Origin of the sequence: Nakamurella lactea DSM 19367 (assembly GCF_000426645.1) — a bacterium.
Lineage (GTDB): Bacteria > Actinomycetota > Actinomycetes > Mycobacteriales > Nakamurellaceae > Nakamurella > Nakamurella lactea.
In genome coordinates this window covers 115344-172690 of the sequence record NZ_KE384549.1, presented here as the reverse complement: position 1 = coordinate 172690, position 57347 = coordinate 115344, and the positions used below count along the sequence as shown (strand labels likewise).

The window sequence follows — 57347 nt, the reverse complement described above, 5'->3', positions numbered from 1 at the left end:
AGGAGACCGCCGCGCCGGCGTCCCTTGCCGCCTGCAGCAGCTGTTCCCTGGTCGCCGGATCCATCACCGGGCACGGGGTCTCCTCGGCCACCTTCTGGTTGCGGCGCTGCACCGAGCAGTCCCGTTCCCCCAGCGCGAGGATCCGCCCGTCCGGCAGGCCGAGGATCTGCACCTCGACGTGCCGCACGCTGGGGAAGTACCGCTCCACGAACACCGACGCGTCGCCGAACATCCGGCCGGCGAAGGCCGTCACCTTCTCGTATTCGGCGACCAGCTGCTCGGCGCCGTCGACGACCGCCATGCCCATCCCGCCGCCACCGGCGGACGCCTTGATCATCACCGGGTAGCCGATCTGTCCGGCCGCCGCCGCCGCGTCCGCAGCGGTGCCGACCGGGTCCTCGGTGCCAGGCGCCACCGGCACGCCGGCGGCCGCCATCAGGTTGCGGGCGGCGATCTTGTCGCCCATCGCGGTGATCGCCGACGGGCTCGGGCCGACCCAGATCAGCCCGGCGTCGGCCACCGCAGCGGCGAAGTCGGCGTTCTCCGACAGGAACCCGTAGCCGGGGTGGATCGCCTGTGCCCCGGTGTCTTTGGCCGCCTGCAGGATCGCCGCAACATCCCGATATGCCTGGGCCGGCGCGTCACCGCCGATCAGCACGGCCTGGTCGGCCTCGGCCACGAACGGCAGGTCGGCGTCGAGCTCGGAATGCACCGCAACGGTGCGCAGGCCCATCTCGCGCGCAGTGCGGATCACCCGGCGGGCGATCTCACCGCGATTGGCCACCAGCAACGATTCGAACATCGAACTCCCTTGTCAGCCACAGTCGGCTTGTCGGTCCCAGGTGCCCACACCCAGGTAGCGCAAACCTGGCGGCGTGGAGCGAACCTCACGGCGTGTCCCAACAACTTTGCGCTACCTGGTGGGAAACGGCTCCGGCGCACAGGCTAGCCGACCGATCACCCGTCCTCCGGTCGCCGCAGCGGCTTGCCCTCGATGCCTTCCCTGGTGGCCGACAGCTGCTCCTGGCTCATCGCCAGCCCGCGCATCCCGCTGCCGTCCTCGCGCAGCCCGACCATCGAATGACGGCGGCCGTAGAGGAAGTAGACGACCACCCCGACCACCATCCAGACCCCGAATCGGATCCAGGTGAAGGTGACCAGGTTGAGCATCAGCCAGACGCAGGCGATCACCGACAGGATCGGGATCAGCGGCATCAGCGGCACCTTGTAGCCGCGCGGCAGGTCCGGCCGCCTGCGGCGCAGGATGATCACCCCGATCGAGACCAACACGAAGGCGAACAGGGTGCCGACGTTGACCATCTCCTCCAGGTCAGAGGTCGGCACGAACCCGGCGACCACGGCGACGATCGCCCCGACGATGACGGTGATGATCGCCGGCGTCCCGGTGCGCTGGTTCACCTTCGCCAGCCGGCGCGGCAGCAGCCCGTCGCGGGCCATCGCGAAGACCACCCGCGACTGCCCGAGCAGCAGCACCATCACCACGGTGGTGAGGCCGGCCAGCGCTCCGATCGCGATCACCTTGGCCGCCCAGTCGACGTTCAGCTGGCTGAACGCGGAGGCGAGCGTGGCGTGCTCACCGTCGTGGGTGCCGTCCGGCAGCAGCGGCCCGAGCTCGTTGTACTTCACCATTCCGGTGATCACCACCGTCACCAGGACGTACAGCACGGTGACGATGGCCAGCGAGCCGAAGATGCCGCGCGGCAGATCCCGCTGCGGCTCCCTGGTCTCCTCCGCCGCGGTGGCGACGATGTCGAACCCGATGAAGGCGAAGAAGACGATCGAGGCGGCGGCCAGGATGCCGAAGACCCCGAAGCTGCTGGGGGCCTGGCCGATGATCAGCTGCAGCAGCGGCTGGTCAAGGGCGCGGCCGCCGCCGTCGACCGGCTGGGACGGCGGGATGAACGGCGTCAGATTCGAGGCCTTGAAGTAGAAGAAGCCGACCACGATCACCAGCAGCACCACGGCCACCTTGATGGTGGTGATCACCAGGTTGGCCCGCGCCGACAGCTTGGTGCCGAGCACCAGCAGCACGGTGAGGATCGCGATGATCAGCACCGCTCCCCAGTCGAAGTTGAAGCCGTCGGCCGGACCGATGATCGTGGTGAGGCTGCCGCCGAACTGTTCGAACAGGTTCCCGAGGTAAGCCGACCAGCCCTTGGCGACCACCGCCGCGCCCAACGCCAGTTCCAGCACCAGGTCCCAGCCGATGATCCAGGCGACGAACTCCCCCAGCGTCGCGTAGGAGAACGTGTAGGCCGACCCGGCCACCGGGACGGTGGAGGCGAACTCGGCGTAGCACATCGCGGCCAGTCCGCAGGCGACGGCGGCCAGCAGGAAACCGATGGTGACGGACGGGCCGGCCTTGGTGGCGGCCACCTTCGCGCCCAGGGTGAAGATGCCGGCGCCGATCACCACGGCGACGCCGAACACCGTCAGGTCCAGCGCGGACAGGTTGCGTTTGAGTTGGTGGCCCGGCTCGTCGGTGTCCTGCATGGATTGCTCGACGGACTTGGTGCGCCACAACGAACTCATGCTCGTCACGTCCCTCCGCTACCCGGGCAAACGCGCCGCCGGACACATGCCCTGCGTTGGCACGTGACGCTAGTCCGGCGCGGCCCGATCCGCTCGGGCACCGCGGGTTCGCGGGTCAGTTCGTCAGGCCGTCGGTGGCCAGGAAGGCCAGGCATTCGCCGCTCACCGAGACACCGGACTCGGCGGCGCCGATCCAGGCCGAACGGCCACGCGGCACCTGCAGGGTGTCGCCGCCGGGATCCGTCAGGGTCGCGGTGCCCTGCACCACCAGCAGCACCCGGGGCCCGGGGTGATCCAACGGGATGGCGGCATCCGGGCCGGCCGTCGTCGGCTCCAGCCGGCACAGCTCGAACTCGGCGGCGGGCGTCGGATAGCACCAGCGGCCAGGGCCGGCCGGCACCGGGTCGATCACCGGGACGTCGCCGACGGCGAAGTCCAGCACCCGCATCAGTTCCGGCACGTCGACGTGCTTCGGGGTGAGCCCGCCGCGCAGCACGTTGTCCGAGTTGGCCATGATCTCGATGCCGGTGCCCGACAGGTAGGCGTGCAGGTTACCGGCACCCAGATACAGGGCCTGGCCGGGCTGCAGCGTCACCCGGTTCATCAGCAGCGAGGCCAGCACGCCGGGGTCGCCCGGGTAGCGCTCCCCCAGTTCCAGCGCGGTGCGGTACTCGACCGAGTACTCGCTGCCGGCCCTGACCCGTTCCACGCAGGCCGCCAGCACCGAATCCAGGACCGGCATCAGCGCGGCCGGCGGCATGGTGATGATCGAGGAGAACAGTGCCCTGGTGCCCTGCTCGTCCGGCTGGCCGGCCAACAGGGTCAGATAGCGGTCGAACTCCGGGCTGGCCAGTTCCTGCAGCAGCCGGACGCTGGTGGCAGGGTCGCGGAAGCCGCACAGGGCGTGGAACTCGGTGAGCGCGCAGATCAGTTCGGGCTTGTGGGAGGCGTCCTTGTAGTTGCGCATCGGCGAGTTGATCTCGACGCCGGCCGCTTCCTCCTGGGCGAAGCCGGACTTCGCCTGGGTGGCCGACGGATGTGCCTGCAGCGACAGCGGTTCGGCGGCGGCGAGCACCTTGAGCAGGAACGGGAGGCGATCGCCGAACTCGGCGGCGACGCCGCCCAGCGCGGTAGCTGAATCGGCGGAGATGTGCTCTACCAACGAGATCGGGCCGTTGTCCGAGTCGATCACGGACGGGTCGCCGGGATGCGCACCGATCCACAACTCGGCCTGCGGATGGACGGACGGCACCGGTTCGCCGAGCAGTTCGGCGATGGCGGTGCGCGACCCCCACGCATAGGCACGTACCCGGTTGGTCATCAACTTCACGACTGGTTCCCACCTTGCCGGGGCAGCACTGCTTCGCCCCGCTCACTCCGGCGACGTTCCGCCGGACTCACCCTCGACTGGTCACCCCACGGTAGCCGCCCGTCGGCCGCCGACAGACGGCCCGCGGCGCGCAAACGGGTCACGTCGGCCCGGCGGCACCCGATTCCTCACCATTGTTCGGATCGGCCCCGGCCGGATCAATCCCGGACGGATCGGTCGGGTTCGGATCCGCTGGGTTCCGGCCGCCGATGCTGCTGAGGAAGTCGTCATCCAGCCGTTCGTCATCGTCGCCGGCGTCGAGGTCGCGGATCGGGGCGAAGGCGCCGCGCTCCTCCGCCCGTACCGCGCCCAGCGCGGTGCCGGCCGGGCCGAGCCCGTCCGGCGCATCCAGCGGCGGCAGCTGCCCGGCGGCCAGCCCGAGGTAGACGGCGGCGAAGGTCAGCCGCAGCACCAGTTCCGCCGCCGCGCTGGCGGCGTCCATCGGCCGGGAGGCGTCCTGCCCTGTGCGTTCCGGGGCGACGCGTTCCCGACCCGGGCGTTCCGGACCGGCGCCCGGTATCCGCTCCAGGTCACTTCGGTACTGGTGATCGGGGCGCCGGTCGGAGGCCTCGTTGCGATCGGGGGCCACCACCGGAGCGCTGGGCAACGCCGCGGCCAGCGCACCGGCTGCCGGATCGGTGCCGAGGGTGATGATCACCGGGACGGCCCACGGCGGGCCTTCCGCCGGGTCCGCGAACGGGTCGGCGAACAGATCGCGGCTGACGGCCGCCCGACGCAGCACCGCCGGCGACTGCGCCGCCGCCCCGGCGGGCAGCACCGCGGCCGCGACGCCGGCCAGGTCGGTGAGCAACTGCCCGGCCAGGGCGGCGATCGCGTCGCCCATCGGGTCGCCGCCGACCAGCAGCGGCGCTCCGTCGTAGAGGTACTCGGCAAGGGTGACGGCGGGGTTGACGAACTCCTCCGCCGACGGATGACAGGCCAGCGAGGTGGCGTCCAGGGTGTCGGCCCAATCCAGCAGGTCGGGCGTGGTGCGCAGCAGGCCGCAGCGGTGTGCGACGCCGATCAGCAGAGCGAGCCGGGCCGGCGCGGCCAGCGCCTCGGTGACCGCGACCTGCGGCGGCAGCATGATCGCGTGGGCGCCTGGCGACGGGGTCCCGGCGGCGGCCCGGACGATCACCGTCGCACCGCGGCGGGCCGCCTGCTCGGCGGCGATGCCGGCGATCGGGTCGTGCACCTGGCCGGCCAGCACCACCACCAGGTCCAGCGCCCCCACCCACGACGGCAACTCCTGGACGGCCACTACCGGCGCGGTGGCGCGGGCGCCGATGGCGGCCCGCAGCAGGTCGGCCTCGGCCGTCACCCGCGTTCCGGCGATCACCAGGGCGCGCGGAGTGTCCAACTCCGGGAGGTCCGCCAGTGCCGCGTGCACGGCCCGCACCTGCGCGCCGGCGGTGGCAGCGGCCGGTAACAGCCGGGCGCCGTCCGCGGCCACCAACCCTGACGGGTCGTGCAGCAGGTCGACGCCGCCACCGGTCATGGCGTCGGCTGGGTTCCCGCGGGGTCTGCGACGTCTGCAGCGTCTGAGGTGCCCGTGGATTCTGCGGCGTCTGCCGAATCCGCCGGGTCGCCGGCGGGTCCGCCGGTGGCCTCGTCCAGCAGCAGCACCGGGATGCCGTCCCGGACCGGGAAGACGCGCCCGCATTCGGTGCAGGTCAACGCATCCGCGTCCGGGTCGTCGGCGGTACCGACGGTCAGGGGGGCGTGATGGGTGTCCGGGCAGGCCAACACGTCCAGCAGTACAGGATCCAGTTGCAAGACCATGGGATCATCCTTCCACGCCGCGTTCCCTACCGGGACGGGCCGCGAGCAATCCACCGACGTGGAGGCTCGCTGCCCGCATTCGAGCCGTCGCCGCAAGGAAACCCACCGATTCGGAGGGTTTCTCCCCGCCCGTCAGCCCCGAATGATCGCCAACAACTCGGCCCGCAGCGCGGCCATCTCCTCCGGCGTGGCGGCCTCGGCGTTCAGCCGCAGCAGCGGCTCGGTGTTGCTGGCCCTGATGTTGGCCCAACTGCCGTCGGGCAGCGAGACCGTCAGCCCGTCCAACTCGTCGATCTCGCCGCCGCGGTCGGCGGCCCAGGCGCGGATCTTCGCCTGCACGGCCGGCACGTCCTGCACCGTCGAGTTGATCTCGCCCGAGGCGCTGTACCGCTCGTACTCGGCGGCCAGCTCGGACAACGGCCGGTCCTGGCCACCCAGCGCGGCCAGCACGTGCATTGCGGCCAGCATCCCGGTATCGGCCCGGAAGAAGTCGGCGAAGTAGTAGTGCGCCGAGTGCTCACCGCCGAACACCGCGCCGGTCCTGGCCATCTCGGCCTTGATGAACGAGTGGCCGACCCTGGTCCGGACCGGGACGCCGCCGTGCTCGGTGATCACCTCCGGCACCGCCCTGGAGGTGATCAGGTTGTGCAGGATGGTCGCGCCAGGATTCCTGGCCAGCTCGCGGGCGGCCACCAGGCCGGTGATCGCACTGGGCGAGACCGCATCGCCGTTCTGGTCGATCACGAAGCAGCGGTCGGCGTCGCCGTCGAAGGCCAGCCCGATGTCGGCACCGAGCCGACGCACCTCGGCCTGCAGATCGACCAGGTTCGCCGGGTCCAACGGGTTCGCCTCGTGGTTCGGGAAGTTGCCGTCGAGCTCGAAGTACAGCTCGTGCACCTGCAGCGGCAGCCCGGAGAACACCGCCGGAACGGTGTAGCCGGCCATCCCGTTGCCGGCATCGACCACCACCGACAGCGGGCGGATCGACGACAGGTCCACCAGGGAGTGCAGGAACTCGGCGTAGGCACCGAGCAGCTCCTGGTCGGAGGTGGTGCCCGGGGTGGCCGACGGCGTCGCACCCTGGCCGCGGAGGGTGGCGGCGGCCGCGTCCCGGATCCCGGCCAGGCCGGTGTCCAGGCTGATCGGTACCGCGCCCGCCAGGCAGGTCTTGATCCCGTTGTAGCTGGCCGGGTTGTGCGAGGCGGTGAACATCGCGCCTGGCAGGTTCAGCGATCCGGAGGCGAAGTAGAGCATGTCGGTCGACGCCAGCCCGGCCCTGACCACATCGACCCCGGCGCTGGTCACGCCCTCCGCGAAGGCGCCGGAGAGCTCCGGCGACGAATCGCGCATGTCGTGGGCGATCACCACGCTGGTGGCCGGGTCGATGCCAGCCGGCAGCGGATCGCTCTGGCCCGACACGAACCGGCCGAACGCCAGGCCCAGTGCGCGGCACAGTTCGGCGGTCAGCTGATCGCCGACCAGTCCGCGAATGTCGTAGGCCTTGACGATCTGGCCGAGCGCTGCCGCCGGGTCGGTGGCTGACGCCTGGTTGTCCTGCATGTAGGTCCTCTCGGTGACGATCGGGTCCGACGATCAGTTGTCGGGAAAGGTGAGCACCCGCAAGTGCCCGCGCCGGCCGGTGACGACCGGCGGCGGCTCCGGGCTGCGCTCGCCGCGGCCCGCTTCCCGGACCGCATCGGCCAATGCTTCCAGATCGTCGACACCGGGACCGATGTCCATCAGATCGGCATCCGGGCGCACGACCTCCCAGCCCTTCGGCGCGGTCAGACCAAGGGCGTGATCGCTACACAGGTCGTAGGAGTGCGGTTCGACGCCGGTCGCCAGCGGGCCCACCACCGCGGTGGAGTCGGCGTAGGCGTAGGTCAGGGTGGCCACCGCAGGGTTGGTACACCCGGTGCGGGAGCATCGGCGGACTCGGGACACCCCGTCGACGCTAATCGACCGCCCCGGCCGCCGCCTGACGGCGCGCCGGGCGGCCGCCCGGAGAAGAACCGGGGCGATCGAACCTAGACTGGCCCGGCCATGTCTACCGAACCATCGACCGGTCGCCCGAACGCCCCGGGTGCCGCCGATCAGCCCGGTCGCCCGAAGGGGCCGCCGGCCTCGAGCTCACCGGCCGAGCGGCCGCACCGGCGCGCCCGCCGCGATCGCCGCGGCCGGGGCCTGCGCGGCCCGCTGCTGTCCCCGGCGGTGCCGAATTCCCGCTCGCGCGGTCAGCAGTTCGACCTGGCGGTGTTGGAGGCGGTCGAGGATCTCGAGGAGTTGTGGGGCGAGCAGCTCACCGCGATCGAGTTCGCCGTCGACGAGGTACCCCCGCTGCCGGCGGGCGAGGTGCTGCCGTCCGCCGATGTGGTGCTGGACGGCGGCGTGCCGTTGACCAGATTCGTGCCGCCCGGCGTCGACCGCCGGGGCCGGCCGACCAAGGCCAGGGTGATCATCTACCGCCGGCCGCTGGAAGGCCGCGCGGTCGATCCGGCTGACCTCAGCGACCTGGTCGCCGAGGTGCTCGCCGAGCAGGTCGCATCAGTCCTCGGCGACCCGCCGGAAGCATGACTCACCCGCCGTGAGCCCGTACAGCGATGCGAGGACACGAAACGGCGACGCAGGAGCCGGTTCGTGACCGCAAGCGAGCGCGGCGGGCGAGTCAGACGGCCCTGCGCTTGAGGCGTCGACGTTCCCGTTCCGAGAGCCCGCCCCAGATGCCGAACCGCTCGTCGTGGGCCAGCGCGTAACTCAGGCACTCGCCCCGCACCTCACAGCCGGTGCAGATCTTCTTCGCCTCGCGGGTCGACCCACCCTTCTCCGGGAAGAAGGCCTCGGGATCGGTCTGGGCGCACAGTGCCCGGTCGTGCCACTCCTCGTCCGCCGCTGCCGCGGAGATCGGGAGGTAGTCCATGATGCTGTACTCGGGTTCCGTCATGGCGTGATGTCCTCTCGGTTGCCGCTCCGCCGGCAGGTGCTTGTCGGCGCGTAGTGGTCGGCCGGGACGTCCGTACCGCTACCCCGGCTGGCGGTAGCGGACCGCACGACCCAACGAAATGACACGCTTGTGATTACACCCGTGTGTTCTCCACACGTCAAGCCGAGTCGGGTGATATGGGCACCATTTCGGGCATTCCGCGGGGTAAACGCACGAACGAGTGACGAAAGGTGTCGGACGGTGACCGGATTCCGCGTCCCGACGGCGGTTTTGTGGGGCCGCGGCCGCCGTCCAGCACACTGGACCGATGATCCGATCCGCGTCTGGCCGCCGCCGCACCTCCGGCGGCTCCTGGATATTTCCCGTCATCCTGCTGATCACTGTCGGCACCGCGATCGCGCTGGCCACCGGGACGGGACCGCTGCAGCTGTGGATGTTCGTCTTCGTGCTCGGCGGCTGGACGATCACCCTGTGCCTGCACGAGTTCGCGCACGCGGCGATCTCGCTGGCCGGTGGCGACACCTCGGTGCGCGAGCGCGGGTACCTGACGCTGAACCTGCTGCGCTACACCGATCCGACGAACTCGTTCATCATCCCGTTGCTCGTGCTGGTGATCGGCGGCATCCCGCTGCCCGGCGGCGCCGTGCTGGTGGAACCCGGCCGGCTGCGCTACCGCTGGTGGTCCTCGCTGGTATCCGCCGGCGGTCCGGCGGTGAACCTGCTGTCCGGGGTGGTGCTGGCACTGGTGGCGGCCCCGATGACCTCGCCGCTGGGTGCCGCGGTCGCCTTCCTGGCCCTGCTGCAGTTCTTCGCCGGCATCCTGAACCTGTTGCCGATCCCCGGGTTCGACGGCTTCGGCGTGATCACCCCGTACCTGCCGGCCGCCTTCCTGCGGAGCATCGCCCCGTTCCGGCAGTGGGCGCCGCTGGCGGTGTTCGTCATCCTGTTCAGCGTCCCCACCGCGCGCAACTGGCTGTGGGACGCGTCGTGGAACCTCTACCAAGGCGCCGGCGGCGATGTGCGGCTGGCGATCGCCGGGCTCGACCTGTTCCCCAATCTGCAGAACCTCAACTGGTAGCCCGGGCCCGGATCCGTCGGCCCGGATGGAAGGATCGTTGCGTGCACATTGCAGTCCTGGCCGGCGGAGTCGGCGGAGCGAAGTTCCTGGCCGGGGTGAAGCGTCATCTCGGCTGGGATCCCTACGGCGCGGCGCCGGCCGACACCGACGACGAGATCGTGGCGATCGTCAACACGGCCGACGACATCCGGTTGCACGGCCTGCAGATCTGTCCCGATCTCGACTCGTGTCTGTACACGTTGTCCGGCCAGGCCGACACCGAGCGCGGTTGGGGGCGGGCCGGCGAGACCTGGACGGCGTCCGGCGAACTCGCCGGGTACGGCGCGGAGGCGCCGTGGTTCTCGTTGGGCGACAAGGACATCGCCACCCACCTGGTGCGAACCAGGATGTTGGACGCCGGGTACCCGCTGTCGTCGGTGACGGCCGCCCTGGTGGCCAGATGGCAACCGGGGGTGACCCTGCTGCCGATGACCGACGACCGGGTCGAGACGCATGTGGTGGTGGCCGACCCGGCGGCCACGGCCGGCGACCCGGCACCGCTGATCGCCCTGCATTTCCAGGAGTGGTGGGTGCGGCACGGGGCGGGCCTCACCCCGCAGTCGATCTCGCCGATCGGCGCGGCCGAGTCGACGCCTGCGCCCGGCGTGCTGGAGGCGATCGCGGCGGCCGACCTGATCCTGATCGCGCCGTCCAACCCTGTGGTGTCGATCGGCACCATTGTGGCGGTGCCCGGCATCAAGCAGGCGCTGCGGTCCGCCACCGCCCCGGTGGTCGCGGTGGCGCCGCTGATCGGCGGCGCGCCGGTCCGCGGCCATGCCGATGTCTGCCTGGCGGCGATCGGCGTCGAGTCGACCGCCGAGGCGGTCGGTCGACACTACGGCGCCCGCTCCGACCAGGGTCTGCTCGACGGGTACCTGATCGCGACCGGCGAAACCGCTGACGTACCAGGGGTTCGGGTGTCCGCCGTCCCGTTGCTGATGAGCGACCCCGATGCCACCGCCGCGATGGTGCAGGCCTGCCGGGAGGTGGCCGGTGTCTGAACAGATCGGGTCTGACGCCACCGGGGCTGACGCAACCGCGGCCGACCCGACCGGGTCTGACGCCACCTGGGCTGGCGAAATCGCGGCCGATCAGCCGCTCGGAGCATCGCCGGCCGCCCGCGGCCTACAGGTGCTACCGGTGACCGGGCTGCCGGAATTCCGGCCGGGCGACGACCTGGCCGGCGAGCTGGCCGCGGCCGCGCCGTGGATCGTCGACGGCGACGTGCTGGTGGTGACCTCGAAGGTGCTGTCCAAGTGCGAGGGCCGGCTGGTCCCCAGCCCGACCGACCCTGAGCAACGGGATGCCTTCCGGCGCAACCTGATCGATCGAGAGACCGTGCGGCTGGTGGCCCAGGTCGGTCGGACCAGGATCGTCGAGAACCACCTCGGGCTGATCGCCGCCGCCGCTGGCATCGACGCCTCGAACGTGCACACCGACGAGATCGCTCTGCTGCCGGTGGATCCGGACGGCTCGGCCGCCGCGTTGGTCAGCGCGTTCGCCGACCGCGGGCTCCGGGTCGGTGTGGTGATCACCGACACTCAGGGCCGGGCCTGGCGGGACGGGGTGACGGACGTGGCCATCGGCGCCGCCGGCGTTTCGGTGCTGGACGATCACCGCGGTGGCGTCGACGAGCACGGCAACGAGCTGGTGGTGACCCAGGTGGCGATCGGCGACGAGATGGCCGCCGCCGCCGATCTGGTGAAGGGGAAGCTGTCCGGCGTGCCGGTCGCCGTGCTGCGCGGGGTCGACGCGACGGGCGGCCGGTCGCATCCCGGCGGTGGCCGGCAATTGATCCGGCCGCACGAGCAGGACCTGTTCCGGCTCGGCACTGATCTGTCGATCCGGCACGGGCACCGGGAGGGCGCCCGGCTGGCGGCGCTGGACCTGGACTTCGCCGCCGAGGCGGTGAACTCCGCCGAGGTTGACCTGTGGATCGCCACCGCCCGCGGCGTCACCCCGCTGGTGTTGCGAGCCGGCCTGGAGATCCGGGCAGTGCCCGGCACCGACCCGGTCGTGGTGGTGGCGGCTGCCGATCCGCAGGAGGAACCGGCGGGTCTGCCGCCGGCCGGGGTGCGGGCCGGCGCCGCATTGCAGGTGCTGCGCGGCATCGCGATCGCCGAGGGCCTGGCCGCTCGCTGGCTCACGGTGCTGCCCGACGACACCGGCCTGCCCGCGGACTTCACCGCGCTGGCGGCCATCGAGATCGGGCTCCGGCGGGCCGAGGACACGCTCCCCGAGCCCGGCACCCGGTCGACGTGACCCACGCTTGGACGCATGCCGACGCGCTGGCCGCGCTGACGTCCTGGACTGCGCCCGATCATCATCAGGCCGCGCTGCAGCAGGCCTATCTGGGCTTCCTGCTGGCCCGCGCCGACGCGACCGAAAGAGCCTGCGCACCGGGCCATCTGACGGCCAGCGCGGTGCTGTTGTCGGCGGACCGCGACCGTACGCTGCTCACCCTGCACCCGCGGGTCGGCAGGTGGCTGCAATTGGGTGGGCACTGCGAGGACGCCGATTCCACCCTCCGCGGCGCCGCGTTGCGGGAGGCGACCGAGGAGTCAGGCATCGCCGGACTGACCATCTCGCCGCGGCCGATCCACCTCGAGGTGCACCCCATCACCTGCTCGCTCGGCGTGCCGACCCGGCACTTCGACGTCCGGTTCGTGGCGCTCGCCGCGGCCGGCGCCGAGCCGGTGATCTCTGCCGAGTCGGACGACCTGCGCTGGTGGCCGGTCGAGGCGCTGCCGGCCGACACCGATCCCGGCCTACGCGCCGCGGTCCGTGCCGCGGTCGAACACCCGATCGAATCGGTTGCCCGCCAAGCACACTGACCCGCCGACTCCGGCGGCGAGCCGGCGCCCAACGCACCGGCGCGCTTCCCCACAGGTCGCAAGGCCCGGCCGTACTCTCCGCTGTAACCCAAGTGACAGATGTGCCGGATGTGACAGGTGTGATGTAGCGATGAACCCACTCGAACGGGCCGGGTCGCAGCTCGAGACGGCCCGCCTGCGCCATCCGCTCGCGGTGCTGCCGGGGCGGGTGCTCTCGCCGATGGACTCCCAGCGAACAGTCGCGATCGGCCGGGAGCTGATCGACTCCTGCGACCCGCGGCGCAGTCAGTCGGAGAAGGGCTGACGGACGGGCTGAGCGACTCCGCGGCGGTGCCACTGAGTTGCCGACTCTGACTGTCGCCGTCAACGACTCGTCGCGCATCGTCACGCCCGTGCAACGCCACAGCCCCGGGGACCGTCCGCACGGGTGAGGGCGCCGCTGCGGTGCCGAGTCCTTCCGAGTACAGCCACCGTGTGCACCGGAACGGTCAGCTTGCGGTGACCTGCACGGATTCCGATCACCCTGCGTTGCGAGTCGCCCGGACCACCGGTTCGTGAGCCCTAGGATGTGCCACTGTGAGGATCAGCGTCGTCGGACCGATCCACCCGTTCAAGGGGGGAATCGCGCAACACACAGCGGCGATGGCGAACGCCCTGACCGAGCGGGGCCATCAGGTCCGAGTGGAGAATTGGAACCGGCAGTACCCACGGCTGCTGTATCCCGGTCAGCTGACCATCGACGATGACGAAGTACCAATCGCTGCCGAGACGGTGCGCCGACTTTCCTGGAATCGCCCCGACAGCTGGTTCCGGGTGGGCCGTGCGATCCGGAACCAGGACCTGGTTGTGGTCGCTCACGTCGGTCCGATCCAGGTCCCGGCGTACCGGTCCTTGCTGGCAGGCATGCACGGCGGCAGTGCCCGCCGAGTGATCGTTGCCCACAACGTGTTGCCGCACGAACGCAGCCGCACTGATGCCGCTCTGGTACGCGGCCTTTTCGGTGCCGCCGGGCGGGTGATCACCCATTCGGAACCACAGGCCGAGCTGGCCAGATCGCTCACCCCGACCGACGTCGTGATGGCACCGATCGCGCCGTTCCTGCCTCGTGACTTCAGCCGTACTTGTCCAACTCCCGGAGAGCATCGCCGATTGCTGTTCTTCGGTTTGGTCCGCCGATACAAGGGCCTGGACGTCCTGATCAGAGCACTGGCGGACGGTCCGCCGGACATCCGACTGAAGGTTGCCGGTGAGTTCTGGGGCGGCATCGGATCGACAAAGAATCTGATCGCCGAACTAGGGCTCGGTGAACGCATCGAGCTGATCCCCCGCTACGCCGCCGCATCCGAAGTGCCCGGATTGTTCTCCGATGTCGATGCGCTGGTGGCGCCTTATCGCGAGGCGACCGGCTCGCAGGCTGTCTGGACCGGGTTCCAATTCGGCGTTCCGGTGATTGCCACCGAGACCGGTAGGTTGGCGGCGGACATCACGCCGGGCGTGGACGGGCTGCTCGCCCAACCGAACGACGTCGGTTCGCTGTCCGCCGCCATCAACGACTTCTATCTGCCCGGACGACCCGAATTGATGCGCACGAAGGTCCACCCGGTAGACCCCGCCCCGTACTGGGACGAATACGTCGCCGCGTTGACCGGCACCGGTCGATGATCGGAGGCGACGAGTCTGGGCCGATCGGAGGCGACGCGTCGGGGCAGCCGGTCGACCCGCGGACACAGGATCCCGGATCCAGCATCTCGGACGATGCGAGTGATGCTGGTCACGCGGCACCAGTCGCAGCGGCCACTACCGCTCGTCGGCGGCGATGGGGAACGATCCTGAAGGTCGCGTTCGGGATAGCGGTATTCGGATTCGGCATCTACTTCTTCGCCAGCAGATGGGATGAGATCAGCCTTCAGCTCAGTCGAGCGGACTGGCGGTGGCTGGCCGCGGCTGCGGTGTTCGCCGGCATCGGGTTGTCGGCGTCGGCGTTCACTTTGCGTTCACTATTGGAAATGACCAGTCGGCACCGGCTGGCGCCGGCGGCCGCGGCGAGATTGTTCTTCGTCAGCCAACTCGGAAAGTACCTACCAGGCTCTGTCTGGCCGGTCGTGGTGGTGACCCAGATGGGCCGCAAACACGGCATCGACGGCGACGCCTCGGCCACCGCCGGGGTCCTCGCCCTGTTCCTTTCACTGGTGACCGGCGGGGCGTTGGGCATCGTCGTGACGCTGGCCGGGTCGGTCGGCAGCGGGGCAGGCGGCTTGTGGTGGCTGCTGTTGCTACTACCTGTGGTGATCGTGATGGCGATGCCCAAGGTCGTCTTTCGAGGGGTGAACTTCGGACTGAAGATCTTGCGGCGCAAGCCGATCGAGTTCGACGGTGGTTCTCGCAACCACTACTTCGCGGCCATCGGGTTCCAGGTCTTCTCGTGGCTGATGCTCGGCCTGCAGTGCTGGGCGCTGTGCGTGTCGTTGGGCGCGGACCCGGCCACGTCGCTGGTCGGCGCGATCGGCGGTTTCGCGCTGGCGTTCACGGCCGGCACCGTGTTCGTGCCGGCTCCGGCCGGCGCCGGAGTGCGGGAGGCCGTCCTGGGAGTGGCGCTGTCCTCGACCTTGGCGGACAGTTCGTCGTTCAACCACGCCTCCGTGCTGGCGGTCGTCCTGTTGTCCAGAGCCGTGCTGGCTGTCCTGGATTTTGCGTTCGCCGGCGCCTCGATGCTGGTCTACCGACAGTCGATCTCACGGCGCGGGATCGATCGAATCGATGCGTTACCCTGACCGGGTTCGCGGACAGGAAGGACCCAGTGGCAGAGAGACGTCGCGAGAAGCAGCTCGCCTATTCGGAGATTCAGGCCGAGATGTCAAGGGTCGAAACCCGGACTCAGAAGGCCCAGAAGATTCATGCCGTGCTCGATCATGTCCTCGGTAGCGACTGGGTTCACCGGGCCACGATGCTCGATGTGGGTTCCTCTGTCGGCTTCAACGTGGAAGCGGCGGCCAAGCGCGGCGTGACCTCAATCGGCGTCGACATCGACGTTCCCGGGCTGGCACGGGCGCGCGCCGAGCGGGACCCCCGCTGCATCTTCGTGTGTGGTGATGGCGAAGCCCTTCCATTCGCCGACGACAGCATCGATGTGGTGGTGTTCAACCACATCTACGAGCATGTGGTCGACCCGGACGCCGTGATCGCCGAGATCTACCGGGTGCTCTCCCCCACCGGCGTCGTCTATCTCGGGCTCGGCAACAAGCTCGGCGTGATGGAGCCGCATCACCGATTGCCGTTCCTGTCATGGCTGCCGCAGGGCCTGGCCGATCGGTACATGAAGGTCGGCCGGAAGGGCGATCACTACTACGAGAGCTACCGCACCATCGGCGGTCTGAAGAAGATGCTACGCAAGTTCTACGTCACCGACTACAGCTTCAGCATCATCGCCCACCCCGAGGAGTTCGCGGCGGGCGACCAGGTCGGCGGCCGTGCCGCGTCGTTGGTCCGCAAGACGCCGGCACCGGTGCGCAGCGCCGGCCGACAGCTATTGCCGACAGTGATCTGGCTGGCCAGCAAGTCCGAACTGCGCCCGGCGGGCCCGGCGCTGGCCATCGCCCCGGAGACCGTCGTCCGGCCTTTCTGATCCTGCGGTTCCGTTCGACGCCGTCAGCGGGAACGTACTGATCGAACAGGTAGCGTGCGGTGACCGTCCGACCGCGTCAGCGTGGCCACCGCCCGCTCTGCCCCTACCAGACGCAGTGGACTCTGGCTGAGGCCCAGACGGCGTCACCCTGGGTGGAGTCAGAGTTGGCCGAGGCGTACAGAATGAGGCGACCGCTTCGGATTGCAGTCGTGTACGACTGAGCCGGCTGCCCCATGTCGGCGTTCATTGTCGGCGACGATGTCGGAGAGCCCTTCGGCGCATCCCAGAACGCCTGGAAACTGCCGACGGTGGCCGATCCATTGTCGTCGATGCCGTACTTCGTGTCGAACTTCGAGCAGCGCGCCACCTGATCCCATTCGTAACCCGCGTCCAGGTGCAGCCCTTCGGCGCTCAACGAATGTAGGTAGCTGACCCCCCCGACGCTGTACGTGCCGCCACCTGGCGCCGGTGCTGGGAAGGAATACGTGTTCGTGTGGGCCAGCTCGTTGAGGTAGTACCAGCTGCGGACCCGTACATCCTTGTACGACGAGTTCGAGGGCGCCCGGTTCGGTCCGCCGGCGAAGCGCACCTGATAGGCCGTGCTCCAGGTCGGCTTCAGGTAGAAGACGTAATTGCCACCTGCTTTGGTAGCCGCCTGGGCCACCTTCCGATAGCTGGATTCGTTGTGCTGACGCGCGTACAGCGAGACCCACCTACCCGGCAACGCGTCACCATTCACCGCCCGATAGAGCTTGCCGCTGACCGTCACGCCCGTCGATACATCAACCTCGCTCGCCGAGACCCTGATACTGACCTTGGTCGCTGTTGTCCTCGATGCGGCAGACGTCACCGCGACAGTGGCCGCCGCGGCCGGCGGAATGGCCGTCGTCCGCACTTCCGCGCCCGCGACGGCCGGCTGGACCACACCGATCAGAACGGCCGCGATCGCCACGACCGCACCGGAAATCCGATTCGACCCGATTTCACCCATGCGGCAACGTTAGTCCGCGGCGTGCCGGCCGGCACCTGATGTCAGGCGACGCCTGGGTCGGACTTCGTCAACAGGGACGTGCGGTCCGGATAGGGCAGGGTCGGTGTGAGGCCGCCATAGATACGTTCGGTCAGCCCGCTGGCGGCAATCGCGTCCACATAACGCTTGCGGTGCGAATTGTCGAAGATGATCACGCCACCCGGCGCCAGTCGGTCGACGGCGATCCGCAGGCAGGCCTCGCGTGCCCGGCCGTCCACTACCACCACGTCGAAATCACCCTCGACCGTGTCGATCGCGTGCACGTAGTCGTAGAAGTCCAGGTGTTCGCTGCCGATCTTCGCCGAGCCGATTCTCGGCGCTTCGGAGGCTGGTGCGTCCACCTGTAGGAAGGTCACGTTTTTCAGCTTCGCCAACTCGGGTCGCATCATGTCGGCGAACCCGCGGTGATGCTCGACCGAGAAGATCTCGTCCGCCCGAGCGGACAGCCAGAACGTGCTGGCGCCCGAGCCGTACTCAAAGACCCGGATCGGCTTCGACCTGGCGGACAGCCAACCGTCGACCGCATCGATGGATCGATAGGTCCACCACGGCACGCCCAGCTCGGCCATGCCCAGCGAGTCGTGAATTCTGGTGAGGCTGAACAGCCAATGGCGGATGCGCCGATCTCCTGGCGGCGGACTGCTCGGAAGCACGTGCAGACGAATCAGGATTGCGCCGGCACCGCGCGCCGATTTGGCATAGGCGCTCTTGGCTCGCCAGGCGAGGGTGCCCCGCGGCGAAGTGTCAGCGGTCGTTCTCCGTTGGCGGGCTGCCACTCAGGTCTCCAACTGTCCGATTTCGGCCGGGCGACGTCGCCCGGCCCAGCGTACGGTGAGCAACCCGGCGATCCCGCCGACAGCATCCACCACGATCAGAAATACTCTGGCGACTCCGGCGACCGCGGTGGCCGGGCCGATCGCCATTCCGCAGGCGACGATGAACAGTAGCTCCCGGATCCCCGCTCCGGCGGGTACCGGCACGGCCAGAAATCCGACGATCCAGGCGACCACGGCGGCGAACGCCACTCTGGCCGGTTGCTGCTCGAATCCCAGCGCCGCGGTGATCACCGACGACGCCGCGCCGACAGCCAACCAGGTCGGAGTGGCCAGTGCGATCAGCCCGAGCATCGCCGACCACCGGGGCGCGGTCAGGTCCAGCCGGCCCTTGGTGACGCGCTTCGCCAGGGCGAGCAGCCGACCGAAGACCGCCGGATGCACCACGACTATGCCAATCGGCACCAGGGCGATCAGCATCAACTCCGGTCCGAACCGGCCGCCGTCGAGCGCGAAGAACGGGACCAGCAGGCCACAGGCGACGCCTCCGCCCACACACATCAACGCCAACGAGAACAGCGTGGTGGCGTAGGCGGTCGACCGCGATACTCCGGCGCGTCGGGCCAGTTCACCGCGTCCGACGACCGTCCAGATGCCACCCGGCAGATACTTGCCGAGCTCGCCGGCGAAATACCAGGACGACACCTCGGCCACGCCCCGCCGGACGCCGAACACGGCCAGACAGCGCCACCAGAGAACCGCCAGCAGCCACATGCCGATCCCGCCCAGCAGCAGCGCCAGCAGCAACAGCCACAGGTTGGCATGCCGCAGTGCCGCCGACACCGTCGGCCATTCGCGGACCAGGATGCGCACGCAGAGACCGACGGCGACGATCGCGATGACGAACCCAACGATCTTGACGAGCTGCGTCAGCAGACGTCGGCGTGACCCGCCGACCGGTGGTGCCGCCCCCTCGGCGCTGGCCGTCGGATGCTGCGCGCCCGGGGCGTCGGAAGAGGATGTCATCGCCACGGGACTCTACCGGGGGATGCCGCCGACACCCGCATCCGACGGCGGGGGCCCAGCTATGAATCCGGCGAGAATCTCACTCCGGATTCGGGACTCGTCACACCCGCGAACCGCGGGCGCATCGTCAGGTCAGATGTCCGCGCTCGGACGACTTGAGCAATTCGACGATCTGTTTGACGTCCTGTGCCCGCTCGCGGCTGGCCACCAGCAGGGCGTCCGGGGTGTCGACGATCACGACGTCCTTCAGGCCGAGCAGCACCACGGTACGGCCGCCGGTGACCACCGTGCCGGTGGCGTCCTGCAGAATCACCGACGCCGGATCGCCCAACACCTTGGCCGATGCGCCGGCGGCGGCCGGCAGCAGCGCCGACAACGAGGCGAAGTCGCCGACGTCGTCCCAGTCGAACCCGGCCGGGATGACGGCCACCCGGCCGTCGGCGGCGGCCGGCTCCGCCACGGCATGATCGATCGCGATCTTGGTCAGTCCCGGCCAGACGCTGTCCAGCTCGGCCTGCCCTGCGGCCAGCTGCCGCAACCCGGCAGCCAGCTCGGGCTGATACCCGGCGATCATGTCCATCAGCACCGACGCCCGAACCACGAACATGCCGGCGTTCCAGCGGTAGTCGCCGCCGTCCAGGTAGCGCTGCGCCGTGGCCTCGTCGGGTTTCTCGACGAATTCGGCCACTCGGCGTGCGGACGGCGCGCCGTCGACATCCAGGGCGTCACCGAGCCGGATGTATCCGAATCCGGACGAGGGGAAGGTCGGCTCGATGCCGATCGTCACGAGTTGGCCGGTCCGCGCCACGGCCACTGCCTCGCGGACACAGTCACGGAAGGCTTCGGCGTCGGCAATGACATGGTCGGCGGCGAACGAACCCAGCACGGCGGACGGATCCCTGACCTCGAGCAGCGCCGCGGCCCAGCCGATGGCCGGCATCGAATCCATGGGAGACGGCTCGGCCAGGATCGACTCGGCTGCCAGCTCCGGTAGCTGCTCGGCGACGGCAGCGGCGTGCGCATTGCCTGTCACGACCATCAGCCGCTCGCCGCACAGCGGCGCCAGCCGATCGACCGTGGCTTGGATCAGCGTGCGGCCCGATCCGGTCAGGTCGTGCAGGAATTTCGGCGCGCCTGCCCTGGACAGTGGCCACAGACGAGTGCCGGCGCCGCCGGCCGGAATCACCGCCCAGAAGTCGTCGATGGCCGGTCGGACGTTGCCTGATGTCATGTGAGAGTTGTCCCTTTCGAGCACTATTCGGCCGGCTGGTTCTCGGCCCGGACCATCCGGGCGACGATCTCATCGAACGGGACGGTGGGCGCCCAACCGAGGAGTTGGCCGGCCTTGCTCGGGTCGCCGATCTGCTCTACAGCATCGACCGGCCGGAAAAACCGCGGATCGACCCGCACGTACTGGTTCCAGTCGTCGATTCCCGCCGCGACGAAGGCGGCAGCCACGAAGTCCCGCACTGTGTGCTCCACGCCGGTCGCGATGACGTAGTCCCCGGGCACCGCGTGCCGGGCTGCCCTGACCATGGCGTCCACATAATCCGGGGCCCAGCCCCAATCGCGGCGAGCATCCAAATTGCCGAGCGCCAACTGCTCGGTGTCGCCGCCGGCTATTCGGGCTGCCGCCTGAGTGATCTTCCGAGTGACGAACGACGATGGCCGGCGCGGCGATTCGTGGTTGTACAAGATGAGCGAGCACGCGTGAAGTCCACGTGCTCGGTAGACCCCGACCAGATGATGGGCATATGCCTTCGCCGCACCGTACGGGCTGACCGGCGCGATCGGGGTGCTTTCGTTCTGGGGACTCCGCTGCGGATTGCCGAACATTTCGGCGCTGGATGCCTGGACGAACCTGACCGGGTTGCCGCTCTCGGTCAGCTGCCAGGCAGTCTGCAGCAGCACCGCCACCGCCACCCCGGTGACTTCCGCCGTCAGCGTGGGCTGTTCCCACGATTGAGCCACCGACGAGATGCCGGCGAGGTTGTAGACCTCACTCGGCTTGAGCACGCGGAGCAAGTCGCGCATGCCCTCCGTGTCCGTCAGGTCGCCGGTGTGCAGCTGCGCCTGCGGCAAACGCTGCAGAAGCCCGGACGCGGCCTCATCGCCGTCTCTGACGAGCCCATGGATCTCCGCGCCGTCGTTCGACAATTGCTCGGCAAGGTACCCGCCGTCCTGACCGGTGATCCCGGTGATCAGGACCCGTTCGGTGCCGTGCGTCATCGGCGCGGTTACTTCCCGGCCAGCGCGCGCTGCTTCTCGACGTCGGAGTCCACCATCATGGTGACCAGCTCCGGGAAGCCGACCTTCGGCTCCCAGCCCAGCTTCTCCTTGGCCTTGGCCGGATCGCCGATCAGCAGGTCGACCTCGGCCGGACGGAAGAACTGCGGATCGACGAAGACGAACTTCTCCCAGTCGTCGATGCCGACCCGCTTGAACGCGACGTCCAGCAGTTCACGGATCGAGTGGGTCTCACCGGTGGCCACGACGTAGTCGTCGGCCTCGTCGGCCTGCAGCATCCGCCACATCGCATCGACGTAGTCGCCGGCAAACCCCCAGTCGCGCTTGGCATCCAGGTTGCCCAGCGACACCTTGTCCTGCAGCCCGAGCGAGATCCGGGCGACGGCCTGGGTCACCTTGCGGGTGACGAACTCCGGGCCGCGACGCGGCGACTCGTGGTTGAACAGGATCCCGGAGCTGGCGTGCATGCCGTAGGACTCGCGGTAGTTGATGGTCATGTAGTGGCCGTAGACCTTCGCCACGCCGTACGGCGAACGAGGCCAGAGCAGCGTGCTCTCGCGCTGGGGCACCTCCTGCACCTTGCCGAACATCTCCGACGACGACGCCTGGTAGAAGCGGACCTTGCTCAGATCGTTGCCGGCGTACAGCCGGGTCGCCTCGAGCACATTGAGCACGCCGTTACCGGTGACGTCGGTGGTGAGCTTGGCGTTCTCCCAGGAGTACGCCACGAAGGAGATGGCTCCGAGGTTGTAGACCTCATCCGGCTGCGCGGTGTTGAACGCGCGCATCAGGCTGGACAGGTCGGTGATGTCGCCGGTGATCAGCTTGACGCCGGGCACCTCGCTCTCGACCAGCGCGCGCTTCGGGTTGTTCTGCCCGCGGATCAGGCCGTAGACCTCGTAGCCCTTGTCGATCAGCTGCTCCGAAAGGTAGAGGCCGTCCTGGCCGGTGATTCCGGTGATGAAAGCGCGGGGCATGGGACTCCTTGTCACGGATGGGCACAGCGAATCGGGTGTCATCCTAACGGTGGGACCGCGCGCCTTCGTCCCCGAGCGACCGGCGTGGGCACCTAACATGAACGATATGGAGCCCGCGAGCCGCCTCGAGCAGCGCTTCAACGATCTCACTGACTACTTGGTCAGCGCCCGGTGGGCGACCGCGGATGCGATCTACGACTCGACGCTCCTGACCCGCACGTTGACCTGTCCTGTGTGTGGGCACAGCGGCGGACGGGACCGCTACCGGACGCACGAGTCAGAGTGTCAGTTCGGCGGCGGGCGCCTGCAACGCTACGAGTGCCCAGATTGCGACTTCGTCTTCGGACCGATGAAGATGCTCGATCTGGGCGCATCTCAACTAGCGGCCGAGTACGGCGTGCTTTACGACAGGTACAGCGAGAGCGACTCGACTGCCGAGGAACGTCGGGCGTTCGAGTCATGCTCACCTGAAGCTGGAGGGCTGTATCTCAACTGGGGCTGCGGGATCTGGGCGAGCACCATCAGCTCACTTCGAGCTGAGGGCTGGGATGTCTGGGGCTACGAGCCGATCGCACGATCCGAATCTCCGTTCGTCGCGGGAAGCCGGGGCGAGCTGTCGGCGCGATTCGACGCGATCTTTTCGAACAACCTCATCGAGCACCTACAGGATCCGGTCGCGGACTTCGCTGCCATGCGCGAACATCTCAAGCCAGGTGGACTGATGACTCACGCAACGGCTTGCTACGACCTTGCTATCGAAAACACCCGATTTCACCTGAGCTTCTTCCTCGGCCGGTCCGTGCAGGAGCTGGCGAACCGGAGCGGCTTCGAGATCGTAGATCGCGTCCGCGACGGCGCGTACCTGGCGGTTACCTTCCGCGCCCGCGTATGACGACATTGCGCCCTGCGGGGACTGCGCAACTCGTGCCGCTCGGCCCCGTCCGGCCGTGATCAATCCCACCCGTCGCAGCCTCGGGCTCCAGGCCGCACGTCACAGCACGGTTACTATCCCGGAGTGAGCATTGAACCCGGCACTGAGCCGACTCCCCCGGATCAGAGTGACGAGTCCGAGCTTCGACAAGCCCGGGAGCGCATCCGAAAACTCAGCTCCGAACTGGCAGCCGCCCGGTCGAACGAGCAGGCAGCATTGGCGACAGCGATCGCCTGGCGAACCCGCGCCGTGGCGAGTTGGGCCACCACCGCAGCCGCGGCACGGCCTATGTCGTCCTCGGATGAGTTGGAGTTTCTGCGTAGCCACACTCACGCCGTGACCCAAGAGCTCGAGGCAATCCGTCACACGCTTTCCTGGCGGGTGACCAAGCCGCTGCGATCGGTCCGAACGGTCCTCAAGGTGGTCGGTCGGTGACTCGGGCAACCGAAATCAGCGCCGCCGAAAGCGCCCGGTTCGCCCTGGCACAGCGCCTCCGCAGCGCGGCCGACCTGCTGTTCGACGCAGGGCAACCCGGTCGCGTCGAGGATCCGGCTGACGACGCGGCAACCGTTCTCGACGCCTTGATCCGCCAGCTGGGAGATCAGCCGGCCGCCGACCAGGTGTGGCTGGTGTTGACCGCTCTGGCCGCCGCATATCCAACTCGGGACGAAGTGGCGCAAGCCCGCCGGATCCTCAAGCTGGAGACAACAGATCAAGCGGCCATCGAGCTGCTCGACCTGGGGCTGGCGCTGGCGCAGGACCATGGCGAACCGCTCTCGGAGATGGAGGTGCTGACCCACGGTGTGCTGGTCGACGTCGATCACTCGGCCAAGCACGATTTACACACCGGCATCCAGCGGGTGGTCCGAAACCTGTTGCCGGAATGGGACCAGCGCCACCAGGTGACTCTTGCGGTGTGGACCGAGTCCGGCGGTGCGCTCCGTCTGCTCGATGACCGCGAAACAAGCCGCGTTCTCGATTGGTCGTCGTCCACCGCCGCCCGTCCTGACCACCAGGGCGCACCCGTCTCCCCCCGGGACGGTGATGTCGTGACGCAGCCGATCCGAACCCGGATTGTGGTCCCATGGCACAGCGTGGTCGCCCTGGTGGAAGTGCCGCCCTCGGGCGTCAGCGACCGACTCGCGTCCGTCGGTGCCTGGTCGGGAAGCAGACTGGTGGCCATCGGATACGACGCAATCCCGATCGTTTCCGCCGACCTCGTCCCACCGGCTGACGCCGGCAAATTTGTCCGATACCTCACTGCCCTGAAATTCTCCTCGCGGATCGCCGGCATCTCCGCCGCGGCGGCGACGGAGATGCAGGGATTCGTCGAAATGCTGCCGACCCAGGGACTCGTCGGGCCGCAGGTGTTCTCGGTGATGCTGCCCGATCCGCCGGCCGCGATCGCCGACACAGTTATCGCTGCGGTCGGCACACCCTTGGTGCTCGTGGTCGGTTCACACGAGCCACGAAAGAATCATCTGGCCGTTCTGCATTGTGCCGAGCGGCTCTGGCGTGACGGGCTCAATTTCCGCTTGCGTTTCATCGGCGGAAGCGGCTGGGGTCGTGACTTCCCGCGCCGCGCCGCGGACTTGGTAGCCGCCGGTCGCCCCGTCGAGGTCCTCAAAGCGGCCTCCGACGAGATCCTCGAACGTTCCTATCGGGAAGCCTCGTTCTCGGTCTTCCCATCGATCCATGAGGGATACGGATTGCCGGTCGTGGAATCGCTTTCGTTCGGCACTCCGGTGATCACCACCAGGTACGGCTCGACGGCCGAGATAGCCGTCGGCGGTGGCACCCTGACCATCGACCCACGCGAGGATGCGGAGCTGTTCACCGCGATGAGAACTCTGCTGACCGAGCCCGAGCGACTGGCGGTACTGCGGTCCGAGATCGCCGGACGCGGCGGCCGCAGCTGGGCAGAATATGCCGAAGAACTGTGGTCGCGCCTGGTCGAGCCCGAACTGGGCGCAGTCAGGACGGAGGAGGACACGCATGCCGATCAGTGATCGCGTTCGCTCCGTCCTGGTGCGCAGACGCGCGCCGAGGCTGACACTCGAAGCCCTGGCCAATGACATCGACGGGCACGGTGCGAGCAGGCGGGACGCCCTCCGTCAGCGGATAGGCGTGTTGATCTCAGCCCTCAACGGCCGGATGCCTGGCGCCAAGAACACCGCCTCATTGGTGGCACGACTGCAAGACCTGCTGACGCCGATGGACCCGGAGAAGACCTGGCTCACCCTCGCCGTTCTAGAAGGGAAGCTGCCTGACACCGCGAGGGTGATCGCCATCCATCGAGCGGCCGAACTCGACGGCGTTCTGGCCGCTCTTCGTGCCGGTCTGTGGAACGGGCCACTCCCCCGGCTCCTCGATGCCGGCCCCTGGCGCCAAGTCTCGGTCGTCACCGACCGCGTCGTTGTCGATGTGCATCACACGTCGCGTACAGACTTCGCCACCGGTATTCAACGGGTCACCCGTGAGGCGACCCGTCGATGGGCCGCCGACCACCGTCCGTTGATGATCGGTTGGACGGACGATCTCACCGCGATGCGCGCGTTGTCCGCCGCTGAAGCTCATCGGGCCTTTTGGGGCGGACCGCCGGTGACCATCCCAGAAAACGATCCGTTGGTGGTTCCATGGGGCTGCCGGTACCTGTTACCTGAGCTGGCGGCAGAGGTCGAGCGCACAGGTCGGGTGCAGGCACTCGCCAAATACTCGCGCAGCACCTTCGGAGCGATCGGATATGACCTGGTTCCGGTCACCACAGCGGAGACGGCCCATCATGGGCTGATTCCGGGCTTCACCCGCAACCTGGTCGCGCTCCGCGGTGCGGCTGTGGTAGTGCCGATCTCACATGCCGCCGCCGGCGAATACCGGGGGTGGCGGAAGATGCTCGACAGTATCGACGTCCAGGGGCCGCGGATCGAGCCTGTGGTCCTGGCCTCCGAACCGCCCGCACCCTCCAGAACACGGCGAAAGATCGCCGGGGAGCGGTTGCTGCTCGGGGAGCTTCCGATGGTGCTGGTGGTCGGCAGTCACGAACCTCGCAAGAACCATGTTGCCGTGCTGCACGCCGCCGAGGTGCTGTGGCGCGAAGGTCTTAGGTTCTCCCTGACCTTCATCGGCGGCAACGCCTGGAACTCGGATATTTTCACCGCCGACCTGCAGAAACTCCAGCTGGCGGGTCGGCCGGTCGAAACGATCTCGGCCGCCAAGGACGATCTGCTGTGGGGCGCCTACGAGCTAGCGAGGTTCACCGTCTTTCCCTCCGTGAACGAAGGTTTCGGGTTGCCGATCGTCGAGTCGTTGTCCGTCGGCACACCGGTGATCACCTCGAACTTCGGGTCGATGAAGGAGATCGCCGACGCCGGTGGCGGCGCGCTACTCGTCAATCCCCGGGACGACGCATCCATCGTCGAAGCCATGCGCACGCTGCTCGTCGACGACGCTTTGCTCGACGAGTTGGGCAGGCAGGCATTGGCCCGTGAACAACGCACCTGGGACCAATACGCGCGCGAGACCTGGGAGGCACTGATGGGAACGATGCCCACACCAACGGTGTTGTCCCCAGATAGATCGACGCGAACGGGGCTGGCGGAGTCCGAGGTGATGAGTCGATGAGCGTGCACGATCTGGAGCGGGACAAGCGCGCTGCGAGACTGGCAACCGAACCGTTGGTACCTGCCGGTCCGACTACCGGATTCCTCGCCGGCACCGGGGCATCCATTCGTGGCGTGTGGCAATATCGCGAACTGCTGCGACTGTTGGTCCGCCGCGAACTCAAAGCGCGGTACAAGGACAGCGTATTGGGCTTCCTTTGGACGCTCATCAAGCCACTAGCAATGCTTTTGGTCTACTACTTCGCCATCGGCAAGTTCCTCGGCGCGGAACGCTCGATCCCCGAGTTCGCGATCTACATCTTCGCAGGATTGACTGCATGGACACTCTTTTCCGAGATCGTCTCGACCGGTACCGGATCGATCGTCGGAAATGGCGGATTGGTCAAGAAGATCTATCTCCCGCGGGAGGTGTTTCCACTCTCGGTGATCGGCTCCGCGCTCGTCAATTTCTTCATTCAGTTGGCCATTCTCTACGTCGCGACGTTGCTGACCGGGAGCCCACCCGGTCTCGACCGACTGGTCTTTGTAGTGGCCGGCATCGCCATCATCTTGATCTGGGCGACCGCCTGGGCATTCTTGCTGTCTGCGGTCAACGTGTACCTCCGCGACGTGCAGTGGCTGGTCGAGATCGCCCTGATGGTGGGGTTCTGGGCCTCGCCGATCGTCTACTCCTGGGAACAGGTGTCCGGACAGATCGGTGGGACCATCTGGGGCGACCTCTATCTTGCCAACCCCGTGACGATCGCGGTGATGTACTTCCAGCGTGGGTTGTGGGTGGCGGGATCCGACAAGCCACAGCCGACCGGGCTCGGTGTCCATGCTGCCGCGGCCCTTGTCGTCGGACTGATTTTGCTGTGGGTCTTCCAGCGGGTCTTCGCCCGTCTACAGGCCAACTTCGCCCAGGAGCTGTGACATGACCGGATCACCTACCGTCGTTCGTGTCCAGGACGTGTCGAAGCGCTTCGTCATCCGTAAGGAGAAGTCACTCAAAGAGCGGCTGGTGAACTTCGGGCGCTCGAACAGGCACAAGGAAGATTTCTGGGCACTCCGGAACGTCAACGTCGAAATTGGCGCAGGTTCGACGGTCGGATTGATCGGTGCGAACGGGTCGGGCAAATCGACGCTACTCAAGCTGATCGGTGGCATCCTTCACCCCACATCCGGAACCGTCGAGCACCGGGGCAGGATCGCGGCTCTCCTGGAGTTGGGAGCAGGATTTCATCCTGACCTCACCGGCCGCGAGAACGTCTACCTCAACGCATCAATCCTGGGCCTGACGACAAAGCAAACGAACAAGTACTTCGACGCCATCGTCGACTTTTCCGGCATCGAGCCGTTCATCGACACCCAGGTCAAGTTCTACTCGTCCGGCATGTACGTCCGGCTGGCCTTCGCCGTAGCGGTTCACGTGGATCCGGACGTGTTGCTGGTGGACGAGGTACTCAGCGTCGGTGACGAACCCTTCCAGCGCAAGTGCATGGACCGGATCCGCGAGTTCCAGAGCGAGGGTCGGACAATCATCGTCGTGACCCACTCGATGGATCAGGTGGCCGACCTCTGTGACCGGGCCATCGTTCTCGACCACGGCAATGTCGAGGTCGACGGCGATCCGATCGACGCACTCCGGCATCTGCGCTCGGACTTCGAGGAGATGAGACGGGAGGACATCTCTCGGGAACAACACGATTCCCTCGAACCCCAGACCGCCGCAAGAGTGACGGCGGTCCGCATCACCGACCATCTGGGCCGACCGCTGGATGCCATCACCACCGGAGGCGATGTCGATGTGCACCTCGATATCACCGCGGACGGCACGCTGGACCATCCCCTCATCGGCGTCGGGATCGACAACTCCCTCGGTCAAACTGTCTACGCCACGAGTACGAAAATGATGCAGCTTGCCATCCCGGAGATCTCGGGCAGCCGTTCGTTCACCTTTCGGCTTCCACACCTGGCGCTCAACGAAGGTCAGTACGACATCACGGGAACGATCTACCGGACGAACGGGACAGAAATCCACCGGTACGCAAATGGCGCGCCTCTCAGCGTGGAGACCCTGGGCCACAGTTTCGGATTCATCGACGTCCGGGCGACGTTGCTCGAGCACGAAGACACCTCAGCTACCGTTGAACGATGACCAACGGTCCCTTCGTCTCCTACGCTCAAAACCGTGAGGACGTCGTTCTGCATCGTGCCCTTGGCGGGATAACCAAGGGCCGGTACATCGATATCGGCGCGAACGATCCAGAGATCGATTCAGTCACCAGAGCCTTCTACGACACGGGTTGGCGTGGCATCACCGTGGAGCCGGTCCACGCCTACGCCGAACGTCATCGTGAACAACGCCCCGAGGATCTGCTGTTCGAAGTCGCAGTAACGGCCGAACCAACTGGCACAGTCGTGTTCTACCAGATTCCAGAAACCGGCCTGTCGACTCTCAGCGAACCGCTCTCAAAGAGTCACGAAGCCACCGGGCGTGGCAAGGCCCAACGTATAGAAGTTCCGACGCGACGGCTCGACGACCTGCTCGAGGAGGCGGGGTGGGATCACGCGGACATCCATTTCATGTCGGTCGATGTCGAGGGTGCCGAGGGCGAGGTGCTGAAGAGCATCGATCTCGACCGGTGGCGACCTTGGATCATCGTCGCGGAAGCCCTCGAGCCAGACACGACCAACCCCTCTCACGAACAATGGGAACCGCCACTGTTTGCAGCGGACTACCGATTCGGACTGTTCGACGGACTTTCGAGGTTCTACATCGCAGGCGAACACTGGGATGAGCTGCACGATAAAGTGACTATCCCAGCGAACGTGCTCGACAACTATGAGCTTGCAAAGACGATCAACGCAAGGCGTGAGATAACCCGACTCAACGGTGAAGTCCAACGGCTGACCGACGACCAAACCTCTCTTTTACAAGACCGCATCAACCATGTTGCGGAACGTGACCAACTGACCGCCGACCGAGACCGACTTGCGCGACGGCTCAATCAGGTCGAAGAAGATCTGCGAAACCTAGGCGCGCAGCTTTCGGAAGTCCGTATACGTGAGCGCACCTCACACCAGGCCGCAGACAGGTGGAAGAAAGATGCGGAGGCAGCCAAAGCTGCCGCAGCCAACAGTGCAGCTGCTGCATCCATCGAACTACATCGTCTCCAATCCCACGCGAACAGGCTTCAAATAGAGCTTCAAGCAACCCATGAAACTCTCTCTTGGAAGGTAACCAAACCGCTACGTGTGCTCCGGCGGGCTTTAAGCCGCTGGAGTCAGTAACCCCAGACACCAGCTCGACTAATCATGGTAGATAACCTCCGCCCGATTAGGTCTCGGCGATAGGATCTCGTGAGCAGATCGAGCTACAACGTCAACGATCTCGTCCTCGCCTCCGAGTCCGACCCTTGTGAGAGTCGCAGCTAATCGAGTGGCAAGATCTTTTCGCCGACCAAACGCACCGACTTCCTCGATCATTCCTGCTAAGTCATCAGCATAGCGGTCTGCAGTATGTTCGCGAGAAATGTATTGTTTGGCGCGCTCCCCCATTGCGCGCATCGCGGTCAGATCGCCGACGAGGTCAACCAGCCTCATCCCAACCTCATCAACTCGTATCGGAACCTCCACGCGCGCAACGGAGTCCGCGGGCAGCTCTGCATAGTGCCCACTATTTACAGTGATGACAGCAAGTCCGTAGGCCATACTGTCAAGCACGACTGCGCTCGACGCCTCAGTAGAAGGATCACGCAATACAGTGGCGATATCGGCGCGCCGCCGCAGGGCGTGCAGCGTTCGGTCAGACACCTGCCCGAGGACTCGAATACTCTCATCGAGACCGCGCCTACGTACGTCGCGCCTCAACTCCCGTACGCGTGCCGAGCTCCCAAACCCACAAATCACCAACTGCGCCCGCTGCGCAACCCCAGATTTGTCGTAAGCATCAATCACGGTTTCAATGCACTTATTAGGATTCAAACTTCCTGCTTGGACCATCAACAGGCGGTCGTCGAGGAAGTCCAGTCCATCCTCCATCAGCTCATCGTCGCCAAAATGCAGGGCGGGCAGCGGGAAGCGCCACACATCCCCAGCGTAGTCTTGTCGCACAATTTCAGCGGCAAAATCAGAATGCGTAATCACCGCCGTCGCCGTCGCAAGTGCAGCGTCCAGCATCGGGTACTTCAGAACATTTTCGGGATCGTCCGCCCAACTAGACGGATCTGCCAGCATCTCTCCTGCCATCGCTTCGCCGTCCGCGCCATAATACGCTGCCAACTCAGCCTTCAAATTGGTTGGCCCATTCGATAACAGGATGGGCAACATCAGGTGGATCAGCGATACGTCATGTAATATCACAATGCCAGGAACGCTAGCGGTCAGGGACAGGATATCCGCGTGGTTGCGGTAGTGATTCCCAATGTTGTAAATGATGTGGTCATAGCGGGCGAGCCGAACAGCGGCATCTGCTCCCAGCGCCGTTCCTGAGTCCGGCTGTGTGCGGCCACCAGTGCCTTCCCCGAAGTACAGGTCTACGTTCCACCCAAGTCGCTCCCGGATACTGGCAACGATCAAAGCACTGAATCGACCTATCGCGCTATGACTACTGAATGGGGTACACCAGGCGATATTCATGCCAGCAGCCTCTCAATCGTAGCGTCCCAGCTGAGATCAAGGCCATGAACCGCGGCCTGGGCCGCCATTCCCATCCTTTCGACCCCGGCGATGTCGGAGGACAACAAATCAATCTTGACTGCCAGAGACTCAGCATTGGGTTCAGCAATCAGGCCAGTCACACCGTCACGAACCAACTCTAGAACCCCGCCTGAATCTGACGCCGACAAGACCGGCTTTGCCGAATACATCGCTTCGGCAGTAACGTACCCATAGGAATCTTCGTCGACAGGCAGATAAGCGACTGCCCTTGCGCCGCTGATCAGGTCGACCTTCTCCATGTCAGTAATATACCGAGGGAGCAGTTCGACTCTATCCGATAGATCGAACCGATCAATCAGTTCTTGAAGCACGGTAAGATCCGCCGGCGTCTCTGGCTGGCCAGCTACAACTAAGCGAAGAGCGGACGCAGTCACGCTCATTGCTTCGACAAGGAGATGCTGACGCTTAGCAGCCGTGACTCGGCCGATAGCGAGGAGGTAATCGCCATAGGGACCACTCTTAAACGAAGCGACATCGTTGTGAGGAGCAAGCAAGACAGGCGCCTCGAACCCATTGAAGTGCGACAGTCGCGCGGCCGTCACGGTCGAGTTGCAATAGATCGCCCTCGATTCCTCGAATGCGCGATCATCTGCCTTACGAATCGACGCGCGTAGGGCCCTTCCAGCGCTGGTTGTGGGAATATCTTGCAAATCCGTTCCCCAAAGGTCGTAGGCTTGCCGGAACTGGTGCAGCAGCCAAATGACCTTGTTTGGATGCGGTACAAGGTAGGCCGGAAACTTCAGTGCGATGACCATGTCAGCTTCTGGGATTTCCAAGGAGGCGGCCGCGAACATCGATTCCGCCACATCGAGAGGCGAGGCCCAACGCATCGGAATTTTCACATGCTCCACCTCGTGGCCGCGCATCACAAGTTGAGCGACCAGGCTGTCGGCCAGGTACTCAGCGCCGCCGCGGAGGAACGGGACTGATGCATTGAGAACGGCCAACTTCATGCTAGCAACCTTTCAATGACGTGGTCCCACGAAATGTTCAGCGCTTCGACTCTCTGTCGTTGAGCGGCGCCCAAGTCCTGCGCCAGCGCGCGATCCTCATAGAGCCTGTCGAACGCAGCAGCCAACTCTACTGACGTTGGTGCGCAGACGATTCCGTTGACACCGTCCTTTACAAGCTCCAACACACCACCGCTGTCGGCTGTAGTCACAATCGGCTTTCCCGCCGCGACGGCTTCAAGCCCAGCGAAGCCGTACGAGTCCTCCCTCAATGGGATGTACACCACACCGAGCGCGTCGGTCAACAGACTGCGCTTCGTACGTTCCGAAATGACTGTATGCATGAACGCAACTCGGTTGCCCACGCCAAGCCGGTCGATTTCTGCAAATATCTTCATCGCGTACCCGCTGCCAGCGTCACTCCCGGCAAGTACAAGCTTCACCGGATTGCGCGTCTCGGCGACCGCCTGCACCGCCAACAGTTGCCGCTTGTGATCAACGACTCTTGAAACATAGACCAGTGTGTCTTCAAAAGGCCCCGAGTCAAACGTCAACGATTCGCCCAACGGCGGGTACAGCACTTCCCCGTTGATGCCGTTGTAGTCGGAGAGGCGGCCCGCCATTGCCGCCGAGTTCACGAACACGCCCTCGCATTCTCCAAGGGCAACATCGTCGGACGCGAACAACATGCGCCGGAATTCTCTCCCATCGGCGTCATCCTTGACCTGAGGATACCTGTCGAAGAGGTCATAGGCGGCACGATGGTGATGCAGAAACCAGACGACCTTACTGTGGTGCCGGACAAGATGACTCGGCGTTCGAATGGCTATCAACCGGTCACCATGACCGGTGAAATCCCACTGCCGCAGGCCTACAAGCTGGGCGGGAAGACTGGCGGCATCGCCGTGAACCGGTATCCGGTAGGTTTCAACCTCGTGCCCGCGGTTTTCAAGCGCCTCCACCAGCCAGTCAACTATCAAGGTTGCGCCACCAAAGACAAAAGGCGTAATACTGGTCGCTATGATCACCTTCACCGCTCGTACCTCGAACTGGTCATATGGAATACGACACGTTCGCAAATCCGCTCTATATCTGTATCCCGCAGCTGCGTGTGTGTCGGCAGCGATATTCCGGTAGCCGCGAGCCTATCAGCGACGGGATAGTTGGCCTCCGGCTCGCTGTACGGCGGCATCTGGTGCATCGGGTAGAACACCGGCCGTGTCTCGATTCGATCCGCCGCCATCGCGGCGATGACCCGGTCCCGTTGGCCGTCCGAATCGACGTCCAGGTGCACGGTGTACAGCCAGTTCACTGATTCGCTCCACGGTGGTGCGACCGGAATCCGGATGCCTGGCTGGTCGGCCAGCAGGCGATCGTAGGCCGCCGCGAGCTCGCGGCGCCGGGCAATCTTACGGTCGATGTCCTCAAGCTGGGCAAGCCCGATCGCGGCCGCGATGTTCGTCATCCGATAGTTGTAGCCGACTACCGGGAACCAGTAGCGGCGCTGCGGATCCATCCCCTGGCCGCGCAGCAGCCGGAGCCGGTCTGCCAGCGCGGCGTCGTTGGTGGTGACCGCCCCACCCTCGCCGGTGGTGATGATCTTGTTACCGAAGAAACTGAACGACGCACAGTCGCCGAGTGTGCCGACGGCGCCGGCGCGGCCACGCGCACCGTGGGCCTCGGCTGCGTCCTCGACAACGGCGATCTCCGCCTCGGCAGCGATCGCGTTGATGGAGTCCATGTCTGCGACATTGCCGTACAGGTGTACCGGCATCACTGCTTTGGTGCGCGGGGTGATCTTGCGCTGAACATCGGCCGGGTCAAGGGTCATCCCGATCGGCTCCGAGTCGGCGAACACCGGTGTCGCACCGCAGTAGGTCACCGCGTTGGCAGATGCGATATAGGTGAGCGTGGGCACGATCACCTCGTCGCCGGGACCGACACCCAGGGCCGCCAGTGCCAGGTGCAGCGCGGTCGTCCCGTTGTTGGTGACCACTGCGTGGTCGGCGCCGCAGAAGGCGGCGAAGGCGGCCTCGAAGTCCTTCACGAACCGGCCCGCTGACGAGATCCAGGTGGTGTCGAGACACTCCTGCACGTACTTGGACTCGTTGCCGCTCAGCTCGGGAGCGGCAATCTGAATCATCCGCCGATCGTTCACGACTTCCTCCTTATCGGCCGGGCAGGCACCCCTACCACGGTGGTTCCTTCAGGGACATTGCCTATCACCGTCGAACCCGCACCTACCGTGCACCACGCCCCGACGATCGTCTCCGGGATCACCGACGTCCCGACCCCGAGAAACGCGCCTTGGCCGATTTCGACAGTCCCGGCCAACGTGGAGCCTGGGCCCAAGTGAGCGAAGGCACCGACCGTGCAGTCGTGATCGATGGAGGCGTTGGTGTTGATGATCGCGCCAGCTCCGACCACTGAGTACGGGCCGACCGTGGCCCCGTGCATGACAAACGTGCCGGCTTCGATCCGTGCAGTCGGCGACACGATCGCCCGCCCCGACACGGCGGCCGGAGTACCGAAACCCAACGCATGCAGTTGTCCGGTCAACCGCTGCCGGACCCGGTTGTCGCCCACCGCGACGAACGCCGCCGTCGTTCCGGAAGCCAACAAGGCGGGCAGCAGGTCATCGTCACCGAGGTAGTCCGCCTGGAGCGGTCCGCCGGGCGGGTCACCTACACATCCTCGGACGACGAAGTTGGTGGTCGCCAGCACATCGAGACAACTCCGGGCATGGCCCCCGGTTCCCAGGACGATCGCTTCAGTCACTGCCGGGTGACCTTGGTCGGACCTTCTGCGACTGCTCTTCGAGGCGGTGTTCGAGAACATCGACACGGTCTTCGATCCCCCGCAGCGTGATCGCCATCCTGTCCAGCTGATCCATAACGCCGCAGTCGACGCGCCATTGCCAATCCCGGCTCTTGATCAGCTCGCCATGCAGGACAGCTAGATCGTCCCGCAGCCGCATATTTCCGGACTCCTCGCTCGCGCGGCGATCGACCGCCAGCGACTTCATCTGGTGCGCCATCTCGACAGTGACCTGCCTGGTGCGGGCCGATGCGGTAAAGATCTCGCGCACTGCCGACCGGAACCGCCGGCGCCGACGCAGCACGTCTCGCACCAGCGTTCTCGTTGGCAGGCCCACGACTGCCTCGGGCTCGATGTCTGCTGCCAAAGGGCTATCCGATTCGTCGACAATGGGGGCAGGCTCGGGTCGGCTGGCCTGTAGCTGGTCGGTGCGAGGCGGGAATCGCAGGGCTGCGGCCGCTTCCTGGGAAGCGAGAATGCCGTCAAGCAGGTCGCGGTGGGTGATGGCCCCAGCGGCCAGCGCCTGCCGGTTAGCCAGCATCCCCTCAGAGTCCGGCAACCTGCCGAGCGCGGTCAGGTAGACGCCCGTCACGAATACATCGTTGAGATCGTCCGGAACGTTCGCACCTAGGTGGACTGCCTCGTCGGAGCCAAGCAGTCCAGCCGAAACGGTCGACGGCGAATCACCGTCCCGCAACCGCTGCACGTTCAACCGCAGACCTGCCGCGTCCGGTACGCGGTTCAGGATCGTCACGTACAGGCCATAGACCCAGGCATCCTCGATTTCCGGAGCACGGTCCAGCCGACCAACCTCCAGAGCGTCCGGCGCCGAACGGCTGAGCAGGTGCGTCCCGTTGCCGACCATGCTCGCCTTGACCAACTTGCTGAAGGCTGCGGCGGAGAAATACTCTCGCCCATGATCGGGCTGCATCGGGCGGACACGGTTGCCTGCAACCGATGCGGTCGCACCGCTGCTGCGGCCGTCTCCGCCGGTCCTCATGGCGCCGACCTTTGAGCTTTGGGACATGCACCCCTCCGTCACTGGTCGCTGGCAACGTCGACCTGTGCGCTGACCAGCCGGGGTCGAACCCTACCATTCCTGATGGCCATAGTCCGGCCGGCACTCGGGTGATCGATGCTCAACATCCAGGTCCTTTCCGCAGAGCTATCCCGGTGCTGGTCTCGGTGGCCTCGAACCGTCCATCGGTGGCGATCTGCTGGGCTCGCGCGCGAAGTTTCGGTTCGACTATCGGACCCTCCGCCGTGGTGATGCCGCCCTTGAACAGCGAGACATAGGTGAGGACAACGACATCTGCATCGGTGTTCAGCAATCGGCAGGCCGCGTCCGGGAAGGTCGGCTTCCCATAGGCGGCAATCGCATCGGACACGCTTTCAGGCCACTCGCCTCGGCTGAGTTCGTGGTTCTTGTCAACGCCGACGTTGTACGACTGCCCACCAGTGAACGGGACGATGGCAGTGGCCAGGAAGTCGTTGGTGGACGGCAGGATCAGTGCACGCTCGCCCGGTTGGATCATGGTGCGCAGATTAGGCTCGAACACGTCCCTGATGAACTCAACGTGATCATGCGCGGCCGCCCTATCCCGCAGTTGATAGGAAATGGCGCTGGATGAATCGACCAATAATAGAACGGCCAAAACTGGTGCCAGCAACCGCCACCGTCGGGATCGCCAGACCATTACCAGCCCGACACAGGCGATCAGCACCAATGCCAGCCGAGTGACAGTAAAGGTCCGATAAGTAGCCCGCATATCCATGAAGCCAGGAACATGCTCGTACAGCCACGCTGTCGGCAGCGAGAGCACCGCCTGGTCGGCCGGCATGTTGCTGCCGACAACGGTTCCCGACGGGAAATTCGCCACCTTCAGAGCAGGTCCTAGCGCCAGTAACAACGCCAATAGTCCGGCGATACTCAGCGCCAATAGTTCCCGCCCACGCCAGGTCGAGCGACGCATCGCACCCATCACCACAGCCACCACGATCAGTCCAGCGGTGACAATCCCGATATAATTGCCGAGCTGATTGTCCGGCACCCCCCACAGTTTCTGTAGGATTGCCTTCCACGGCATGTCGCGCGACCACCAGTTCGCCGGCGACGGCACGACGAGCGTGAGTAAATCGAGCCCGTAGAACCGGAACGCACCGATGCCGACCGAAGGATGAGAACTGCCGCTGGGGATGTACGCCAGATAGGCAACAGTCCCCGAGAGCAGCCCGACGATCCACGACCCGGCTCCCCACAGTTTCTGGGACCGTGTCGGGCCAGCAGACAACAGCCATCCGATCCCGAGGCATGCGATCGCCACCGCACCGCCAATGAACGAATACCCGTCGGTGAAGACCATTACCCAAGAGGTCATTGCCGCGATGGTAACGGCAGTCCACCTGCGGTCGGCGGCGAACATGTCGAAGGACTTGAGTGCCAGCCACAGCGCCGCCGGCAGTAGTACATACCCTGTGAATGTGAACGTGTATCCGTTCAACATCAGCACCGTCGGCGACGAAAGGTAAACGTAGGCGCCGAGCGATCCGATCCAGATAGGGGCTCCCCACCGGCGAAGCAGGGAAAAGGCGCCAGCGAATCCGACCACGATGCAGATCGCGCTCATTAGCCGGTAGGCCTGCCATGCGTCCACCCATGGCAGATAGCTCAGCCATGCGCCTATATAGGTTTCTGGCAGGCCGGAGAGCAGCGGGGAGCCGAGTGGCTCGCCAACCTGCGAGCACCAGTTGGCAAATGCGTCGAATCCGCTGTTCGCGGTGCACTCGATATTCCCGGCGCCGAGGAACCAGGCCAGCGCCGGCGGCGACAAACGCGGGAAGAATCCGGTCAGCGCCAACACCATCGTCAACGGCGGTACGGTCCAGCCGAGCACGATCAGGCGGTGTCGCCAAGTCGGCCCGCGCTTGCCAGTGACCGGATCGTCACCTTGTAGGGCCTCGTCGCTCGGAGTCCGCTCGTCAAGCACTGCAGGCCCGCTGTCCGCCGCATTCGAGGCCGGGATGGCGTCACTCGCCGAGGAGAACGTCCGCGATACGGCAGCGTCGTCAGCCCGCTCGGTATTGGAATTCACCATTTGCAGACTCCTTTCCTCACATCACGCCTAGCATCCGGACAGATCGAAACATCGATCCGTCAGCGTGCTGGTCACGTCGAAGCGGCAACTTGCGGCAGTTGTTTGACCGCTTCATCAGCGGAGCACCGGACCGGGCGGCCGGTTCAATGTTTGCCCACAGATTCCAGAGGCCCCTGTACGATGCCGTCCACGTTGTCCTGCGTCCGTGAGCCTCGGAGGCTCCGGAAAGCCGGCACTCTTCGGATCGCTCAAACTGGGCCACCGTCACTTCTGCGCCGGCGGCAGGGCGGTCACGATCCCGTTGGGGTCGACGGTCCCGATCCACATCTGCCGCTCCGCCGAGCGACCCTGATCGGGAACGCGTTGCAGTGGTTGTTCCCAACTGTGGAGGGTTGTGGTCTGGTAGGGCTTTGGCACGGTGCCGCCCTTCCAGGTGACCGCCTTCGGGTCGAAGACGACAACAGCAACGTCTCTGCCGTAGTTGGCCCTGATCTTCGCCAGTCCCTCCTGAGTGGCGTCAACGTAGCCGACGGTCGGAACTCCACAGCCGATCGTGAAGGTCATTTCGAACCAGGCGGACCCCGATCGCTTACCGGCAAGTACGACCGGACGATCGCCGACTGCTGCACAGGACCGGTTCATCTCGTCGACCTGACCGGCGGCGTTCGCCACGGTCCAGACCGAGGTCCAGGTCGCCACCGACATCCCGACCACGGCCACGCCCAGGCCCACACCGGCCCAGGAGATCGCCGGCACCTTCCGAGCGATCTCGCGCGCCGTCCAGGTTGCCGCGATCAGCAGCCCCGGTATCACCACGGGCACGAATCGACGCATCGCCCAGATCTGGTCCGGGAAGATCGACACCTTGTTCAGGTACAACAGCGACACCGCCGCGATCGCCATCACGAACAGGACCAGCCGCGGGTCCCGGCGGCGGATCACCCGCACCGCCAGCAATGCCGCGCCGACACCGGCCAGCACCACCACCAGCCAGCCCTGATACATCGCGAGCCAGTTCACCGTGCTCTCGTCGTAGGTGCGGCCCGGTTCCACCGGCATGCCGGCCGCGGCCTGCATGCCGTCGGTCACGTGTTCGGTGGCGGTTCCCCGCCTCCAGAACCCGGTCCAGAACAACGGCCGGAGGATCAGCACCAGGCCGATGGCCAGCGAGACCGCGCCGAACACCCGGGCGAAGGATTTGGACCCGGCGATCCGATCGCGAAGCCTTCCGAGAGGGATGAAGGCAAGGGCCACCACGATCAACCAGGCGACGACCGCCAGGATGTTCAACGGGATGGTCTCGTCGGACGACGCTTTGAAATAGGGGAACGAGTTTCGAACGCCGTCGATGATGGACAGCCCGATCATCAGCGCGGACCCGACGAAGAACGCCGTCGCGTAGAGCGCCGTCGACCGCCGCACCGCGGAACTCCGGGCGAACGCGGTAACGAGGGCGAAGCCACCCAGGATGCCGATCACGGTCGCGCCCCCATCGATCCGGGCGAGAGAGGAGACTCCGAACAGCAGGCCGGCAACGAAGAACCGAGACCACTTGCCCGACTCCCACGCGGTCCACAGCAGGGTCAGCGCACCGAAGGTTGCCAGTAGCGCGGTGGGCTCGCTGTAGGGCGAGCGACTCACGGACACGAACGGCATCGAGGCGGCCAGCGCCGCCATAGGTACCAATGCCCAGAGCGGGCCGAGCAACCTACGGGCGAAGCCATAGACCGCCAGCAGCGCGATGCCGCCGATCACCAGGTCGCCCTTGAGGATCGCCGTCAGGCCACCGACCCACCCGGCCGCGCCGAGCAACCCGGGAACCAAGCCGTTCGACTGGGGCTCGACGTTGGTCCCGACGGTCGGGAACCCGAGTGAGTCCGCGATCGCGCCCGGAACACCGGCGACCGCGGCCTGTGCCTGGCTGACGTCGATGAGCGGCGACGCGTGGTGTTGCAGCCACATCGCCCGGAGCGTGTAGATGCCCGGGTCCCGTTGCAGCACCACATATTCCGCGGTGTACGTGCGGTTGATCCACATCCAGAAGAGGACCAGGATGCCGGCGATCACCGCCCCGGCAGCGGCCCGTCGAACCCGTTTCCCGCCCGCAGTTCCGGCCGCGGATCCAGGAAACGGACCGTCACTGTCCAGGTAGCGGGAGGGTGTCCAGTGCCAAAAAACCACGATGGCGATCAGCGCGGCCGGAATCACCAGAGCCGGGTGGAACACCCGGAACGCCACCGCGGCACCGATCGGCAGGCACGCGGCGAGGAACGCGAAGACGATCCGGTCGGGAGCGGCGATCACGAAGCGGTTCAACCGATCGGCGGCCGTCGGTGAGGAGTCGGGCTCGGTACGCACGGTGATGGCGCTCACGCGTTCTCCACCAGGTCCAGCACGTAGCGACCGTAGTCGCTGGAACCGAGTTCCCTACCTCGCCGCGCACATTGCTCCGGGGTGATCCACCCGTGCGCCAGAGCGATCTCCTCCAGGCAGGCGATCCGAACGCCCTGCCGGTGCTGCATCACCTGGACGTACTGTCCGGCTGCCTGCAGTGCGTCGTGCGTGCCGGTGTCGAGCCAGGCGTAACCACGACCGAGGTCCTGCAGCAGCGCGCGGCCCTGCTGCACGTAGATGTTGTTCAGGTCGGTGATCTCCAGCTCGCCCCGGGGCGACGGTCGCAGGCCGCCGGCGAGCTCGACCACATCGGGTGTGTACATGTACAGCCCGGTGATGGCGCGGTTGCTCCTCGGCTGCGCCGGCTTCTCCTCGATCGACAACAGCTTGCCGCGTTCATCGGCGAGCCCGACGCCGTAGCGTTCGGGATCGGACACCGGGTACCCGAACAGCACGCACCCATCCAACCGCTGCTGCGACTCGGCAAGCTTGGCCGTCAGCCCATAGCCGTGAAAGATGTTGTCCCCCAACACCAGCGCTACCGAGTCTGCCCCGATGTGGTCGGCGCCGATCAGGAACGCCTGGGCGATACCTGCCGGTTCGGCCTGCACCACGTAGCTCAGGTTGACGCCCCAGGCCGCGCCGTCCCCCAGCATCCGCCGGAAGCTGTCGTTGTCCTCGGGTGTGGTGATCACCAGGATGTCCCTGATGCCGGCCAGCATCAACACCGACAGCGGGTAGTAGATCATCGGCTTGTCGTAGACCGGGAGCATCTGTTTGGACACTCCCAGGGTGGCGGGCCACAGCCGTGATCCTCGTCCGCCCGCCAACACGATGCCCTTCATCAGTTCTCTCCCTTGTTGATGGAACCGTCGATGGCCGCTCCGGCCGCGACCTTACGGCTACGTCGCGCCACCGCGGCCCGAGCGGTCAACGCACCCTTCAGGCCCCAGCGGATCGGCGCCTGCCAGCGCGCCGGCCGGCGATCTGCCAGATACCGATAGGCGCTGCGATGGTGCTCGTCGAGCATCCGACCAGGAGTGCGCTCGGTGGCGTGCCCGCCGATGTGCTCGACCTCGGCGTCCGGAACGTACAGATTCTGCCAGCCGGCCTTCATCAGCCGATCGGCCAGATCGATGTCTTCGAAGTACATGAAGTAGCGCTCGTCGAAGCCGCCGACGTCGTCGAACGCCGCACGGCGCAGCAACAGACATGAGCCGGACAGCCAGCCCGCGGTCCGGCGACCGACCTTTTCGTCTTCCGCCCGGTAGGCGCGGGTCCACGGGTTGCGTGGCCAGAGCCAGCCAAGGACGGCGTGGCCGGCCCCGGCGGACAGGGTGGGCAGCCGCCTGGCGGAGGGGTACAGCGCGCCGTCGGGAGTCCTGATCGCCGGGCCGAGTGCTCCCGCGCGCGGGTTGTCCCTGGCTGCCGCGAGCAGGGTGTCGACACTGCCGGCGCCGAGGACGACATCCGGGTTCGCCACCATCACGTACTCGATCTCGGCGGGCAGCGCGGCGACGCCACGGTTCGCCGCGGATCCGTAGCCGAGGTTCCCGCCCGTTCGCAGGAGTTCGGCGCGGCCGGCCGCGGCCGCTGCCTCTACCGATCCATCGGTGGATCCGTTGTCCGCCATGATAATTCGGGTCGGCCGACTGGTCGCCGCCGGCACCGAGTCCAGGAACGAGTTCAGCGCATCGCCGGGCGAGAAGGTCACCACAACGATGCCGACAGTGCCCGTCATCCCAGAGTCCGTCTTCGCAGAGTCCGTCATCGCGCCGCACCGCTGGTCGCCACGGCCCGCTGATAGGCCTCTCGGCAGGCCTCGGCGCACGCCTGCCAGCTGAACAGCGCGGCGCGCTGCACCCCGCGCCGACCGAGCTCGGCGCGCAGCTCCGGCCGATCCAGCAGGTCCGTGATGGCCCGGGCAATATCGGCCTCATCGGGTTCGCAGTAGGCGACGGCGTCGCCGCCGACCTCGGGTAGCGACAGCCGTCGGGTGGTGAGAACCGCTGCACCGCAAGCCATTCCCTCCAGCACCGGTAGACCGAAACCCTCCCCGAGACTCGGGTAGGTGACGATCTCTGCTCCGCCGAGATAGCCCGCGAGCAACTCCACCGGCAGGTATCCCGGTCGCAGCACGGTGAGCCGGTCGGGAACGCCGGCGACCGCGTCATCGATAGTCCGATCCCACCCCGGCGCTCCGGCCAGCACCAGCACGGGTGGATCTGCGAGTGCGCCCGCAGCGCGGACGAAACCGGCCACCAGCGCCGGAATGTTCTTCCGCGGTTCGTGAGTCGCCAGGAACGCCAGGTACTTTCGGTCACCGATCCCGAGGTGATCGCGCGCGGCCCGCACCTGTCCGGCATCGGGGACGGCGAACCGGTCCCGGTCCACCCCCAGGTGGCCGACCTGCAGCTTGGCGGGATCAGCCGATGCCAGTCGGACGAGCTCGTCACCGGTCGCGGCGCTGTCCACCACGCAGACGGCCGCGTGCCGCAGCGAGTACTTCGTCCAGCCGCGGAAGAACCGACCCTTGACGCCCAGGTGCAGCTCCCGGTCGGAGAAGAAGGTGGCGTCGTGCAGCGTGACGACGACCGGAACCGGCGATGCCATCGGCATCGTGTAGTGCGGCGAGTGCACGACGTCGACCTTCAGCCGGCGGGCGAGCATGGGCAGCCCGGTCTGCTCCCAGCCGAGCCGGGCCGGCCGGGACGCGAGCCGCCCGGACAGTGCCACCACCCGGGCCTGGGGTGCCCGGGTGGAGAAGGTGTCGGCGTCCCGCTGCTGGCAGGCGATCGACAGACCGCCCCCGCCGTCGAGCGCTGCCGCGAGTTCGTCGACGTACCGTCCGACGCCGCCGCGCGCGGCGGGCACCGCCGTCGCGTCCAGGAGCACCTTCGGGGACGGCATTCGTTGCTCTCTCACTCTCTCTCCGGGGGCGGGCGGCGTTACGCGACGGTCAGCCGGACGATCGGGGCCGAACCAGTCCACTCGGCTCGACGGTACCGATCCACACGTCGGTCGATTCGTCGACAGGCTTGCTGGGAACCCTCGACAGCGTCGACTCCCACATCTGGTAGTCGAGCGCCAGATCGGGCGTCTTGGCCGGAGGCACCGACCACTGAACCTGTTTCGGCGTGAACGTGACCACGGTGATCGTCCCGCCCCAGGTCTGTTGGATCTTTGCCACCTTGGCCTGGTCCGGTGCCTTCAGGTACAGGGTCTGGACGCCGCACACGTTGTTCAGCGTCACCTGGTAGTAGCCCATCTTCGGTGGGGAACCGAGGATCAACGCCTTGTCGCCGGTGATCGTCGAGCAGATCCCGCGCACCAGATCGTATTGGCCCTGGCCTTCCCGGACCGTGAACATCGGCCCCCAGGACAGGACCGCGGGAATCACCGTGACCGCCGTGGCCACCGCCAGCAGCACGCTCGTAACCGAGCGATCTCGCCGATCACCTGCCGCGCCGGCCGGGAGCCTCTTACTCCACCAACGCTGCAGGCCGCCGGTCGCCTCGGCCGCCCCCCAGGCCAGGACCAACAACATGCCGGGGAGCACCGCGGGGAGGTAGCGACGCATCGCCCAGATCTGGTCCGGAGTGATGTTCGGGGCATACAGATAGAGCAGGGCGCTGGCCGCGAGCGGGGCGAGCACCAACATCAGCGCCAGGTTCCGACGTCGAATCATCGCGATGACGGCCGCCACCACAGCAGCTCCGGCCAACGCCACCACGGCCCAGCCGAAGTACCAGGAGAGCCAGGTCACCGACATCTCGCTGTAGCTGCGGTGGATGTCCAGCGGCAGGCCCTCTTGCTTCTGCCGGTTGCCGATCCCGATCGCATAGATTCCTTCGACCCCGCGGGTGATCTGCCACAGCGGACGAAGAGCCAGGTAGGCCAGTACCGCCACCAGGACGACGCTCAGGATCCAGGCGAGGGCGGCCCGATGAACCCGCAGCCAGCGGCCGACGGCCAGCGGCATCCAGCGCATCAACAACGCGACCACTACTACCCCGCCCAGCGCGAACCACAGTGCATGTGCCTCGGTGCGCAGCGCAAACAGGTAGTCCGGCGAATGGAACTTCAGATCGGTGTAGCCGAGCAGCACCATCGGAACGGCCCCGGCCAGAAGCCACAGCAGCCCGCGGTACAAGGTTCGACGGACCTCGACCGAGGCGCAGAAGCCGATCGCGACGGCCAGCCCGGCGACCGTGCCGATCACCAGCAGCACGCCGTCGATCCTGGTCAGTGCGGTGGCGCCGATCCCGAGGCCGGCCAGCAGCCACATCCGCGGGCTCTTCTCCCTGACGGCACACCACAACCCGAGCAGTCCGACAGTGATGGTGATCATCGAGACCGGCTCGGTGTACGGCGCCCGGGAGAACGCCGCGAGCGGCATGCTCACCGCCAGCCCGAGCACCGGGATCAGTCCGAACCACGGGCCGGCCATCCGCCGGGCGATGGCGTAGACGGTGACGAGCCCGACGGCGCCGATCAGTACGTTGGCCTGCAGCAGCCAGCCGGCCCCGCCGATCCACCCGGCGACGGCGATCATGCCGGGCACGATCGTGGTGCTCTGCAAGTAGCGGATGATCCGTCTGGTCTCACCGCCCTGATACAGCGAAACCTGTGGGACGGCCTTGCGGACCGCCAGCATGTCGGGATCCAACGCCGCGTCCGGCGATGGGTGGTTCATCAGGTAGAACCCGCGCAGGGTGTAAATGGACGGGTCCCGTCGCACGGACAGCAGTTCGGAGTAGTAGTGCCGGTTGATCAGGAACCACAGCACGGCAATCAGTACAGCGATCGCGGTGCCTATCGCCCAGGCCCACCGGCTCGACCAGCCGAGGCGGCCGATGATTCCGGCGGCGGCCGGTCGTTGCACCGGCGAGGCCGGCATCAGCCGCCAGCCCACCGCGGCCAGCAGCAGCATCAGCGGGAACACGACGTACGAGTGGAAGATGCTGAGCTGAACGGGTATCGCCACGCCGAGGATGACGGCCAGCGACAGCTGGCAGATCCGGTCCGGAATCCCGATCACGAAGGCGGTCAGCAGGGACGGCCCCTTCGGCAATTCCATGCCGGTCGGCTTCAGAGCAGGAGCGTCGCCGACCGACCGGTCACTCACCACCGGTCACCCGCTCGACTCACGCCGCTATCCCGTCGCCATCGGTGTCTGCCCGACGAACTGGCGGGCGGAACCAGCATAGGCAATTCACCCCGGGTCCCTGACCAGCTGCCAGGTCCGTTCTGCGGCTTTCTGCCACGAGAACGCCGCGGCACGTCGTCGGCCCGCTTCAGCCAGCCGGGCCCGCGCACCTGGATCCGCCAGCAGCGTCGCCAGAGCGGCCGCCAGCGCGGCCGGATCCTCGTTGGCAACCACCGCGGCGGCGCCGTCGGTGAGCTCGGTCAACGCCGGCACAGCGGTGTGCAGCACTGGCACACCCAGGGCCATCGCTTCCAACACCGGCAACCCGAATCCTTCGGAACGGCTGGGTGCCACCAGTGCGGCGGCCCCGGTGACGGTCGCGGCCAGGTCGGCGTCGTCGAGCCGGCCCAACGCCAGCACCCGCTGCTTCGCCAGGCCGGACGCGGCGACCAACTGGTCGAGTCCGGTGCCCCAGCCGGCCGGGCCGACGATGGCTACCGGGACTGATCGGACGGGGTTGTCCTCAGCCCCGTCGTCGCTGCCGTCCCCACTGCCGCCCGGCGCCCCGAGCGCCGCGAACAGCAGGTCAAGACCCTTCCGCGGCTCGACCGTGCCGACGAACACCAGGTAGCGCTCGGGGAGACCGAGCCGCCGCCGCCTGGCAACGGCGTCGGCGGGCGGCGCGAGATCGTCCCCCACCCCCCAGCCGACCACCGCGGGTGGTCGCGCCAGCGACACGTAGTCGGCGAGCTCGCTCGCGACCGCCTGCGCCGGGACGATGATCCGGGCGGACCCGGCCGCCCGCTCGATCATCCTGCGGTGCCAGCCGACCCCGCGGGGGGTCAGGGTCTCCGGGTGGGTGTACGGCACGGCGTCGTGCACGATGACCAGCCGGCGCTGGCCGCGCCGGGCCGGCGGCAGCGGCGGACCACTCGGGAACAACGGGGTCGGCGCCAGCACCACATCGCCGGCGACCGCCGGCGGCAGGCCGCGTTCCCACAGCACCGACAGCGCCCGCCGGCCGGCCGGTAGCCGCCGTGGCCGGATCGCCCCGATCGGACCGTCAATGACGGCCGCCGCGGTCGACGAGTGCCACGCGCTCGCCGTCCGCAGCTGCCAGCCGGGCGGGGCCTGCGCCGCCATCGCCGTCGCCAGCTCCTTGGTGACCCGTCCGGTGCCGCCGGGTACCGGCGACAGCAACTGCTCGACGATCACGGTCAGCACCGGCACCGCGGTCACCTCCCGACATCGACGGCGACCCGGGCGGCCACGGTCCGTGGAGCGGGTGGCGGCCCGCCTCCCGGGTACGGTATCGCTGATGTCCGCCACCTCCCCGCGGCGCACCGGCCGTCAGGGCGGCCTGAGCGTGACCGTCGATGCCACCCCGTTGTTGGGTGTCCGCACCGGCATCGGTCGGTTCGTCGAGCACCTGGTACAGGGGTTGGCGACCGCACCAGAGGTCGACCTGTCCGCCACTGCCTTCACCCTGCGCGGCTGGCGCTCGCTCGCTGCCGCTTTGCCGCCAGGGGTGCGCCACCGCGGCCTTCCGGTGCCCGCCAGGCTGTTGCGTCAGGCCTGGCTGACGACGTCGTTCCCGCCGGCCGAGTGGATCGCCGGACGCAGCGCGGTCTTCCACGCCACCAACTACGTGCTGCCGCCGCTGCGCCGCGCCGCCGGTGTGCTGTCGGTCCACGATCTCTCCTATCTGCACTTGCCGGAGACCGTGCACCAGTCGTCGCTGGCCTATCGAGAGCTGGTGCCGCGCGGGCTCAAACGGGCCGCGGTCGCCTGCTCGCTCACCGCCTGGACCGCCGACGAGCTGGCCGAGGCGTACGGGTTCCCGCGGGAGCGCATCGTGGTGACGCCGCTGGGCGTCGATCAGCCGTGGTTCGATGCGGCTCCCCCGTCAGCCGCGGTGCGGGCGCGGTGGGGACTGCCGGCGGACTACCTGCTGTTCGTGGGAACCAAGGAACCTCGCAAAGGACTGACGACGCTGGTCGAGGCCCACCGACGACTCACCGCCGAGGCCGGTTCCGCGGTGCCGCCGCTGGTGCTGGTCGGCGCCGAGGGCTGGGGAGACCAGCAGCCGATCCCCCCGGAATCCGCACCGGGATCCGCGGTGATCACGCTTCCCTACGTCGATCAGGCCGATCTTCCGTCGTTGGTCGCCGGCGCGACCACCCTGGTGATGCCGTCGATCTACGAAGGCTTCGGGCTGCCGGTGCTCGAGGCGATGGCCGCCGGCACCTCAGTGGTGATCAGCCGGACACCGGCCATGCTGGAGGTAGCCGGCGGGCATGCCGCGACCTTCCCGGTGGGTGACGTCGATGCGCTGGCCGGCGTGCTCGCCAGGAGCCTGGCCGGTGACCGACCGGACCCGTTGGCCGCCAGGGAGTTTGCTCGTGGCTGGAGCTGGCAGAAGTGCACCGACGCGGCGTTGAGCGCCTACCGGATGGCCGTGTCCTGACGGACGTGCCTGTCCGGCGGCGCCAACTCGACTGGTCAGGCCGGCAGGAAGAACCAGGTGGACTTCAGGCCGAGCTGCGAACGGAAGCTCTCGCCCGAGATCGGATCGGTGTGTCCCTTGGTTCCGTAGAGGCGCACCCACACGGCACGCCCGCCGCCGGCGCCATGGCCGTCCCGCAGGGTCACCTTCATCGAGGTGAGGGTGCCGATCACGCTGCCATATCTGCTCTGCAGCGAAGCCGTCGAGACCTTGCTGGTCCAGTTGTGATAGGGGTTGTTGCTCGCGGCCGCATCGCCCTGGTCGGACACTGCCGGGAAGGTCCCGCCCGCCGTGAAGCCGCCGGTAGAGGCGGAGAATTCGCTGGCCACCATCTTGCCGGCGGAATTCAGCAGCACCAGGCCCGTCGTCGTGGCGACTGCGTTGTCGGTGCGGCTGTCCTCGATCCTGGTGTCGTTGGTACCCGCACCCCCGTAGACCTGGCAGGCGGTGGTGTCGCAGGTCTGCGAGTGGTTCTCCGAGTGCACGGTGTCGGTCAGCGCGTATCCGCGGGCGGCGATCGTCTGCGCCCTGATCGCCTGCATGCCCCAGCCCTTACCGGCGTCGGCCCACGACGCCGGTGACTCCCTCGGAACCACTCCCCGCAGGTAGTCGTCGACACCAACGGTGTTGACCAGCCGGCGACCGCCCCAGGTTCCGTCCTTGGACAACAGAGTGAGGTATCCGCGGTAGACCTTGCGGGTGGCGCCATTGCAGACCGCGAGCATCTTCCTGACGTCGTTCCCGGGTGCGGCTGCCGATCGGACCACTCCGGTGGTGACCGTGCCGACCAGCGTGGCCCCCGAGGTGCAACTCGATCCCCGGTAGACCTGGATCTTCCCGTCGGACAGGTACTTCAGCACCGCGTACTGGCCGGCCTCGAAGCGGTACTTGTTGCCGACCTTGAACCAGCTGGACTTCGAAGTGACGCGGACGTTCTTCCCGTTGAACGCCGTCAGCCGGACGTTGATCCGGTTGCTGCCCTTCGCCGCGGCCGGCCGGGCCAGATGGGTGCCGCCGTAGTAGCGGGAAAGGATCCGCTGATACGTCCAGTGGTAGTTCACCGCGTACCCGTAGGCGCCGTACTGGCCCATACCGCGGCCGTGCCCGTACCCGTGACCGGTGATGGTCGCGGAGGTCATCGCCGCAGCCGCAGCCGTGGCCGTGGCCGGCTGCGGCGCCGGCGCGGCATCGGCCATGGCCGGCGCCAGCAGCGCCGAAACGGCGGTGGCACCGACTGCGGTGAAGGTGACGAGGACGCGGCGGGCGCGCAGGGGCAACGACATCGGTTGACGCTCCGGATGGCTACTGGTGGGCTCAGCCGGCCGGCAGGTATGCCGATCGGTCCGCGGACAAGGCGGCGGCAAGGGCATCGCACCAGGGGCGCAACGGCGACAGGCCGGAGTCGATCCACGACTTTTGCGAGAGTACCGAATAGGCAGGTCGCGGCGCAGGTCGAGGGAATTCGTCAGACCCGATCGGGTGAACCCGCGCCGGATCCAGACCCAGCTCGGCGTAGATCGCCCTGGCGAAGCCGAACCAGCTGGTGTCGCCGCTGTTCGTGGCGTGCAGCACGCCGCCGGGCAGCTCCCGACCCGCCAGCTGCAGCAGCCCGGCGGCCAGATCGGCGCTCCAGGTCGGTGAGCCGCGCTGGTCGTCGACCACACTCACGGTCGGATGGGTCAGCGTCATCCGGGCCATGGTCTTGACGAAATTGGGGCCGCCGGCCCCGTACACCCAGGCGGTCCGCACCACCTGGGCCGCCGGGTGGGCGATCAGCACGGCCCGCTCGCCGGCGAGTTTGGACGCGCCGTAGACACTGCGCGGGCCGGTCGGGTCGTCGACGTCGTAGGGTCGCTCACCGCGGTCGACCCCTGGGAACACGTAGTCGGTGGACAGGTGGATCAGGCGCGATCCGTGCCGGGCGGCGGACTCGGCCAGGTTCCGGGGTCCGCGCTCGTTGACGGCGTAGGCCCGGTCCACGTCGGACTCCGCGGCGTCCACGGCGGTGTAGGCGGCCGCATTGATCAGCACGGCGCGCTCGCCGTCCCGGTCCGCTGCCCGCGCCCATGCGGCCACTTGATGCTCGACTGCGTCGGCGTCGGTGATGTCCAACCCGGACGAGGTGAACCCGGTTGCCTGCTTCCCGGCGGCCGCGGCCGCCGCCATCAGGTCGGTGCCGAGTTGCCCGCCGGCACCGGTGATCATCAGGCTCGTCATGCGGTCATTGTTCCCGCATCTTCGACCCGGCCACCCCGGCGGGTCGGGTTGGCTGACTGCCTCGCGTCGATACCCTGGGACCTCGGGTGACGTTCCTCATGGCAACGGCCGCCGCGTTCAGCCGTCTGTACAAATGAAGAAGCGATGAACCGTTGCGCCTGGTGGCGCGCCGACGAACCGAAAGGGCCAGACACACATGAGCAGTCCCACCGGAAGTGACCCGCAGCGCGGGCCGCGCCGGTACGGACCCAGTGCCGGTGACGGTCGGCCCGACCCGCAGCTGCGGCCCGGCGCGTCGGGTGGTCAGTCGCGCCGCCCGGCGGTGGGGCCGCGTCGCCCTGGCCTTGACCCGGAGCGGGCCGCCGGCGGCCGTCCGCCGATCGCCGAGCCCGGGCGGCCGATGGCCGACGCCCGGGGGCCGGTGGCCGACGCCCGGGCCGGGCAGCCCCCGCGCAAGTCCACCGCCGCCCGCGCCTGGTCGGAGCTGGATCAGCCACGAACCGCGATGCTGCCGCCCGCTCCCGCTGCGGCGCCGCTACCACGAGCCGGTGGCCCGGTCGGTCCCCCGCCGGTGCCGCCCCGCCGGGTGTCCGGCGGCGGGCCGGGCGGTCCGGGCGGTCGACCGCCGAACCACCGCACGCCGGGTGGCGTCCTGGCCGGCCGGATCATCACGGCGTTCCTGGCCGCGCTGGTGCTGATCGTCACCGGGATCGGCTTCTTCACCAACTTCTCCGGCAACTCCGACGCGCAGGAGCAGGCCAAGCAGGCGGCACCGAAGGACCCGACCAAGGGGATGAACATCCTGCTGATCGGCGCCGATTCGCGGACCAACGCCGACGGCAGCCCGCTGTCGGCCGAGGAACTGCAGCAGGTCGCCACCGAGGCGAACTCCGGCACCAACACCGACACCATCATGGTGGTGCACATCCCCGACGGTGGTGGCAAGGCGACCGCGGTGTCGATCCCCCGCGACACCTGGATCGACCAGGACGTGGTGACGGACCTGCCCGGCCCCTACCACGACGGCTCCCAGGGCGACTACAAGCCGAACAAGATCAACTCGTTCTACGGCACCGCGAAGGCCTTCACCCAGGAGTACCTGGCGTCCAAGGGGGTCGACGGCAAAGATCGCGAGTTCCGGTCCAGCGAGGCCGGCCGCAAGATGCTGATCCAGGTGGTCAGCAAGTTCACCGGGCTGCACATCGACCACTACGCCGAGGTCAACCTGATTGCGTTCTACTCCATCTCCAACGCCATCGGCGGGGTGCCGGTCTGCCTGAACAACGCCGTCGACGACCCCTGGTCGGGCGCGAAGTTCCCGGCCGGCCAGCAGGAGGTGCAGGGCACCGCCGCGCTGTCGTTCGTCCGCCAGCGGCACGGGCTGCCAGGCGGCGACCTGGACCGGGTGAAGCGCCAGCAGGCGTTCCTGGCCGGGGCGATCAAGAAGGTGCTGTCGAACCCCACCAGCATCCCGAGCCTGGCGTCGGCGGCGAAGAAGACGCTGGTGATGGACAAGGGCCTGGACCTGCTGACCCTGGGCCAACAGATGCAGAGCCTTTCGTCGGGCAACGTCACGTTCACCACGATTCCGACCCATGGTGCCGCCACCGGCGCCGGTACCGATGCGCTGGCCACCGACCCGGCCGAGATCAAGAGCTTCTTCGCCAACCTCGACGGGAAGGCCGGGGCCGGCTCGTCTGCGAGCAGCAGCAAGGCGGCCAGCAAAACCGTGGTCGACGTGCAGAACGGCACCATGACGGCCGGGCTGGGTGGGTCGGTCGCCGATGCGCTCAGTGCTGCCCTGCCGTCGGGCTACACCGTGGGCCAGCCCGCCGACATGCCCGGGAAGAGCCAGTCGAACCAGCTGGACACCACCGAGATTCGGTACCCGGCCGGCGCCAAGGCAGCCGCGTCCGCGGTACAGAAGGCGCTCGGCTTCGGCACTATCACCGAGAGCGCAGACGTGGCGGCCGGGCACGTGCTGGTGGTGGCCGGCAAGGACGCGCCGGCCCCCGGCTCCGGTCTGCGGGCCGGCAGCGCGCTGCACGTCCCGGCGCAGGCCGCGACGCAGTTCCCGGCGCAGGCCGCGGCACCGACCACCTCCGGTTCTGCCCCGGTCAGCGCCGATACGGTCGGGTGTGTGAACTGATCCCGCCTTCGAGCGGGCCGCCGTCGACCGGGCCGCTGACCGCCCGGCTGCTGCTGCCGCTCCTGGCCGGTGATCCGCACCTGCCCCGGCTGGTGGTGCACACCGACCTCGGACGCACCGAACTGTCGACGGCGTCGCTGGCGAACTGGTCGGCAAAGGTGGCCGGCCTGCTGACCGACGAACTGGGAGTGGTGCCCGGCGACACCGTCGTCGTTCGGCTCGGCGCCGGCTGGCAGACCGTGCCGGTGCTGCTCGGCAGTTGGTGGGCCGGCGCCGTGCTGACCGATGTCGACGATCCGGGAGCTGCGGCCGCGTTCGTGGCCGATCTGCCGGGCGCGGACGCCGCCGCCGACGAGGTGTTCGTAGTGTCCGGGCATCCGCTCGGCGCACCGGCGACGAATGTTCTTGCCCACCAACGGGATTTCACCGGTGCCGTGCTCGGGCAGGCCGACCGGTTCGGGAAACCGCCGGCGGTCGACGACGCCGCGCCGGCACTGTTCGCCGCCGGCACCCGATGGTCGGTCGCCGAGCTGATGACGACGGCGACCCAGGCCGCCGAGCAGTTCGGCGCCGGCGCTCGGGTGCTGAGCTCAGCCGCCTGGTCGTTGCCGGATCCGGTGCTGCCGTTGGTGTTGGGTGCCCTGGCCGCCGAAGGTTCGCTGGTGCAGCTGGTCGGCGACTTCGACGAGGCGGCCCGCGAGCGGATCCGGGCCGACGAGCGGTGCACGGTGAGCTGGCCGCCTTCCTGAGGCGCCCGCCGCGGCGACTTTCCTAGAGGTCCGATGCTTCGTCGAACAGTGCAAGCGTGAACGCCTCGCCGCCTCGGAGCGGCCTGACCGTTCGGAAGTGCCGCTCGTCGGTTGTCAGCAGCCGAACCGTTCGATGGCGAGCCGCAACCACGGCTACCGAGGCATCTGCCAGCCCGATGTCGAGATCGCCGTACTGCCGCAGGAGCGTCGTCGACCGGTTCAGATCGTCGGCGCCGAACGGAACCAAGCGGTAAATGTCCGCCTCGACATCGTCCAACAGGGCGAGTTCGGCCGCAGTACCCAGCCGACGCTGGACCAGGTAGTCGAGTTCGGCGAGAACGAACGGCGACATCAAGAACGGTCCCGGTTCGGCCTCGACCGCGCGCCTGGCTCGTTCATGATGATCGTCATCGGCGTCGAGGAAGGCGTACAACCCACCGGTGTCGACAACGATCACTGGCCGAAACCTTCGGCCAACAGATCGTCGACGTGCTCCGACGTATCACGGTGGCCGCTGCGCCCGAGAACTCTCGGACGATCGGACGGAGCCTCCTCGGAGTCGAGCAATCGGCGGATCGCAGTCCTGATCAGGTCGGTGCGCGACGAGCCCCTGCGCACGGCCGCCTGCTGCAGCCGCAGGTCGTCCGTGTCGTCCAGGTAGATCGTCGTCTTCTTCATCCAGCCACTTTACCCTACGTATGGCACCGCTCGCTGGAATGCCCGCCTCAAGGCTGGGTCCGATGCGCGCAGGCAGCACCCGCCAGGTCAGCGCAACAGGCTGCGGGCCATCACCAGCCGCTGGATCTGGTTGGTGCCCTCGTAGATCTGGGTGATCTTGGCGTCGCGCATCATCCGCTCCACCGGGAAGTCCCGGGTGTAGCCGGCGCCGCCGAGCAGCTGCACCGCGTCGACGGTCACCTTCATCGCCACGTCGGAGGCCAGGCACTTCGCAGCCGAGGCCAGGAAGCCCTTGTTCGCGTCGCCCCGCTCGCTGGCGGCGGCCGCCTGGTAGACCAGCGTGCGGGCCGCCTCGATCTCCATCGCCATGTCCGCGATCATGAACTGCAGTGCCTGGAACTCGGCGAGCTTCTTGCCGAACTGCTTGCGCTCCTTGACGTATCCGATCGCCACGTCGAGCGCGCCCTGGGCGATGCCGACAGCTTGAGCGCCGATGGTCGGCCGGGTGTGATCCAGCGTGGCCAGCGCGGTCTTGAAGCCGGTGCCAGGTTCGCCGATGATCCGATCGCCGGGAATCCGGCACTGCTCGAAGTGGATCTCCCTGGTCGGTGAGCCCTTGATGCCGAGCTTGCGCTCCTTGCTCCCGACCACGAAACCCTCGTCGTTGGCGTGCACCACGAACGCCGAGATACCGTCCGCCTTGCGCGTCGCGTCGGGGTCGGTCACCGCCATCACCGTGTACCACTGCGAGACGCCGGCGTTGCTAATCCAGCACTTGGTGCCGTTCAGGACCCAGTCGTCGCCGTCCCGGGTGGCCCTGGTGCGCATCGCCACGGCGTCGCTGCCGGCCTCCCGCTCGGACAGCGCGTAGCTGATCATCGCGGTGCCGTCGGCGATCTGCGGCAGCACCTGCTTCTTGAGCTCCTCCGACCCGGACAGGATGATCGGCATCGAGCCGAGCTTGTTGACCGCCGGGATCAGCGAGCTCGAGGCGCAGACCCTGGCCACCTCCTCGATGACGATCACCGTGGCGACCGCGTCGGCGCCGGCGCCGCCGTACTCCTCGGGGATGTGCACCGCGTTGAATCCGGATTCGGTCAGCGCCTGCTGTGCTTCGGTCGGATAGCGCTCGTTCTCGTCGCAGTCGGCGGCATGCGGCTCGATGGCCTTGACGGCGATCTCCCGGACGGCCTCGCGGACCGCCCGATGGTCGTCGGTGACGGCGAACAGGCCCGAACCCTCGGTGACGATCTGCGTGTCGGCCACGGCTACTCCCAGCTGAGTCGGAATCCATCCGCCGGCCGCCTTGTTACCGACCGGTAACCGTCATGGTAGCGAGCCTTCCAGCCTGCCCGATGCGGTGCGTCGGAGATACCATGAGCCTGCGGGCTCGGCGGCGTGGGCGAGACGAGAGGTGAACCGACATGGGAGTCATCGCGCAGCTCAAGAACACCGCCGCCGTGTTGCCGAAGGCCCGCCGGGACAAGGCCGATCTGCCGCGCTGGCTGATCCCGCCGACCGCAGTTGCTGGCGGCCACCGGCATGTACGAGTCGGCGCTGATGTTCAGCGGACGGATGGACCCGCGGCTCAAGGCCCTCGCCGAGCTGAAGGCCGCCGCCCTGGTGACGTGTCAGTACTGCATCGACATCGGGTCCGCACTGGCTGCCAGGGCCGGAATCACCCCCGCGCAACTCCTCCGACGGTGCCGCCTGCGCCGTGCCCGAGCGCTGAGCGAACACCCGCCGCGGGTCCGGGCCAGCTCGCCCTATCGGTTGACGGTCGCTACCACTCTGCCCCGCCCACCGGGGCACAGTGGTAGCGCCGACCACCCCACCCCCTCACCTCCCCGACCCGACGTCCGCCGACCCCACTGTCGGTACCCGGGCGCACCATGTGCCAAAGGGGAAGACCCGTCATCCGGGTCACCGACGAGGGGGACATCGTGAACGTTCGTGACACCACAGATCTTCGGGACAACGCCGCAGCCGAGCAACAGTCGCTCGACCTATTGGCCGGGCTGGTGCGCCGCGCGCGGCGCCTGGCCGACGTCAGCCAGCGCGAACTGGCCGAACGGGCCGGCGTCGGCAAGAGCAGCGTCGCTCGGGCCGAGCGCGGCCGCGAGCCGATTTCGCTGACGACCTTCGTGCGGCTCATCTCGGCCACCGGGCTCACGCTCGCGCTGAGCGATCAGCACGGGGACCCGGTGGCACCGATGCGGTCGGACGCGATCACCGATCGCGGTGGGCGCTACTACCCGGCGCACCTGGACCCGGAGTCGACCAGCATCAGCCAACGGGTGGCCGGGTTGGAACGGGCCAGGCCGATTCCGCGACTCTCGTTCCACCGTCGGGACGTCCGGGATCGCCGCCGCGCCCGCCGGCAGGAGCTACCGGCCGATCACCCGGGTCCGGAGAACGTGCAACACCAGCTGAACGTCACCGGCTAATCGACGGTCGGTTCGGTCGGCTCCGTCGGTTCCGCTTAGGACTTCGGCTCAACCGCAGCACCCTGCTCCCCCTGCAGCTTCGAGTGCTTGGCCAACACCATCGCGGCCAGGTCGTCGGAGTAGGCGGCCAGCTCGCCGGCCAACTTCCGGCCGGCATCGTCCGGGGCCGACGCCAGGATCCGCAGCGCCAGCAGCGCAGCGTTCGCCGCCCCGCCCACCGACACGGTTGCCACCGGGATACCAGCGGGCATCTGCACGATGGACAGCAGCGAGTCCATCCCGTCCAGGTACTTCAGCGGCACCGGAACGCCGATCACCGGCAGGGTGGTCGCCGAGGCGATCATCCCGGGCAGGTGCGCGGCACCACCGGCGCCGGCGATGATCACCCGGAGTCCTTGTCCCGCGGCACCTTTCGCGTAGTCGAGCATTCGCTGCGGCGTCCGGTGTGCGGAGTAGACCCCGACGTCGTAGCCGATGTCGAAATCCCGCAACACATCGGCGGCGGCGCTCATCACCGACCAGTCCGAGTCGCTGCCCATCACCAGGCCGACCTGGGGTTGCGTCATCGGAGCTCCTTCGATCGGTCGGCGGCGGCCACCGCGGCGCCGGCTTCGGAAATGTCATGGATCGAGTACCCGTCGGCCCAGACCCCGCTGCCCAGCCATTCGGCGGC

At 67.4% G+C, this 57347-nt stretch carries 54 protein-coding genes (2 of these 54 cut by a window edge); 20 read left to right on the top strand and 34 right to left on the bottom strand.

All coding sequences use genetic code 11. The annotated features are described in order from the left end of the window. The 7 genes from K340_RS0121660 to K340_RS0121630 all read right to left on the bottom strand — a co-directional run. Positions 1 to 802 carry the 5' portion of an acetyl-CoA carboxylase biotin carboxylase subunit gene (locus tag K340_RS0121660; protein ID WP_029138232.1) on the bottom strand. The gene continues 548 nt to the left of window position 1, outside the view, so only the first 802 of its 1350 coding nucleotides appear in the window; its start codon is at positions 800 to 802; the stop codon falls past the left edge of the window. A 155-nt stretch (positions 803 to 957) separates the two neighbouring features. Next, a complete protein-coding gene (locus tag K340_RS32290; protein WP_051267164.1) occupies positions 958 to 2553 on the bottom strand; it encodes an amino acid permease in 1596 nt (531 codons plus the stop codon). Positions 2554 to 2668: 115 nt separating this feature from the next. Then, positions 2669 to 3874, bottom strand: coding sequence for a mannose-6-phosphate isomerase, class I (gene manA, locus K340_RS0121650; protein WP_154674445.1), 1206 nt, complete (start codon positions 3872 to 3874; stop codon positions 2669 to 2671). A gap of 148 nt (positions 3875 to 4022) precedes the next feature. Continuing rightward, positions 4023 to 5420, bottom strand: coding sequence for a hypothetical protein (locus tag K340_RS34690; protein WP_051267162.1), 1398 nt, complete (start codon positions 5418 to 5420; stop codon positions 4023 to 4025). Next, positions 5417 to 5704 (bottom strand): Trm112 family protein, encoded by a 288-nt coding sequence (locus tag K340_RS32280; RefSeq protein ID WP_037366124.1) that lies wholly within the window; start codon positions 5702 to 5704, stop codon positions 5417 to 5419. The genes K340_RS34690 and K340_RS32280 overlap by 4 nt, the downstream gene beginning before the upstream one ends. A 132-nt stretch (positions 5705 to 5836) precedes the next feature. Then, positions 5837 to 7264, bottom strand: coding sequence for a phosphomannomutase/phosphoglucomutase (locus K340_RS0121635; RefSeq protein ID WP_051267160.1), 1428 nt, complete (start codon positions 7262 to 7264; stop codon positions 5837 to 5839). A gap of 33 nt (positions 7265 to 7297) precedes the next feature. Next, a complete protein-coding gene (locus tag K340_RS0121630; protein WP_029138229.1) occupies positions 7298 to 7648 on the bottom strand; it encodes a DUF3499 domain-containing protein in 351 nt (116 codons plus the stop codon). 99 nt (positions 7649 to 7747) lie between these two features. Here K340_RS0121630 and K340_RS32275 point away from each other — a divergent pair, with 99 nt between their 5' ends. Next, a complete protein-coding gene (locus K340_RS32275) occupies positions 7748 to 8278 on the top strand; it encodes a metallopeptidase family protein (protein ID WP_084614742.1) in 531 nt (176 codons plus the stop codon). 91 nt (positions 8279 to 8369) lie between these two features. Here K340_RS32275 and K340_RS0121620 read toward each other — a convergent pair whose 3' ends face one another. After that, positions 8370 to 8621, bottom strand: a complete 252-nt coding sequence (locus K340_RS0121620; RefSeq protein WP_037366287.1) for a WhiB family transcriptional regulator — start codon at positions 8619 to 8621, stop codon at positions 8370 to 8372. A 331-nt stretch (positions 8622 to 8952) separates the two neighbouring features. On the opposite strand from K340_RS0121620, the gene K340_RS0121615 reads away from it, so the two are divergent. The 8 genes from K340_RS0121615 to K340_RS0121580 all read left to right on the top strand — a co-directional run bounded on the left by K340_RS0121615 (position 8953) and on the right by K340_RS0121580 (position 16218). Continuing rightward, positions 8953 to 9723: a site-2 protease family protein gene (locus K340_RS0121615; protein WP_051267157.1), complete on the top strand. Its 771-nt coding sequence runs from the start codon at positions 8953 to 8955 to the stop codon at positions 9721 to 9723. A 41-nt stretch (positions 9724 to 9764) separates the two neighbouring features. Continuing rightward, complete coding sequence (cofD, locus tag K340_RS0121610) at positions 9765 to 10763, top strand: 2-phospho-L-lactate transferase (RefSeq protein WP_029138226.1); 999 nt, start codon at positions 9765 to 9767, stop codon at positions 10761 to 10763. Then, positions 10756 to 12024, top strand: coding sequence for a coenzyme F420-0:L-glutamate ligase (locus K340_RS34685; protein WP_051267153.1), 1269 nt, complete (start codon positions 10756 to 10758; stop codon positions 12022 to 12024). The genes cofD and K340_RS34685 overlap by 8 nt, the downstream gene beginning before the upstream one ends. Then, on the top strand, positions 12021 to 12596 hold the full coding sequence (locus tag K340_RS0121600; RefSeq protein WP_029138225.1) for an NUDIX hydrolase: 576 nt from the start codon (positions 12021 to 12023) through the stop codon (positions 12594 to 12596). The genes K340_RS34685 and K340_RS0121600 overlap by 4 nt, the downstream gene beginning before the upstream one ends. Before the next feature lie 130 nt (positions 12597 to 12726). After that, a complete protein-coding gene (locus K340_RS36110) occupies positions 12727 to 12900 on the top strand; it encodes a hypothetical protein (RefSeq protein WP_154674419.1) in 174 nt (57 codons plus the stop codon). A 272-nt stretch (positions 12901 to 13172) separates the two neighbouring features. Further along, entirely contained in the window at positions 13173 to 14258 is a 1086-nt protein-coding gene (locus K340_RS0121590; RefSeq protein WP_029138224.1) for a glycosyltransferase, read from the top strand. Then, positions 14255 to 15367, top strand: a complete 1113-nt coding sequence (locus K340_RS32265) for a lysylphosphatidylglycerol synthase transmembrane domain-containing protein (RefSeq protein WP_051267151.1) — start codon at positions 14255 to 14257, stop codon at positions 15365 to 15367. The genes K340_RS0121590 and K340_RS32265 overlap by 4 nt, the downstream gene beginning before the upstream one ends. Positions 15368 to 15393: 26 nt before the next feature. Continuing rightward, positions 15394 to 16218 (top strand): class I SAM-dependent methyltransferase, encoded by an 825-nt coding sequence (locus K340_RS0121580; RefSeq protein ID WP_029138223.1) that lies wholly within the window; start codon positions 15394 to 15396, stop codon positions 16216 to 16218. Between the two features lie 103 nt (positions 16219 to 16321). On the opposite strand, the gene K340_RS0121575 is transcribed toward K340_RS0121580, so the two are convergent. The 6 genes from K340_RS0121575 to K340_RS0121550 all read right to left on the bottom strand — a co-directional run bounded on the left by K340_RS0121575 (position 16322) and on the right by K340_RS0121550 (position 22271). Then, positions 16322 to 17209, bottom strand: a complete 888-nt coding sequence (locus tag K340_RS0121575) for a hypothetical protein (RefSeq protein ID WP_029138222.1) — start codon at positions 17207 to 17209, stop codon at positions 16322 to 16324. Between the two features lie 41 nt (positions 17210 to 17250). Continuing rightward, on the bottom strand, positions 17251 to 17817 hold the full coding sequence (locus K340_RS32260; protein WP_154674418.1) for a class I SAM-dependent methyltransferase: 567 nt from the start codon (positions 17815 to 17817) through the stop codon (positions 17251 to 17253). Between the two features lie 207 nt (positions 17818 to 18024). Further along, positions 18025 to 19047, bottom strand: a complete 1023-nt coding sequence (locus K340_RS0121565; RefSeq protein WP_029138221.1) for a lysylphosphatidylglycerol synthase domain-containing protein — start codon at positions 19045 to 19047, stop codon at positions 18025 to 18027. Between the two features lie 127 nt (positions 19048 to 19174). Next, on the bottom strand, positions 19175 to 20278 hold the full coding sequence (locus K340_RS0121560) for a mannose-1-phosphate guanylyltransferase (RefSeq protein WP_029138220.1): 1104 nt from the start codon (positions 20276 to 20278) through the stop codon (positions 19175 to 19177). A 23-nt stretch (positions 20279 to 20301) separates the two neighbouring features. Then, entirely contained in the window at positions 20302 to 21276 is a 975-nt protein-coding gene (locus K340_RS0121555) for a GDP-mannose 4,6-dehydratase (protein ID WP_029138219.1), read from the bottom strand. A gap of 8 nt (positions 21277 to 21284) precedes the next feature. Next, positions 21285 to 22271 carry a GDP-mannose 4,6-dehydratase gene (locus K340_RS0121550; protein ID WP_029138218.1) on the bottom strand — a complete coding sequence of 329 codons (987 nt, stop codon included), beginning with the start codon at positions 22269 to 22271 and terminating at the stop codon, positions 21285 to 21287. Between the two features lie 106 nt (positions 22272 to 22377). Between K340_RS0121550 and K340_RS32255 the strand changes: the two genes are divergently transcribed. The 6 genes from K340_RS32255 (at position 22378) to K340_RS35405 (ending at position 30095) form a co-directional block, all read left to right on the top strand. Further along, a complete protein-coding gene (locus K340_RS32255) occupies positions 22378 to 23163 on the top strand; it encodes a class I SAM-dependent methyltransferase (protein WP_161632161.1) in 786 nt (261 codons plus the stop codon). Positions 23164 to 23633: 470 nt separating this feature from the next. Next, positions 23634 to 25211 (top strand): glycosyltransferase, encoded by a 1578-nt coding sequence (locus K340_RS0121540; RefSeq protein WP_029138217.1) that lies wholly within the window; start codon positions 23634 to 23636, stop codon positions 25209 to 25211. Between the two features lie 118 nt (positions 25212 to 25329). Next, a complete protein-coding gene (locus tag K340_RS0121535; protein WP_029138216.1) occupies positions 25330 to 26823 on the top strand; it encodes a glycosyltransferase family 4 protein in 1494 nt (497 codons plus the stop codon). Then, positions 26820 to 27734 carry an ABC transporter permease gene (locus K340_RS0121530; RefSeq protein WP_029138215.1) on the top strand — a complete coding sequence of 305 codons (915 nt, stop codon included), beginning with the start codon at positions 26820 to 26822 and terminating at the stop codon, positions 27732 to 27734. The genes K340_RS0121535 and K340_RS0121530 overlap by 4 nt, the downstream gene beginning before the upstream one ends. 1 nt (position 27735) lies before the next feature. After that, positions 27736 to 28959 carry an ABC transporter ATP-binding protein gene (locus tag K340_RS32250; RefSeq protein ID WP_051267148.1) on the top strand — a complete coding sequence of 408 codons (1224 nt, stop codon included), beginning with the start codon at positions 27736 to 27738 and terminating at the stop codon, positions 28957 to 28959. Beyond that, positions 28956 to 30095, top strand: coding sequence for an FkbM family methyltransferase (locus tag K340_RS35405; RefSeq protein ID WP_084614736.1), 1140 nt, complete (start codon positions 28956 to 28958; stop codon positions 30093 to 30095). The genes K340_RS32250 and K340_RS35405 overlap by 4 nt, the downstream gene beginning before the upstream one ends. 18 nt (positions 30096 to 30113) lie before the next feature. On the opposite strand, the gene K340_RS35400 is transcribed toward K340_RS35405, so the two are convergent. The 13 genes from K340_RS35400 to K340_RS32240 form a co-directional block, all read right to left on the bottom strand. Further along, positions 30114 to 31442 (bottom strand): glycosyltransferase, encoded by a 1329-nt coding sequence (locus K340_RS35400; protein WP_084614735.1) that lies wholly within the window; start codon positions 31440 to 31442, stop codon positions 30114 to 30116. Continuing rightward, on the bottom strand, positions 31439 to 32476 hold the full coding sequence (locus K340_RS0121515) for a glycosyltransferase family 4 protein (protein WP_029138213.1): 1038 nt from the start codon (positions 32474 to 32476) through the stop codon (positions 31439 to 31441). The genes K340_RS35400 and K340_RS0121515 overlap by 4 nt, the downstream gene beginning before the upstream one ends. Continuing rightward, positions 32473 to 33507 carry a glycosyltransferase family 4 protein gene (locus K340_RS0121510; protein ID WP_029138212.1) on the bottom strand — a complete coding sequence of 345 codons (1035 nt, stop codon included), beginning with the start codon at positions 33505 to 33507 and terminating at the stop codon, positions 32473 to 32475. Before K340_RS0121510 ends, K340_RS0121515 begins: the two co-directional genes overlap by 4 nt. Further along, entirely contained in the window at positions 33504 to 34631 is a 1128-nt protein-coding gene (locus K340_RS0121505; protein WP_029138211.1) for a DegT/DnrJ/EryC1/StrS family aminotransferase, read from the bottom strand. Before K340_RS0121505 ends, K340_RS0121510 begins: the two co-directional genes overlap by 4 nt. Next, a complete protein-coding gene (locus K340_RS0121500; RefSeq protein WP_084614835.1) occupies positions 34628 to 35311 on the bottom strand; it encodes an acetyltransferase in 684 nt (227 codons plus the stop codon). Before K340_RS0121500 ends, K340_RS0121505 begins: the two co-directional genes overlap by 4 nt. Next, positions 35244 to 36317 carry a DUF4214 domain-containing protein gene (locus K340_RS0121495; protein WP_084614734.1) on the bottom strand — a complete coding sequence of 358 codons (1074 nt, stop codon included), beginning with the start codon at positions 36315 to 36317 and terminating at the stop codon, positions 35244 to 35246. Before K340_RS0121495 ends, K340_RS0121500 begins: the two co-directional genes overlap by 68 nt. Positions 36318 to 36429: 112 nt before the next feature. Further along, complete coding sequence (locus K340_RS0121490; RefSeq protein WP_029138208.1) at positions 36430 to 38385, bottom strand: hypothetical protein; 1956 nt, start codon at positions 38383 to 38385, stop codon at positions 36430 to 36432. A gap of 264 nt (positions 38386 to 38649) precedes the next feature. After that, the gene (locus K340_RS0121485; RefSeq protein WP_029138207.1) at positions 38650 to 40758 is read right to left on the bottom strand and encodes an ArnT family glycosyltransferase; all 2109 of its coding nucleotides are present in this window, start codon (positions 40756 to 40758) and stop codon (positions 38650 to 38652) included. Beyond that, a complete protein-coding gene (rfbA, locus tag K340_RS0121480) occupies positions 40755 to 41624 on the bottom strand; it encodes a glucose-1-phosphate thymidylyltransferase RfbA (protein WP_029138206.1) in 870 nt (289 codons plus the stop codon). Before rfbA ends, K340_RS0121485 begins: the two co-directional genes overlap by 4 nt. Next, positions 41624 to 42520, bottom strand: a complete 897-nt coding sequence (locus K340_RS32245; RefSeq protein WP_037366116.1) for a glycosyltransferase family 2 protein — start codon at positions 42518 to 42520, stop codon at positions 41624 to 41626. Before K340_RS32245 ends, rfbA begins: the two co-directional genes overlap by 1 nt. 26 nt (positions 42521 to 42546) lie before the next feature. Further along, entirely contained in the window at positions 42547 to 43689 is a 1143-nt protein-coding gene (locus tag K340_RS0121470; protein WP_029138205.1) for a glycosyltransferase family 4 protein, read from the bottom strand. A gap of 49 nt (positions 43690 to 43738) precedes the next feature. Continuing rightward, complete coding sequence (locus tag K340_RS0121465; protein ID WP_029138204.1) at positions 43739 to 45907, bottom strand: ArnT family glycosyltransferase; 2169 nt, start codon at positions 45905 to 45907, stop codon at positions 43739 to 43741. An 87-nt stretch (positions 45908 to 45994) separates the two neighbouring features. Further along, positions 45995 to 47158, bottom strand: a complete 1164-nt coding sequence (locus K340_RS32240) for a glycosyltransferase family 4 protein (protein WP_037366279.1) — start codon at positions 47156 to 47158, stop codon at positions 45995 to 45997. Positions 47159 to 47246: 88 nt separating this feature from the next. Between K340_RS32240 and K340_RS0121455 the strand changes: the two genes are divergently transcribed. Beyond that, on the top strand, positions 47247 to 48395 hold the full coding sequence (locus K340_RS0121455; protein ID WP_051267394.1) for a glycosyltransferase family 4 protein: 1149 nt from the start codon (positions 47247 to 47249) through the stop codon (positions 48393 to 48395). A gap of 35 nt (positions 48396 to 48430) precedes the next feature. On the opposite strand, the gene K340_RS32235 is transcribed toward K340_RS0121455, so the two are convergent. Together K340_RS32235 and rfbD are read right to left on the bottom strand one after the other, a co-directional pair. After that, on the bottom strand, positions 48431 to 49717 hold the full coding sequence (locus tag K340_RS32235; RefSeq protein WP_051267141.1) for a SpoIID/LytB domain-containing protein: 1287 nt from the start codon (positions 49715 to 49717) through the stop codon (positions 48431 to 48433). A 31-nt stretch (positions 49718 to 49748) separates the two neighbouring features. Next, the gene (rfbD, locus tag K340_RS0121445; protein ID WP_029138202.1) at positions 49749 to 50651 is read right to left on the bottom strand and encodes a dTDP-4-dehydrorhamnose reductase; all 903 of its coding nucleotides are present in this window, start codon (positions 50649 to 50651) and stop codon (positions 49749 to 49751) included. Between the two features lie 196 nt (positions 50652 to 50847). Between rfbD and K340_RS32230 the strand changes: the two genes are divergently transcribed. Both K340_RS32230 and K340_RS0121435 read left to right on the top strand, forming a co-directional pair. Next, complete coding sequence (locus tag K340_RS32230; RefSeq protein WP_154674416.1) at positions 50848 to 52800, top strand: LCP family protein; 1953 nt, start codon at positions 50848 to 50850, stop codon at positions 52798 to 52800. Then, positions 52788 to 53549, top strand: a complete 762-nt coding sequence (locus K340_RS0121435; protein ID WP_051267137.1) for a TIGR03089 family protein — start codon at positions 52788 to 52790, stop codon at positions 53547 to 53549. Before K340_RS32230 ends, K340_RS0121435 begins: the two co-directional genes overlap by 13 nt. Before the next feature lie 22 nt (positions 53550 to 53571). Here K340_RS0121435 and K340_RS0121430 read toward each other — a convergent pair whose 3' ends face one another. The 3 genes from K340_RS0121430 to K340_RS0121420 form a co-directional block, all read right to left on the bottom strand. Beyond that, the gene (locus K340_RS0121430) at positions 53572 to 54006 is read right to left on the bottom strand and encodes a PIN domain-containing protein (protein WP_029138200.1); all 435 of its coding nucleotides are present in this window, start codon (positions 54004 to 54006) and stop codon (positions 53572 to 53574) included. Then, on the bottom strand, positions 54003 to 54227 hold the full coding sequence (locus tag K340_RS0121425; RefSeq protein ID WP_029138199.1) for a ribbon-helix-helix domain-containing protein: 225 nt from the start codon (positions 54225 to 54227) through the stop codon (positions 54003 to 54005). Before K340_RS0121425 ends, K340_RS0121430 begins: the two co-directional genes overlap by 4 nt. An 87-nt stretch (positions 54228 to 54314) precedes the next feature. Further along, positions 54315 to 55457: an acyl-CoA dehydrogenase family protein gene (locus K340_RS0121420; RefSeq protein WP_029138198.1), complete on the bottom strand. Its 1143-nt coding sequence runs from the start codon at positions 55455 to 55457 to the stop codon at positions 54315 to 54317. Between the two features lie 294 nt (positions 55458 to 55751). Here K340_RS0121420 and K340_RS37635 point away from each other — a divergent pair, with 294 nt between their 5' ends. Both K340_RS37635 and K340_RS32225 read left to right on the top strand, forming a co-directional pair. Then, positions 55752 to 56174, top strand: coding sequence for a carboxymuconolactone decarboxylase family protein (locus K340_RS37635; RefSeq protein ID WP_084614732.1), 423 nt, complete (start codon positions 55752 to 55754; stop codon positions 56172 to 56174). Continuing rightward, positions 56171 to 56674, top strand: coding sequence for a helix-turn-helix domain-containing protein (locus tag K340_RS32225; protein ID WP_037366112.1), 504 nt, complete (start codon positions 56171 to 56173; stop codon positions 56672 to 56674). Before K340_RS37635 ends, K340_RS32225 begins: the two co-directional genes overlap by 4 nt. Before the next feature lie 35 nt (positions 56675 to 56709). On the opposite strand, the gene purE is transcribed toward K340_RS32225, so the two are convergent. Together purE and K340_RS32220 are read right to left on the bottom strand one after the other, a co-directional pair. Continuing rightward, a complete protein-coding gene (gene purE, locus K340_RS0121410; protein WP_029138197.1) occupies positions 56710 to 57240 on the bottom strand; it encodes a 5-(carboxyamino)imidazole ribonucleotide mutase in 531 nt (176 codons plus the stop codon). Continuing rightward, a protein-coding gene (locus K340_RS32220) for a 5-(carboxyamino)imidazole ribonucleotide synthase (protein ID WP_051267135.1) crosses the window boundary here: on the bottom strand, positions 57237 to 57347 show its final stretch. 1173 nt of this gene lie beyond the right edge of the window; only the last 111 of its 1284 coding nucleotides appear in the window; the start codon falls outside the window, past its right edge; the stop codon is at positions 57237 to 57239. The genes purE and K340_RS32220 overlap by 4 nt, the downstream gene beginning before the upstream one ends.

Bases quoted from the DNA above. Each gene is read 5' to 3' on its own strand.
- K340_RS32245 (WP_037366116.1), bottom strand. From the start codon at position 42,520: ATGACGGGCACTGTCGGCATCGTTGTGGTGACCTTCTCGCCCGGCGAT.
- K340_RS0121565 (WP_029138221.1), bottom strand. From the start codon at position 19,047: ATGACATCCTCTTCCGACGCCCCGGGCGCGCAGCATCCGACGGCCAGC.
- K340_RS32260 (WP_154674418.1), bottom strand. From the start codon at position 17,817: ATGGCCGAGCTGGGCGTGCCGTGGTGGACCTATCGATCCATCGATGCG.
- K340_RS34690 (WP_051267162.1), bottom strand. From the start codon at position 5,420: ATGACCGGTGGCGGCGTCGACCTGCTGCACGACCCGTCAGGGTTGGTG.
- K340_RS0121620 (WP_037366287.1), bottom strand. From the start codon at position 8,621: ATGGACTACCTCCCGATCTCCGCGGCAGCGGCGGACGAGGAGTGGCAC.
- K340_RS32280 (WP_037366124.1), bottom strand. From the start codon at position 5,704: ATGGTCTTGCAACTGGATCCTGTACTGCTGGACGTGTTGGCCTGCCCG.
- rfbA (WP_029138206.1), bottom strand. From the start codon at position 41,624: ATGAAGGGCATCGTGTTGGCGGGCGGACGAGGATCACGGCTGTGGCCC.
- K340_RS0121515 (WP_029138213.1), bottom strand. From the start codon at position 32,476: ATGAAGTTGGCCGTTCTCAATGCATCAGTCCCGTTCCTCCGCGGCGGC.
- K340_RS0121560 (WP_029138220.1), bottom strand. From the start codon at position 20,278: ATGACATCAGGCAACGTCCGACCGGCCATCGACGACTTCTGGGCGGTG.
- K340_RS0121495 (WP_084614734.1), bottom strand. From the start codon at position 36,317: ATGTCCCAAAGCTCAAAGGTCGGCGCCATGAGGACCGGCGGAGACGGC.
- K340_RS32230 (WP_154674416.1), top strand. From the start codon at position 50,848: ATGAGCAGTCCCACCGGAAGTGACCCGCAGCGCGGGCCGCGCCGGTAC.
- K340_RS0121425 (WP_029138199.1), bottom strand. From the start codon at position 54,227: ATGAAGAAGACGACGATCTACCTGGACGACACGGACGACCTGCGGCTG.
- K340_RS36110 (WP_154674419.1), top strand. From the start codon at position 12,727: ATGAACCCACTCGAACGGGCCGGGTCGCAGCTCGAGACGGCCCGCCTG.
- purE (WP_029138197.1), bottom strand. From the start codon at position 57,240: ATGACGCAACCCCAGGTCGGCCTGGTGATGGGCAGCGACTCGGACTGG.
- K340_RS0121635 (WP_051267160.1), bottom strand. From the start codon at position 7,264: ATGCAGGACAACCAGGCGTCAGCCACCGACCCGGCGGCAGCGCTCGGC.
- K340_RS32290 (WP_051267164.1), bottom strand. From the start codon at position 2,553: ATGAGTTCGTTGTGGCGCACCAAGTCCGTCGAGCAATCCATGCAGGAC.
- K340_RS32255 (WP_161632161.1), top strand. From the start codon at position 22,378: ATGGAGCCCGCGAGCCGCCTCGAGCAGCGCTTCAACGATCTCACTGAC.
- K340_RS32265 (WP_051267151.1), top strand. From the start codon at position 14,255: ATGATCGGAGGCGACGAGTCTGGGCCGATCGGAGGCGACGCGTCGGGG.
- K340_RS32275 (WP_084614742.1), top strand. From the start codon at position 7,748: ATGTCTACCGAACCATCGACCGGTCGCCCGAACGCCCCGGGTGCCGCC.
- rfbD (WP_029138202.1), bottom strand. From the start codon at position 50,651: ATGACGAGCCTGATGATCACCGGTGCCGGCGGGCAACTCGGCACCGAC.
- K340_RS0121455 (WP_051267394.1), top strand. From the start codon at position 47,247: ATGTCCGCCACCTCCCCGCGGCGCACCGGCCGTCAGGGCGGCCTGAGC.
- K340_RS0121550 (WP_029138218.1), bottom strand. From the start codon at position 22,271: ATGCCCCGCGCTTTCATCACCGGAATCACCGGCCAGGACGGCCTCTAC.
- K340_RS0121500 (WP_084614835.1), bottom strand. From the start codon at position 35,311: ATGTTCTCGAACACCGCCTCGAAGAGCAGTCGCAGAAGGTCCGACCAA.
- K340_RS32250 (WP_051267148.1), top strand. From the start codon at position 27,736: ATGACCGGATCACCTACCGTCGTTCGTGTCCAGGACGTGTCGAAGCGC.
- K340_RS0121615 (WP_051267157.1), top strand. From the start codon at position 8,953: ATGATCCGATCCGCGTCTGGCCGCCGCCGCACCTCCGGCGGCTCCTGG.
- manA (WP_154674445.1), bottom strand. From the start codon at position 3,874: ATGACCAACCGGGTACGTGCCTATGCGTGGGGGTCGCGCACCGCCATC.
- K340_RS0121575 (WP_029138222.1), bottom strand. From the start codon at position 17,209: ATGGGTGAAATCGGGTCGAATCGGATTTCCGGTGCGGTCGTGGCGATC.
- K340_RS35400 (WP_084614735.1), bottom strand. From the start codon at position 31,442: ATGAATATCGCCTGGTGTACCCCATTCAGTAGTCATAGCGCGATAGGT.
- K340_RS35405 (WP_084614736.1), top strand. From the start codon at position 28,956: ATGACCAACGGTCCCTTCGTCTCCTACGCTCAAAACCGTGAGGACGTC.
- K340_RS0121530 (WP_029138215.1), top strand. From the start codon at position 26,820: ATGAGCGTGCACGATCTGGAGCGGGACAAGCGCGCTGCGAGACTGGCA.
- K340_RS0121555 (WP_029138219.1), bottom strand. From the start codon at position 21,276: ATGACGCACGGCACCGAACGGGTCCTGATCACCGGGATCACCGGTCAG.
- K340_RS0121490 (WP_029138208.1), bottom strand. From the start codon at position 38,385: ATGGTGAATTCCAATACCGAGCGGGCTGACGACGCTGCCGTATCGCGG.
- K340_RS32235 (WP_051267141.1), bottom strand. From the start codon at position 49,717: ATGTCGTTGCCCCTGCGCGCCCGCCGCGTCCTCGTCACCTTCACCGCA.
- K340_RS0121470 (WP_029138205.1), bottom strand. From the start codon at position 43,689: ATGCCGTCCCCGAAGGTGCTCCTGGACGCGACGGCGGTGCCCGCCGCG.